Source organism: Paenibacillus donghaensis (genome assembly GCF_002192415.1).
GTDB classification, from domain to species: domain Bacteria; phylum Bacillota; class Bacilli; order Paenibacillales; family Paenibacillaceae; genus Paenibacillus_AQ; species Paenibacillus_AQ donghaensis.
Genome location: NZ_CP021780.1, coordinates 4,265,730 through 4,323,400, shown reverse-complemented (window position 1 = coordinate 4,323,400; position 57,671 = coordinate 4,265,730). Strand labels below are relative to the sequence as shown.

Annotated in this window: 43 protein-coding genes (2 of these 43 cut by a window edge); 34 read left to right on the top strand and 9 right to left on the bottom strand. The window is 51.0% G+C overall.

Annotated features, from left to right (window positions below):
- The 4 genes in view from dinG to B9T62_RS19875 are tightly spaced (at most 58 nt apart) and all read left to right on the top strand, a layout consistent with a single transcriptional unit that may run on beyond the window.
- Positions 1–522, top strand: the final stretch of a protein-coding gene (gene dinG / locus B9T62_RS19890; protein WP_087916886.1) for an ATP-dependent DNA helicase DinG. It extends 2,340 nt beyond the left edge of the window; only the last 522 of its 2,862 coding nucleotides appear in the window; its start codon lies off the left edge, out of view; the stop codon is at positions 520–522.
- A gap of 58 nt (positions 523–580) precedes the next feature.
- Entirely contained in the window at positions 581–1,246 is a 666-nt protein-coding gene (locus B9T62_RS19885) for a redox-sensing transcriptional repressor Rex (RefSeq protein WP_087916885.1), read from the top strand.
- Positions 1,233–2,543 carry an amidohydrolase gene (locus B9T62_RS19880; RefSeq protein ID WP_087916884.1) on the top strand — a complete coding sequence of 437 codons (1,311 nt, stop codon included), beginning with the start codon at positions 1,233–1,235 and terminating at the stop codon, positions 2,541–2,543. Before B9T62_RS19885 ends, B9T62_RS19880 begins: the two co-directional genes overlap by 14 nt.
- Before the next feature lie 40 nt (positions 2,544–2,583).
- Entirely contained in the window at positions 2,584–3,102 is a 519-nt protein-coding gene (locus tag B9T62_RS19875; protein ID WP_087916883.1) for a cell wall elongation regulator TseB-like domain-containing protein, read from the top strand.
- A 1,249-nt stretch (positions 3,103–4,351) separates the two neighbouring features.
- Here the strand turns inward: B9T62_RS19875 and B9T62_RS19870 are convergent.
- Positions 4,352–5,365 carry a S66 family peptidase gene (locus tag B9T62_RS19870; protein ID WP_087916882.1) on the bottom strand — a complete coding sequence of 338 codons (1,014 nt, stop codon included), beginning with the start codon at positions 5,363–5,365 and terminating at the stop codon, positions 4,352–4,354.
- A 273-nt stretch (positions 5,366–5,638) separates the two neighbouring features.
- Between B9T62_RS19870 and B9T62_RS19865 the strand changes: the two genes are divergently transcribed.
- The 10 genes from B9T62_RS19865 to B9T62_RS19820 all read left to right on the top strand — a co-directional run bounded on the left by B9T62_RS19865 (position 5,639) and on the right by B9T62_RS19820 (position 17,258).
- On the top strand, positions 5,639–6,181 hold the full coding sequence (locus B9T62_RS19865; RefSeq protein WP_087916881.1) for a hypothetical protein: 543 nt from the start codon (positions 5,639–5,641) through the stop codon (positions 6,179–6,181).
- Positions 6,174–7,676 carry an AAA family ATPase gene (locus B9T62_RS19860; protein ID WP_087916880.1) on the top strand — a complete coding sequence of 501 codons (1,503 nt, stop codon included), beginning with the start codon at positions 6,174–6,176 and terminating at the stop codon, positions 7,674–7,676. The genes B9T62_RS19865 and B9T62_RS19860 overlap by 8 nt, the downstream gene beginning before the upstream one ends.
- A gap of 133 nt (positions 7,677–7,809) precedes the next feature.
- A complete protein-coding gene (locus B9T62_RS19855) occupies positions 7,810–8,682 on the top strand; it encodes a 3-hydroxyacyl-CoA dehydrogenase family protein (RefSeq protein WP_087916879.1) in 873 nt (290 codons plus the stop codon).
- Positions 8,679–9,887: an acetate/propionate family kinase gene (locus B9T62_RS19850; RefSeq protein WP_087916878.1), complete on the top strand. Its 1,209-nt coding sequence runs from the start codon at positions 8,679–8,681 to the stop codon at positions 9,885–9,887. Before B9T62_RS19855 ends, B9T62_RS19850 begins: the two co-directional genes overlap by 4 nt.
- Positions 9,888–9,908: 21 nt before the next feature.
- Positions 9,909–11,204, top strand: coding sequence for an asparagine--tRNA ligase (gene asnS, locus B9T62_RS19845; protein ID WP_087916877.1), 1,296 nt, complete (start codon positions 9,909–9,911; stop codon positions 11,202–11,204).
- A gap of 18 nt (positions 11,205–11,222) precedes the next feature.
- Entirely contained in the window at positions 11,223–11,993 is a 771-nt protein-coding gene (locus B9T62_RS19840; protein WP_087916876.1) for a DnaD domain protein, read from the top strand.
- A 234-nt stretch (positions 11,994–12,227) separates the two neighbouring features.
- Positions 12,228–12,920, top strand: coding sequence for a response regulator transcription factor (locus tag B9T62_RS19835; protein WP_087916875.1), 693 nt, complete (start codon positions 12,228–12,230; stop codon positions 12,918–12,920).
- Positions 12,917–14,170 carry a sensor histidine kinase gene (locus B9T62_RS19830; protein ID WP_169834411.1) on the top strand — a complete coding sequence of 418 codons (1,254 nt, stop codon included), beginning with the start codon at positions 12,917–12,919 and terminating at the stop codon, positions 14,168–14,170. Before B9T62_RS19835 ends, B9T62_RS19830 begins: the two co-directional genes overlap by 4 nt.
- A gap of 65 nt (positions 14,171–14,235) precedes the next feature.
- Entirely contained in the window at positions 14,236–14,919 is a 684-nt protein-coding gene (locus B9T62_RS19825; protein WP_087916873.1) for an ABC transporter ATP-binding protein, read from the top strand.
- The gene (locus B9T62_RS19820) at positions 14,916–17,258 is read left to right on the top strand and encodes an ABC transporter permease (RefSeq protein WP_087916872.1); all 2,343 of its coding nucleotides are present in this window, start codon (positions 14,916–14,918) and stop codon (positions 17,256–17,258) included. The genes B9T62_RS19825 and B9T62_RS19820 overlap by 4 nt, the downstream gene beginning before the upstream one ends.
- Before the next feature lie 728 nt (positions 17,259–17,986).
- Here the strand turns inward: B9T62_RS19820 and proC are convergent.
- The 3 genes from proC to proB all read right to left on the bottom strand — a co-directional run bounded on the left by proC (position 17,987) and on the right by proB (position 21,608).
- Entirely contained in the window at positions 17,987–18,853 is an 867-nt protein-coding gene (gene proC, locus B9T62_RS19815) for a pyrroline-5-carboxylate reductase (protein ID WP_087916871.1), read from the bottom strand.
- Between the two features lie 40 nt (positions 18,854–18,893).
- Positions 18,894–20,141, bottom strand: a complete 1,248-nt coding sequence (locus B9T62_RS19810; RefSeq protein ID WP_087916870.1) for a glutamate-5-semialdehyde dehydrogenase — start codon at positions 20,139–20,141, stop codon at positions 18,894–18,896.
- A 363-nt stretch (positions 20,142–20,504) separates the two neighbouring features.
- Positions 20,505–21,608 carry a glutamate 5-kinase gene (proB, locus tag B9T62_RS19805; RefSeq protein ID WP_245863930.1) on the bottom strand — a complete coding sequence of 368 codons (1,104 nt, stop codon included), beginning with the start codon at positions 21,606–21,608 and terminating at the stop codon, positions 20,505–20,507.
- Between the two features lie 453 nt (positions 21,609–22,061).
- Between proB and B9T62_RS19800 the strand changes: the two genes are divergently transcribed.
- On the top strand, positions 22,062–22,259 hold the full coding sequence (locus B9T62_RS19800) for a hypothetical protein (RefSeq protein ID WP_087916868.1): 198 nt from the start codon (positions 22,062–22,064) through the stop codon (positions 22,257–22,259).
- 59 nt (positions 22,260–22,318) lie between these two features.
- Here B9T62_RS19800 and B9T62_RS19795 read toward each other — a convergent pair whose 3' ends face one another.
- The 3 genes from B9T62_RS19795 to B9T62_RS19785 form a co-directional block, all read right to left on the bottom strand.
- On the bottom strand, positions 22,319–23,230 hold the full coding sequence (locus B9T62_RS19795; RefSeq protein ID WP_087916867.1) for a LysR family transcriptional regulator: 912 nt from the start codon (positions 23,228–23,230) through the stop codon (positions 22,319–22,321).
- Between the two features lie 187 nt (positions 23,231–23,417).
- Positions 23,418–25,025, bottom strand: coding sequence for a response regulator transcription factor (locus tag B9T62_RS19790; RefSeq protein WP_087916866.1), 1,608 nt, complete (start codon positions 25,023–25,025; stop codon positions 23,418–23,420).
- 1 nt (position 25,026) lies between these two features.
- Positions 25,027–26,814, bottom strand: a complete 1,788-nt coding sequence (locus B9T62_RS19785) for a sensor histidine kinase (protein WP_087916865.1) — start codon at positions 26,812–26,814, stop codon at positions 25,027–25,029.
- 189 nt (positions 26,815–27,003) lie between these two features.
- Here B9T62_RS19785 and B9T62_RS19780 point away from each other — a divergent pair, with 189 nt between their 5' ends.
- From B9T62_RS19780 to B9T62_RS19720, 13 genes are all read left to right on the top strand, one after another.
- Positions 27,004–27,948: a carbohydrate ABC transporter permease gene (locus tag B9T62_RS19780; RefSeq protein ID WP_087916864.1), complete on the top strand. Its 945-nt coding sequence runs from the start codon at positions 27,004–27,006 to the stop codon at positions 27,946–27,948.
- 11 nt (positions 27,949–27,959) lie between these two features.
- Positions 27,960–28,790 (top strand): carbohydrate ABC transporter permease, encoded by an 831-nt coding sequence (locus B9T62_RS19775; RefSeq protein ID WP_087916863.1) that lies wholly within the window; start codon positions 27,960–27,962, stop codon positions 28,788–28,790.
- A 27-nt stretch (positions 28,791–28,817) separates the two neighbouring features.
- Positions 28,818–30,161, top strand: a complete 1,344-nt coding sequence (locus tag B9T62_RS19770) for an ABC transporter substrate-binding protein (protein ID WP_087916862.1) — start codon at positions 28,818–28,820, stop codon at positions 30,159–30,161.
- Between the two features lie 288 nt (positions 30,162–30,449).
- Positions 30,450–32,717: a glycoside hydrolase family 3 C-terminal domain-containing protein gene (locus tag B9T62_RS19765; protein WP_087916861.1), complete on the top strand. Its 2,268-nt coding sequence runs from the start codon at positions 30,450–30,452 to the stop codon at positions 32,715–32,717.
- Positions 32,718–32,766: 49 nt separating this feature from the next.
- Entirely contained in the window at positions 32,767–34,572 is a 1,806-nt protein-coding gene (gene uidA / locus B9T62_RS19760; protein ID WP_087916860.1) for a beta-glucuronidase, read from the top strand.
- A 346-nt stretch (positions 34,573–34,918) separates the two neighbouring features.
- Complete coding sequence (gene leuC / locus B9T62_RS19755; RefSeq protein ID WP_087916859.1) at positions 34,919–36,343, top strand: 3-isopropylmalate dehydratase large subunit; 1,425 nt, start codon at positions 34,919–34,921, stop codon at positions 36,341–36,343.
- A 27-nt stretch (positions 36,344–36,370) separates the two neighbouring features.
- Positions 36,371–36,973, top strand: coding sequence for a 3-isopropylmalate dehydratase small subunit (gene leuD / locus B9T62_RS19750; protein ID WP_087916858.1), 603 nt, complete (start codon positions 36,371–36,373; stop codon positions 36,971–36,973).
- Between the two features lie 186 nt (positions 36,974–37,159).
- On the top strand, positions 37,160–38,791 hold the full coding sequence (locus tag B9T62_RS19745) for an N-acetylmuramoyl-L-alanine amidase (protein ID WP_169834410.1): 1,632 nt from the start codon (positions 37,160–37,162) through the stop codon (positions 38,789–38,791).
- Between the two features lie 158 nt (positions 38,792–38,949).
- Positions 38,950–40,371: an N-acetylmuramoyl-L-alanine amidase family protein gene (locus B9T62_RS19740; RefSeq protein WP_087916856.1), complete on the top strand. Its 1,422-nt coding sequence runs from the start codon at positions 38,950–38,952 to the stop codon at positions 40,369–40,371.
- 106 nt (positions 40,372–40,477) lie between these two features.
- Positions 40,478–41,146 carry a GerMN domain-containing protein gene (locus B9T62_RS19735; RefSeq protein WP_245863929.1) on the top strand — a complete coding sequence of 223 codons (669 nt, stop codon included), beginning with the start codon at positions 40,478–40,480 and terminating at the stop codon, positions 41,144–41,146.
- Positions 41,147–41,179: 33 nt separating this feature from the next.
- Positions 41,180–44,119 (top strand): S-layer homology domain-containing protein, encoded by a 2,940-nt coding sequence (locus tag B9T62_RS19730; RefSeq protein ID WP_087916854.1) that lies wholly within the window; start codon positions 41,180–41,182, stop codon positions 44,117–44,119.
- Positions 44,120–44,328: 209 nt separating this feature from the next.
- The gene (gene nth, locus B9T62_RS19725) at positions 44,329–45,039 is read left to right on the top strand and encodes an endonuclease III (RefSeq protein WP_087916853.1); all 711 of its coding nucleotides are present in this window, start codon (positions 44,329–44,331) and stop codon (positions 45,037–45,039) included.
- A gap of 2 nt (positions 45,040–45,041) precedes the next feature.
- A complete protein-coding gene (locus B9T62_RS19720; protein ID WP_087916852.1) occupies positions 45,042–45,308 on the top strand; it encodes an NAD/NADP transhydrogenase alpha subunit in 267 nt (88 codons plus the stop codon).
- 194 nt (positions 45,309–45,502) lie between these two features.
- On the opposite strand, the gene B9T62_RS19715 is transcribed toward B9T62_RS19720, so the two are convergent.
- Positions 45,503–46,177, bottom strand: coding sequence for an HAD family hydrolase (locus tag B9T62_RS19715; protein ID WP_087916851.1), 675 nt, complete (start codon positions 46,175–46,177; stop codon positions 45,503–45,505).
- Positions 46,178–46,204: 27 nt separating this feature from the next.
- Positions 46,205–46,783, bottom strand: a complete 579-nt coding sequence (locus tag B9T62_RS19710; RefSeq protein ID WP_087916850.1) for a TetR/AcrR family transcriptional regulator — start codon at positions 46,781–46,783, stop codon at positions 46,205–46,207.
- 423 nt (positions 46,784–47,206) lie between these two features.
- Between B9T62_RS19710 and B9T62_RS19705 the strand changes: the two genes are divergently transcribed.
- The 6 genes from B9T62_RS19705 to B9T62_RS19680 all read left to right on the top strand — a co-directional run.
- The gene (locus tag B9T62_RS19705) at positions 47,207–50,884 is read left to right on the top strand and encodes a dynamin family protein (RefSeq protein ID WP_087916849.1); all 3,678 of its coding nucleotides are present in this window, start codon (positions 47,207–47,209) and stop codon (positions 50,882–50,884) included.
- Between the two features lie 150 nt (positions 50,885–51,034).
- Entirely contained in the window at positions 51,035–52,225 is a 1,191-nt protein-coding gene (gene purT / locus B9T62_RS19700) for a formate-dependent phosphoribosylglycinamide formyltransferase (protein WP_087916848.1), read from the top strand.
- Positions 52,215–52,679, top strand: coding sequence for a GNAT family N-acetyltransferase (locus B9T62_RS19695; protein ID WP_211296479.1), 465 nt, complete (start codon positions 52,215–52,217; stop codon positions 52,677–52,679). Before purT ends, B9T62_RS19695 begins: the two co-directional genes overlap by 11 nt.
- Before the next feature lie 298 nt (positions 52,680–52,977).
- Positions 52,978–54,081 (top strand): IS200/IS605 family element RNA-guided endonuclease TnpB, encoded by a 1,104-nt coding sequence (tnpB, locus tag B9T62_RS19690; protein ID WP_087916846.1) that lies wholly within the window; start codon positions 52,978–52,980, stop codon positions 54,079–54,081.
- Positions 54,082–55,478: 1,397 nt separating this feature from the next.
- Entirely contained in the window at positions 55,479–57,125 is a 1,647-nt protein-coding gene (locus tag B9T62_RS19685) for a response regulator transcription factor (protein WP_087916845.1), read from the top strand.
- Positions 57,126–57,221: 96 nt separating this feature from the next.
- Positions 57,222–57,671, top strand: the beginning of a protein-coding gene (locus B9T62_RS19680; RefSeq protein WP_425436698.1) for a sensor histidine kinase. It continues 1,284 nt past the right edge of the window; the window shows 450 of its 1,734 coding nt (coding positions 1–450); the start codon lies at positions 57,222–57,224; its stop codon lies beyond the right edge, outside the window.

The window sequence follows — 57,671 nt, the reverse complement described above, 5'->3', positions numbered from 1 at the left end:
TACCGGATGCTGCGTCAGGTGTATGATCCGCTGAAGGAGGCGCTGGCCTCCAAGGAGATCAGTGTACTGGGGCAAGGCGTGGAGGGTGGCAGCCGCAGCAAGCTGATCCGCCGTTTCCAGGACAGCTCGGCTTCGGTGCTGCTGGGCACCAGCAGCTTCTGGGAAGGCGTGGATATTCCCGGAGAGGCGCTGACTTGTCTGGCCATCGTAAGGTTGCCCTTCCAGCCGCCCAATCATCCGCTTGCTGAAGCCAAAGCGGAGCTGCTGCAGGCCCAGAAGAAGAACCCGTTTATGAAGCTGTCCGTTCCCCAGGCGGTTATCCGCTTCAAGCAGGGTTTCGGCAGACTTGTGCGGACCGCACAGGACCGCGGCATTGTCATTGTTTATGATACGAGAGTCATTGAGTCCTATTATGGCAAGTATTTCTTATATTCACTGCCCGGCCCGAAGATGGAGCATATGCGGACAGATCAGATGGTTCCCCGCATCGCCGAGTGGCTGGAGGAAGGCGGCGTCAGCTGACGCCGCACTACTCCTAACGTTTAACTGTTGTACCCAATATAATTTAGGAGGAGAACACATGAAATCGGATAAAATATCAGAGGCGGTGGTCCGCAGACTGCCTGTATACTTGCGTTTCCTGAACGATCTCCTGAAACGCGAGATCGCTACCGTTTCGTCCCAGGAGCTGGGACAGAAGCTGGATCTCAACCCGGCCCAGATCCGCAAGGATCTGGCTTATTTTGGCGATTTTGGCCGCAAAGGCATTGGCTATGATGTCTCTTACCTGATTGAGAAGATCCGTCATATCCTCAAGCTGGACCAGCAGATCAATGTGGCGCTGGTGGGGGCCGGTAATCTGGGCCACGCCTTGTCCAACTACAATGCATATTTGAAGGATACCATGAAGATTACGGCGGTGTTCGATTCCTATACGCCCAAGATCGGGCAGAACATCAACTCCCTGACCGTGCAGCCGATGGAAGAGCTGGATAGTACCATCCGCGCCCAGGGTATCCGCATCGGAATTATTACAGTACCGGATACGGAAGCACAGAATGTGGCGGATATCCTGGTCGGAGCCGGAATTGAAGCGATTCTTAACTTCGCTCCGGTAATCCTCAGAACCCCGGCCAACGTGCGGATTCATGCCGCGGATTTCACAACGGACCTGCAGAGTCTGGCTTATTATCTGCATGACGGAAAGGAAGATGCGGAAGAGGTGCCGGTCAATGAGCAGCAATAGGACGCTCATCCGAAACGGACGATTTCTGATTCCGGGAGCGGAGAAACCGGTTCTGCAAGGATATATGAGTATAGAAGACGGCACCATCACTTACATAGGTACAGATGAGCCTTGGTCTGAAGCCGGAGCCGGTACAACAACTATTGTGGATGGCAGCCGGCTGTTGTTTCTGCCAGGCCTGGTCAATACGCATGGTCATGCGGCGATGTCGCTGCTGCGCGGATATGGCGACGATCTTGCCCTGCAGGTATGGCTGAGGGACAAAATGTGGCCGATGGAAGCAAAATTTACTGCCGAGGATATATACTGGGGCACTTCTCTGTCCGTTCTGGAGATGCTCAAAGGCGGGACTACAACCTTCCTTGATATGTATATCCATATGGACCGCGTAGCTGAAGTGGCGGAGCTGTCGGGTATCCGCGCGGTTCTGACGCGTGGTGTCCTGGGCCATTGCCCTCCGCAAGAGCAGAGCAGCAAGCTGGCTGGAGCGGTGCAGTTTGCCCGTGACTGGAACGGTGCGGCGGGCGGACGGATTACGACGATGCTCTCTCCGCATGCGCCGTATACCTGTCCGCCGGATTATATCATGAAGTTTGTGCAGGCGGCGCATGATTATGATCTGCCGATGCATACGCATATGTCGGAGACGAAACGTGAGGTCGAGCAGAATGTCGCGGAATACGGTCTGCGTCCTGTGCAGCATCTGGAGAAGCTGGGCCTCTTCACCCGCCCTTCACTAGTGGCGCACGGCGTTCATCTGAATGACGAGGAGATCGCCATTCTGGCCCGCCATGAAGTCGGCGTGTCCCATAATCCTGGCAGCAACCTGAAGCTGGCGAGCGGAATCGCCCGGGTGGTCGACCTGCAGCAGGCAGGCGTCAAGGTGTCGTTGGGCACAGACAGTGCGGCAAGCAACAACAACCTCGATCTGTTCGAGGAGATGCGCCTGGCGGCGCTGCTTCATAAAGGCATCAGCGGCGATCCGACGGCGGTTCCGGCCCCGGAGGCGCTGCGTATGGCGACGGAATATGGTGCAGCCTCTTTGTTCCTGAAGGATGTGGGCCGGCTTGCGGTGGGAATGAAGGCCGACTTCATTGCGCTGGATATCGATCAGCCGCATCTGCTGCCTCACAGTGACCTGCTCTCGCATGCAGTGTACTCCGCGAGTGCCAGGGACGTGGAGCATGTCTGGGTGGACGGCAAGCAGGTCGTGAAGCATGGCGCCTGCCTGACATTAGATGAGGAAGCCATCCGCCGCAAGGCACAGGAGACCTTCGAGAGTCTGCTGAAACGATAACTAAGAGGCCGTATAAGGCTGTAAGAAAGGGAGCTGTACCTTGAAGAAAAGGAGAAAATGGATCCTGCTGGGATCGGTACTGATTGTGCTCCTGGTAGTGGGATTAATCCAGTTCTATGCCTATATCATGAAATCTCAATGGGGCGAGCAGCAAATTGCCGAGGATATTGCCCGAACCCAGGCCGGACTAACCGAAATATCCAAAGCGCAGAAATCCGTCTGGGGTGAAGAAGCAATCTATTGGGTGCTGACCGGGAACAATGCTGCCGGACAAGAGCTGATGGTGTGGGTCCGCTTCCTGCCCGGAGGCACAGCTGCGGAAGGCGAGAACGCCGTGTACGGCGAAGAGATCAGCAAGGGAACCTCGGAGGAGCAGGTCCGCGCTATCATCAAGTCGCAGCTTCCCGGCATCAAGGTGGAGCGGCTGCTGCCGGGCGTGTTTAACGGAGAATATGTGTGGCAGCTGTTCTACCAGCAGGAAGGAATCTATCATTACAAGTTCTTCCGCTTCGCCGACGGAACCGAAATCGGTGAGGGGTATAATCTGCCACAGCAATAGTAATTTTTATTATTGGAGGAGATTTGTATAATGAAGAGCAGAACCAGAGCCTCTGCAGCGGGAATCGTGATATCCGCATTGCTGCTTTTGGAGCCGATAACTGAGTTTGTCAGTGGACTTATCGCTGGCTGGCAGTCCTATTGAGCAGTTTTGGAGATTTAGTTGCGAATATGCATCTAATGGGCGGATTTTTTCCGTTTTGGAGGAAATAGATGCAATAATAGTAACTACTTAGGACCCTGCGAGGATATAGAAGGTTTACTTGCGAAGGTAAGGGGATCGCACTACCGTAATCCAAACCCTCCCCCACCCGAACTTCAGGTAACCTACGTCCTAACGGACCGTATAGCTCCAATTTCCTCATTTCTGCGCTGGTTTGGAATGTAACGGACCGCATAGCCTCTATATCGGAAAAACAGGCCTTAACTAGTGAGTTTCGGCTTGAATAGGGGCTCCTGAGTCCGTTAGACCTGCAAAACAGCCTTTTTACAGCAAATAGAGGCTCCTGAGTCCGTTAGTAGTCTGAAAGTTAAGCGCTGGTTACCGGCGACAGCCTTCCTTTGTTATGCTTAGCCTCCTTGTCGCGCGGTGTGGTAGGACAGGCTCGGACGAGTAACACAAGGAACACCAGGGGGGCCTAAGTAGTAACCAATAATACATCTAATTTGGGCATTTGAGCGTAAGACGCTTGATTTACTCGAATTTAGTTGCACTTTCGGTTACTACTTAGGTCCAGTGAGGAATGATAGGGAAATTCTACCGCTAGTTGGACGAAGGTTGGGCGTTCTGGCGAGCTTATAGGGAATTTTTACCACTAATGAGATCCTATCCGCTCCGAAAAGCCCTAAATGGACGATGTAGTGGTCACTTTTCCCTATAAGCCACGACAATCGAGCATGAGCCAGGTATTAACGGTAGTTTTTCCCCATAGCCACCTCTGTTGTACTACTCCGAAGGCACAAACCTACTTGGGAATGGCTGGGGTCCTAAGTAGTAACCACTTTCGCATCTATTTGCTCCGAACCTTCCAAGGCTACCTTATAAACACTCGCTGGGTCCTAAGTAGTAACCCATATTGCACGCAAGTGACAGTCTGATCAACCAGCCCTAAAAGACAAGCAGCGGGTTCCCTTTGAGGAATGTAATACTCAATATACAATAAAAGAGACATACAAACTAACAGTAGTTTGTATGTCTCTTTTTGTTTGCCGGGTTAGCGAAAGTCCTGCGGTATCAGTCGTTAACGCAGCTATGGGCGGAACGTCTGACGGACCGTGCCGCTGCCGTTCGCGACTTCAATCTCGGCATAAGCACCGTTGATCAGAGTAAGCTGTGGTGGCACATGCCCGCAATCGATATCATAGATGACCGGAAGCTGAAGCTCGGCAGCGACATCTGCATACACATCCTCTGCAGTATAGCCGTCGACAGGCCGGTTGGCAGGGCTTCTGCCGAACATAATACCCGCGCAATGCTTAAACCATCCTGCCAATTTCATCTGCACCAGTGATCTGCGTAGGTCGACGGTATTCAGCTCGCAATTCTCCAGAAACCATACAATGGGTTCATTACTGATGAATTGTTCGCGGAAACGCCGGACATCCCCGAAAGGGGTGCCAATCAAATGCCGGATCACATCGATGCAGCCGCCCAGCAGCCGTCCCTGCATGCGGACAGGGGCGCCTGACATACTTCTCCAGGCGGTAGGCTCTGTCAGCTTAAAAACCGTAGGAGAGGGCGTCTCCGGCCATTCCTTCTGATACGCTGCAGAGGAGTGCTGGACAATCGACTCTCCAGTCTTGGTAGTTAAGATGGACTGCCACATCGCGGTAGTCTCATCATCAGTCTCACCTCTTAAATCGACGAGATTGGTGCCGTGCGCCGTGGCTATGCCCGTCCGCAGGGTGATCGCCAGCAGCAGTACGCTGATATCTGAGTATCCCAGCACCCACTTCGGCTTGATGGCTTCCAGATTCAGATGCTCCAGTGTCTCAATCAGCAGCTCCCCGCCCCAGGGAGGGAAGATCAGTCCGGTGCTGTCATCGGTCAGCATGGCGTTTAGTTCCGTTGCGCGTATATGCGCAGGCGCCGATTTGGCCTTCTGTTCGGTCCATACGGTCTCACCGCAGTTCACTACGTAGCCTTGTGCCTTCAGACGGCTGGTTGCAGCATGCATCCAGGGATGAAGCTCTGTCTTCAATCCGGAGGAAGGGGCGGTTACGCCGATGGTTGTGTTTGGTTCCAAATACGGATATTTAATCATAATTGCCTCCGGTTCAGCCGATAAAATAGTACAGCATTCCTTAGTATAACAAGATTGCCGGCTAAGGTACAAAAAGGAGAGATAAGGAAAAAATTAGAACTGAAAATTTTAAATATATTCACATCTTTTTTCGATTTCGTATATACGCATATGATATACTACTATTTGTACTTAGACATGCTTAAGAGCATGTCAGTCTCGGAAAAGCACTGGACATGCTGATATAATTTTAGAAGTATAATAGATTTCCCATTTTTGAGAGGAGGACGTTTCTTGAAACTGCGTCTTGTACCTATACTGCTAACGTCTGTACTGTCAGCTGCTCTGTTGTTCGGCGGATGGTTCTTGTACCGGCAATTTGCCCTGCAGGAGCCGCTTCAGAAGATTGTGTCACAATATCAGGGAGTAAAGAATTCTCAAATATCTATTAACCGCAGTGAGGTCACTTTGAAACTGGATTTGCAGCCTGGCACTAAATTACGTGAGCTGATGCAGTATGTATCCGCTGAAGGCAAGTCGGTCATCGAAGGCCGGACGTTGAAGCTGGATGTGGAGCAGCACTCCAATGCTCTGCTGGATGAATACTGGGACAAAGCGATGTTCTCGGTGGCCGAAGCGATGGAGAGCCGCAAGTATACACTGATCCCCAGCAAGCTGGATATGCTTAAACAGCAATACTCTGAGTATAGCGATATAGTTGCGACCACTGAAATTGATGAAAAAAATGTATACGTAAGCCTTAGCAGCGGCGAAGAGAGCAAGGTTATTATTTTGCCGCGGCAGCCGGCTACGATGGGGGTATGGAATAATGCCTAAGTGGAGTAAAGAAATCATTGCCGGGTTTGTGCCCGTACTGCTGATTTTTATGGCTTTTGTCGGAATCAATATCTTTCCTATCATTATCGCTGGAGGAATGATCGGTGCGCTGTTGATCATCGCCCACTTGCGCGGCGGAATGACCGTCAACGCCGGAGCGGACAAGAAACGCAAGAAGAGCGGTCCCTCCAAGCTGACCTTTGAAGAAATCGGCGGCCAGGATCATGCCAAGCAGGAGCTGCGTGAAGCGCTGGATTTCCTGATCCGGCATGAGGAGATCAGCAAGTTCGGTATCCGGCCCTTGAAGGGAATTCTGCTTACAGGCCCTCCGGGAACCGGGAAGACGCTGATGGCCAAGGCTGCTGCCCACTACACCGATTCTGTTTTTGTAGCGGCTTCCGGCAGTGAGTTCGTGGAGATGTATGTCGGTGTCGGCGCCGGACGGGTGCGTGACCTGTTCCGGGATGCGCGTACACGTGCGTTGAAGGAGAACAAGGAGAGCGCGATTATCTTCATCGATGAGATCGATGTGATTGGCGGCAAACGGGAAGGCGGGCAGCAGCGGGAATACGACCAGACACTTAATCAGCTGCTGACCGAGATGGACGGAATTTACAATAATGAAGCCCCGCGGATTCTGCTGGTGGCCGCCACTAACCGCAAGGAGATGCTGGATTCGGCTTTAACGCGACCGGGCCGCTTCGACCGTCATATTCAAGTGGATATGCCGGACAAGAAAGGCCGTAAGTCGATTCTGGACCTGCATGCCAAGAACAAGCCGCTGCATGCTGAGGTAAGTCTGGACAGAATCGCTGAGGAAGCCTACGGCTTCTCGGGAGCGCAGCTGGAGAGCGTCATGAACGAAGCGGCAATTTACATGATGCGCGAGAACCTGAGCGAAGTGGAGCAGCGCCATCTGTCGATGGCGATCGACAAGGTGATGATGGGTGAGAAGACAGACCGCGAGACCAACCAGGAAGAGAAGAAGCGGGTCGCCATCCATGAGTTGGGGCATGCAATTATGGCCGAAATGCTGCGTCCCGGCAGCGTCAGCCAGGTTACACTGACACCGCGCGGCCAGGCACTTGGTTATGTGCGTCACAATCCACAGGTCGAGCAATATCTCTACACGAAGGATTACCTGGAGGATCAGATCATGATCGCACTTGGCGGAGCGTCCGCAGAGGAGCTCTATTACGGCGGGCGCAGTACAGGCTCGCGTGGGGATTTCGACCAGGCGCTCAGCATTGTGGAGACGATGATGAAGTCAGGCCTGACCTCGCTGGGGATCGCCAAGCTGGAAATGGTCACCACCGAAGAGCTAATGAAGGAGAACAGCAAGATTCTGGATGAGCTGATGGTCCGCACCAATGAACTGCTGGAGAAGCAGCGAAACGTGTTTGATTACTGCCTTGACATTTTAATGAAGGAAGAAGTCCTCTCCGGAGAGCAATTTCGTTGTCAATTTAGTGACAGTATCCTTTTACCGGCATAATTCTTTATGCCGGTTATTTTTTTTTACTTTTCAGGCATGCTAAGATATCATTATATGTCGGGCTATATCAATCTTTACGACAGACAAGGTACAATACTCAAGTATAGATACCTGAAAGGATGGAGACTTTTTTATGAATTTTAAGAAAATAGGTGTCATCGGCGGTGGCACAATGGGTCAGGGGATTGCCGAAATGCTGGCAGCCAAAGGCCTGGATGTAATGCTGGTGGAGAAAACTGCAGAAAGACTTAACTACTCCTACGATATGATCGAGACCAGTCTCGACAAACAGCTGGAGAAATGGGCGATTACCCAGGCCGAGAAGAAACTGATTCTCAGCCGTATCCAGAAGGTGACACATTTCGCTGAGCTCAGCTCTTGTGACATGGTTATTGAGACCATCACCGAAGATCTGGAAGCGAAACAGAAGGTATTCAATCAGCTTGACCAAGTGTGTCCAAGCCATATCATTCTTGCCAGCAACACCTCAACGCTCAGCTTGACAGAGCTTGCCAGCTCGACCATGTACCCGGAGCGTGTAATTGGCATGCATTTCATATATCCCGTTGCCAAGGTGGATCTGGTCGAAATCGTCCGCGGACTGAAGACTTCAGATGCCACTTTTGAAGATACCAAGGCTTTTGTAGATGAGATTGTGGAGAAAAAAGGCGTTATGATCTACGAATCCCCCGGATTTGTAACTTCACGTCTCATTTGCCTGTTCATCAATGAAGCCCTGCATGTGCTGCAGGAAGGTGTCGCTACTCCTGAGGATATCGACGATGCAATGCGTATCGGCTATCAGTTCCAATATGGCCCGTTCGAAATGGCAGACCGCTTCGGTCTGGATTCGGTGCTGGCTGCACTGGAGCAGATGTTCCGCGAATACGGCGAACTGAAATACCGCCCTTCTACAATTCTGAAGAAGATGGTGCGGGCAGGACAGCTGGGCATGAAATCGGGCGAAGGATTCTTCAAGTACGACAAGGATGGTGACCGTGTATGAATATTCTAGTAATTAACTCAGGAAGTTCCTCATTGAAATACCAGCTGTATAACATGACTGACGAATCTGTGCTGGCCAAAGGTCTGGTAGAACGAATTGGGATGGATTCCTCCATCCTGAACCACAAGCCAACGGGCAAACAGGAAGTTACAGAAGTCAGCGAAATTCTTGAGCACAATACAGCGATCCGCAAGGTGCTTGCTTGTCTGACCGACAAGGAACATGGCGTGCTGGAATCGATTGATGAGATCAATGCGGTAGGACACCGTGTCGTACATGGCGGTGAATTCTTCAAAGACTCCGCTTATGTGGACGCCGAAGCCAAGACCAAGATTCGTCAACTGTTTGATCTGGCTCCGCTGCATAACCCGGCTGCCATGATGGGGATCACAGCTACCGAGATTAACATGCCTGGCGTTCCCCAGGTGGTTGTATTCGATACAGCGTTCCACCAGACCATGCCTGAGAAGGCGTATATGTACGCGATTCCGAGAGTGCTGTACAACAAATATAAGGTTCGCCGCTATGGCGCGCATGGCACTTCCCATGAGTTCGTAAGCTCGTTGGCTGCGGATTATCTGGAACGCCCGCTTGAAGACCTCAAGATCATTACCTGCCACATCGGTAACGGTGCCAGCGTAACGGCTGTACAGGGCGGTGTATCAGTGGATACTTCCATGGGTATGACTCCGCTGGAAGGCCTGATGATGGGTACACGCAGCGGTGACCTTGATCCGGCTATCGTACCATATGTTATGAACAAGGAAGAGCTGTCGGTGGGCGAAGTCAACTCCATGCTGAACAAGCACAGCGGACTGCTGGCGATTTCCGGCGTGAGCAGCGACATGCGCGATATTATCGATGGTGCAGAGAAGGGCGAGCCTAACTCTACGCTGGCTTTTGACATGTATGAGTACCGTCTGCGCAAGTACATCGGCTCTTATACAGCGGCAATGAACGGTGTCGACGTGATCGTCTTCACAGCGGGCGTCGGCGAGAATGCTTCGCTGCTGCGCGAGAAGGTGCTGAATAATCTGACATTCCTTGGCATCGAATTGGATGCGGAAGCCAACAAGATCCGCTCCGGCGATCCGCGCCGCATCTCTACAGCCGACTCCAAGGTGCAGGTGCTTATCGTACCTACCAATGAAGAACTTGTCATTGCACGGGATACACACCGTATTGTGCAAGGAATTCAAGGCTAAACTAGAGGAGAGATTTCAGGCATGGCTAACAAGAGTGTAATCAAAAACGTAAATGAACATGTTGGAGAAACGGTTGTTATCGGCTGTTGGGTCAATAACAAGCGCTCCAGCGGCAAAATCCAGTTCCTGCAGCTCCGCGATGGCACAGGTTATATCCAGGGTGTGGTGGTGAAATCCGAGGTGCCTGAGCAGGTATGGGATGATGCCAAGAGTCTTACCCAGGAGAGCTCGCTGTATGTAACCGGCGTGATCCGTGAAGAACCGCGTAGCCAATCCGGCTTCGAAATGACGGTAACCGGCATTGAAGTGCTGCATCTGACCGAGAATTATCCAATTACGAACAAGGAGCATGGTGTAGATTTCCTGATGGATCACCGTCACTTGTGGCTCCGCTCTGCGAAGCAGCGGGCAGTGTTGGTAATCCGTGCGGAGATTATCCGTGCGGTGCAGCAGTTTTTCGATCAGAACGGATTTACGATGGTAGATCCGCCGATCCTGACGCCTACTTCGGCAGAAGGAACGACCAACCTGTTCCACACGAAGTATTTTGAAGAGGATGCCTACCTGACGCAGAGCGGCCAGCTCTATATGGAAGCTGCTGCAATGGCGCTGGGCAAGGTGTACTCCTTCGGTCCAACTTTCCGGGCGGAGAAATCCAAGACCCGCCGCCACCTGATCGAGTTCTGGATGATCGAGCCGGAAATGGCCTTTACCGATCATGAAGAGAGTCTGAAGGTGCAGGAAGAGTTCATCAGCCACGTAGTGCAGTCTGTATTGACCAACTGCCGCGCTGAGCTGGAAGCGGTTGGCCGCGATATCTCCAAGCTGGAGAATATCAAGGCGCCATTCCCGCGCATCACGTACGATGAAGCGATTAAATTCCTGAACGATAAGGAATTCGAAATCGCCTGGGGCGAGGACTTCGGTGCTCCGCATGAGACGGCGATTGCCCAGGAATATGACAAGCCAGTCTTCATTACGCATTACCCGGCCTCCTTCAAGGCCTTCTATATGAAGCCAGATCCGAACCGTCCTGAAGTGGTGCTGTGCGCCGATATGATCGCACCTGAAGGATATGGTGAGATTATTGGCGGCTCCCAGCGGATCGACGATCCGGCTTTGCTGGAAGAACGTTTCAAGGAACATAACCTTTCGCTGGACACGTACAAATGGTACATGGACCTGCGGACCTACGGTTCAGTGCCCCATTCCGGCTTCGGTCTTGGATTGGAACGCACGGTAGCTTGGATCTGCGGCCTTGACCATGTACGCGAGACTATTCCATTCCCTCGTACACTGTACCGTCTCTACCCGTAAGGGATAAGGGGGTCTTCTATGGACGGCAAAGAATGGAGTACCTGGAGCGAAGGCGCTGCCTTCGGTCTGGAGAACGGAATGGCCGTCATTCCATATGCGCTGCTGAAGCATTACCGCAAGCTGGGCCTCAGCGGCAGTGAAGCCATGCTGCTGATCCACCTGCTCTCCTTCCGTCAGGTGGAGGGGATTGAATTCCCTTCGCTGGAGGAATTGCAGACTGTAACCGGACGCAGCATCTCCGTGATTGCCGGTGAACTGCAGAAGCTGATGAAGGAAGGTTTCATCAGCATCGATGGGGATAACGACGAGCTGCGCGATATCCACTATGAGCGCTACAATTTCACGGGCTTGTACGGCAAGTTAGGCACTTATCTGGCTGTGCTGCGCCAGGAATCTGCGGGTGATCAGACTAGCAGATCCGGCGGTACGCCGGACCTGCGGGCTGCGGCGCATCATTCCGGTGCTGCCGCGCCTGCAGGCGGATACGGCACATCTGCTCCGCCTGTGCAAGCCAGGGAGGCTGAGCAAGGCCGCAGCCTGTTCAGCATCTTCGAGAAGGAGTTCGGCCGGCCGTTGTCTCCAATGGAATGCGAGACGATCTCTGGCTGGGTGGATCAGGACCGGTACCCGGAGGAGCTGATCTTGCTGGCACTGAAGGAATCCGTATTTGCAGGCAAGCTGCACTTCCGCTACATTGACCGGATTCTGCTGGAATGGGCCCGCAACCGGGTGAAGAATGCCCAGGATGTGAAGACTTATTCGCAGAAATTCCGCAGCGGCGGAAGATAAATAGGTTAGGAATAACCGTGCACCCTTAGTTTTACCGGGGGAGCACGGTTTTTTTGTAAATATAAGCGCCATAAATTATCCTTCTATTTCTCGCAGAAACGGATGCCGCCTCTTTCAGAGGACGGTGAAGCCGTTTCTTCTTGCGGTATGGTGGTGTTATGATGAATAAAAAGGATTTCTTCCAGATATTCTCTGGGAGTCTAGTGAAGTTGGTGAATTGGAGGAGTGTGCAGCGTGATAACTATTCTTTTGGTCGAGGACGATCTCAGCTTAATAGACGGATTGGAATATGCAATGAAGAAAAATGGTTATGCAGTGGATACAGCCCGTACCGTAGCAGATGCGATGACCTTATATTCACAACATACATATGATCTACTGGTTCTGGACCTGGTCTTGCCCGATGGAACGGGGTTTGAGCTGTGCCGGAAAGTGCGGAGCAATTCAGCGGTGCCGATCATCTTTCTTACTGCATCCGACGAAGAGGTGAATATAGTAATGGGGCTTGATATTGGGGGCGATGATTATATCACTAAACCGTTTAAACTGAATGAGCTGTTCTCCCGCATGAAGGCGCTGCTTCGCAGGACGCTTGCTTATCAGGAAGCAGGGACTGTGCTGAGTTCCAATGGTATCCTGATCGAGCTGCTGACCCACCGTGTGATCCAGGATGGACAGCCGCTGGAATTGACTGCTGCGGAATACAAGCTGCTCTGTTACCTGATGAAACACCCGGATATCATCCTTGAACGTGCGGCCATTCTGCAGAAATTGTGGGATGGACATGGCGAATTTGTAGATGACAACACACTGTCCGTTTATATACGCAGGCTCAGAACCAAGATAGAGCGCACCCCCAATGAGCCGCAATTCCTGCTTACCGTTCGCGGAGTAGGCTACAAATGGAAACAGGGGAGCAGCCGATGAACAGATTTTCAATTTTTACCAATATGGATGTGCGCCGCTTGTTTGGGGTGCTGGCTGCAGTTCCGCTTGTTCTGCTGCTGGCGGGTCTGCTGAATTCACAGATTGCCCTTCATGGGCTGGAGACCAAGCTGATCGAACGTGATTACCGGATAGCTGGCTATCTGCTGGAGCATGGAATCAGAGAGACTGAGGTTGCGGCCGCCTATTCGGGGGAAGCTTCTGCAGCGCAATCGTTCACCGGACGCAAGTTCTTGTCGGGGCAGGGGTATACGTCTGAAACAGGGCGGGAGGTGCTGCCGGAAGCGGATCAACTGCGGACCCGGCTCTTGCTTGGCAATATCCTGTGGGCAGTATTGGGTGCCTGCTTGATCCTGCTACCGTTTCTGTTCTACTTCAAGCGGCAGCAAAACACGCTGGAGGATGCTCAGACGGTGGTTGTAGCTTTTATGCGGGGGAATACGGCCTCAAGGCTGGACTGTGAGAAGGAAGGCAGTCTGTACCAGTTCTTCACGGCAGTCAATGAACTGGCTACCTCGCTGCATGCCCATGTTCAAGCAGAGCAGGAGCGCAAGGCTTTCCTGAAGAATACGTTGGAAGATATCTCTCATCAGCTAAAAACCCCGTTGGCCGCGCTGAGTATGTACAACGAAATCATCCTTGAGGATGCTAACAACCCTGATGTTGTACGCAAATTTTCACTGCAGACCACAGCCTCGCTGCAACGAATGGAGAGGCTGATTGACAATCTGCTCAGGATTACCAAGCTGGATGCCGGAACGGTAAAGATGGACAAGCAACCTTATCAGCTTCAGCAGCTGCTGCAGGAGACTATGCTTCAATATGAAGCCTCTGCACAGCAGGAGCGCAAAACAATCACTTTGCAGGGGCCGGAGGCTACGATCCTGTATTGCGATGCGGCATGGATGGCGGAAGCAGCAGGGAATCTGCTGAAAAATGCTCTGGAGCATACCGCAGCCGGTGGCCGGATCCATGTCTGCTGGAGAGAGACGCCTGCTCTGGTCACTATCCGGTTTCAGGATGACGGGAAAGGGATTCACCCTCAAGATCTGCATCACATCTTCAAGCGGTTTTACAGAAGCCGCTTCGCACAGGAGATCGATGGAACTGGTTTGGGTCTGCCAGTGACGAAATCCATAGTGGAGGCTTTTGGCGGGAGTCTCTCTGTGGAGAGTGAGCCAGGCAGCGGGTGTGTATTCACGATGAACTTTGTGAAGCTTACTAGATTGTAAGAATGAATACATCTCGCAGTAAGATAGGCAGGTTATGCTAACCGTAACGAAAGGTGGCATAGGATATGGAGCTATTAGAAGTTAATAAGGTTAGCAAAATCTACGGAAGCGGAGATACCAGCATTGAAGCGCTCAAGGAGGTTTCTTTCTCTGTAACCAAAGGAGAGTTTGTGGCTGTCGTCGGTGAATCTGGTTCCGGCAAAAGCACCCTACTGAACACATTAGGCGCGCTGGACACGCCTACCTCGGGTAAAGTGCTGATCGACGGCAAAGATATCTTTGCGATGAAGGAAGAGAAGCTGACGATATTCCGTCGCCGCAATATTGGATTTATCTTTCAGGCTTACAATTTGATCCCGGAGCTGACGGTAGAACAGAATATCACTTTCCCTCTCCTGCTGGATTATCAGAAGCCGGAGCCGGAGGTGGTTGAGGAAATTCTCAGCGTTCTGGGTTTGCTGGAGCGGCGCAGCCACCTCCCTCGCCAGCTGTCGGGAGGTCAGCAGCAGCGGGTGGCGATTGGCCGGGCACTGATCACTCGCCCCATGCTCATCTTGGCGGATGAACCGACCGGGAATCTGGACAGCAGAAACAGCGATGAGGTGGTTGCTCTGTTGAAGGCAGCTTCCAGGCGTTATCAACAGACGATCCTGATGATTACGCACAATATGAATATGACCTCGTCTGCGGACCGGGTGCTGCGAGTTACCGACGGCAGACTGACCGATCTGGGAGGACGGGCGGAATGAACAGCTATCTGGGGCTGATTAAGCAGCAGGGTGTTGTGAACCGGAAGAAGAACCGGATTACCTTGCTGTGCATTGCGGTAGCTGTCTGCCTGGTGACTACTATTTTTGGAATGGCGGATATGGAGATACGCACTCAGATTGCCACTACGATCAAATCCGGCGGCAACTATCACGTCATGCTGAAGGGAATAAGCGTTGATGCCGCCAAGCTGATCGGCAGCAGGGTGGATGTGGGCGTATCAGGCTGGATCGGCAGCAGTGCTGCTAAAGGTTATACCCTGCATGGCAAACCGCTGTCTGTTATAGGGATCGAACCAGAAATGGCTGGAGCGATGGGACTTGATCCCGCAGAAGGACATTTTCCACAGAAGCGCGGAGAAGTGATGCTGGACCGTCAGGCTATGGAGCAATTCTCGTTTGCGCTGGATACGCGTATCTCCGTTAATATGTCGGAGGGAAGCAGCCAGGAATACACCGTTGTAGGGGTTTATCGTGATTTCGGCAGCCTGAAGAAGGCGGATGGTCATGGGCTTGTAGTGGCTTATGGGGAGAATCCGACTCTTGAGGGCAAGAATGAAGACTCCAGGCAATATCTGGTACAGTTTAAAAAAAGAACGGATATGCAGTCAGCCATAAAACAAATCAAACAGCAGTTAATGCTGGATGACCAGCAGGTGGTTGAGAATACCAGGCTGCTAGGGTTAATTGGACAGAGCCGGGAGAGTTATCTGCTTCAGCTCTACACAGCAGCGGGCATACTGTCCGTGCTGGTTCTGGCAGCAGGCGTGCTGATGATCGCCAGCAGCTTCAATATGAGCGTTCTGGAACGGACCCAGTTCTTCGGACTGCTGCGCTGTCTGGGGGCTTCGAAGGCCCAAGTCCGCAGATTCGTGCTGCTGGAGGGAATTCGTTTCAGCCTGCGCGGCATTCCGCTCGGAATTGTGGTCGGAACGGTGATCGTCTGGTCAGCATCCGCATACTTGAGGGCTGTAAACCCTGGCTTCTTTCAGGAGATGCCGCTGTTTGGAATCAGCTGGATCAGTTGGATGGGCGGAAGCTTGACCGGGTTCATCACAGTGATTGCGGCTTCACTTGCCCCGAGCAGAAAGGCAGCCAGAATATCACCGCTTAGCGCGGTCACCGGAAATTTGGACACACAATCTCTAGCGCAATCAGCAAGGGCTGCGCAAACGAAGCATGTCCGTGTTGAAGTAGCCATGGGACTGCGGCATGCTTTTGCCAGCCCAAAGAATATTATGCTGCTCACCGGTTCTTTTGCTGTCAGCATTGTCCTGTTTCTCGGCTTCAGCATTCTGGTGCAGTTAATGTCCCATGCGCTTATTCCGCTGAAGCCGGGTACTCCTGATGTTTCCTTGGTCAGCCCTGCCGGCAAGGCTTCATTAAGCTCTGCATTAATGGAAAGGATTAAGGTTGTTCCTGATGTAAGCAAGATCTATGGGCGCAAGAACATGAGTGAAATATCTACTCGTTCAGCTGCAGGAGAAGCCAGCATCAATCTGATCTCTTATGAGGAGCAGCAGTTCTACTGGGCCAGGAAGCAGCTGATCAAGGGAAGTGTTCGGGAAGTAGAAGAAGTGAAGAATAGTGTGCTGGTGGTAGAATCTGCTGAGCTTGCATGGAAGATAGGCGATACGATTCATTTGAAATTTCCATCCGGTGAGCATGAGGTGAGGGTCGCAGGGATATTATCATCCAGCGCTTTTCGCCGGGTGCCAGGAGTGTTTGTACTGATTGGCTCGGAGTCAACCTTCACGGCACTCGCAGGCGCTCAGGATTATGGGGCAATCGATGTGCAGCTTGACCGGGCGGGTGGTGACGACACCGTCACAGCGCTGAGGGACCTGGTTGTCGGGATCCAGCCTGCGGTACAGGTCTCAGATCAGCGGCAGAGCAATTCGGAGGTACAAGCGATGTTCTCTTCCTTTGCGATCTTCACCTATGGATTTCTGGTTATTATTGCTCTGATAACCGTGTTCAACATTGTCAACAGCATGAACACCAGTGTAACCGGCAGAATCTATCACTATGGCGTGATGCGCGCAGTCGGGATGACCGTTAAACAGCTGCGCCGCATGGTGGCCGCTGAAGCCGCGGCTTATGCATTCAGCGGGTGTCTGGCCGGTTGCTCCATTGGGATTCCATTGCATTATTATTTATATACCATCGTTATAACCGAACGATGGGGGTTTGACTGGGAGGTGCCGCTGGACATGCTGGGCATTATTCTGGGGCTGACCCTGGTAACCGCTATGGTGTCCGTAATAGGACCTGTCAAACGTATCGGCCGCCTGGAAATTGTGCAGATGGTTAACAAGTGATATCTGCCTCTTTCTACAGCAAATTAGTTGCGAATCAGCACTTAATTCCGCCCAAATGTGGGATGATGAAGAAATAAGTGTCGAAAGTACAACTAAATTCATACGTAGGAGGGGGTTTCGCTCAAATGGGCTGGATTAGATGCACATCTGCACTTAATTAGTTGAAAGTCATCGAATCGCCCGAGATTAAGTGCAGTTTTGCACTTAATCAGGTCGGATCGTTGTGCTGGATGTGCTGGATGTGCTCGATGTTGTTCAACGTTCAGAATTGCTGCATATAGAGGACTCCAGTCCATTAGGGGGCTAGAGCGCGAAAATAAGGGATAAATCCCATAAATTCAGCGCACTGAGCTATATCTGAGTGAAAATAAGGGATATATCCCATAAATTTAGCGTACAGAGGCACATTGGAGTGAAAATAAGGGATATATCCCATAAATTTAGTGTACAGAGGCACATTGGAGTAAAAATAAGGGATAAATCCCTCTAATTCCTCAATGGACCTAAGAATAACGGCTAACTCATCTAATTCGCCTAGAAAAGCACTACGTTCCCCTCAGCTTCCCCCATATCATCTCCATAAGCCGAAGTAGAAGAAACGGCTGCCATCCCCACACGGACGGCAGCCGTTCTTCATACTCACCTGCAGGCGAGTATTTGGGTATTATATTTAGGATTGCATTGCAGCGCAAATGATGTACAGCTGTTTTCTGCTCTTAAAGCTGCAGCTATGACAGCTCTTTCTCCAGTGCCGAGCCCATCTCCCGCGAGCGTTCCGCGCAGCGGTTCACAGCGGCGATTACGGTTTCGAAGAAGTCGCCGCGCTCCAGCACCTCCAGCGCCGCCTGGGTGGAGCCATTTGGCGAGGTTACTTTTTTGCGCAGGGCTGCCGGTTCTTCACCGGTCTGCTGTACCATCCGCGCGGCTCCCAGCACCGTCTGTACGGTAAGCTCGGTGCTCTGTTCCAGCGGCAGTCCGCCGCGGATACCGGCTGCGATCATCGCTTCCATCATATAGTAGATATAAGCAGGGCCGCTGCCGGAGATCCCGGTCAGTGTCTCCATCCGCTCCTCGTCAATCACGGTCGTGGTACCCACCGCTTCGAAGATATTCAGTGCCAGTCTGCGGCTTTGCTCTTCAACCTCTTTAGAGAACGCCAGCCCTGTCGCGCCCAGGCCAATGGAGCTGGAGGTATTGGGCATAGTGCGGACTACAGGCTGCTTGGTACCGAGGAGCCCCTGTATCGTACGGATGTTTAATCCGGCGATGACTGAAATCACAAGCTGGTCCGGGGACAGCAGCTGTCCCAGCTCACGCAAGGCTTCGGCGGCGTCCTTGGGTTTCATCGCCAGCACGATTACGGGGGAGGTGCGCAGATGCTCAGTTTTGTGGGCAGGGTCGTTGGTGCCAACGATGCCATAGCGGCTGCGCAGTTCGGCCAGCCGTTCGCTGCTGCTGCGGTTCAGCATCACAATTTTGCCGGAAGCAACGACGTTGCGGTTGATCATCCCGCGGACTATCGCTTCAGCCATTGAGCCTGCGCCGTAGAAAACAATATTATGGTCGAGAAGAGGTACTGTAGATTGCTGGCACATGAGTGAATCCTCCTTGGTTTTGGACGGCTGTATGAATTGTTTACCCCCGGATTTGCCCGGTGCCGTATATTTTGTATTTGGTTGAAGTCAGCGCGGGCAGACCCATTGGCCCACGGGCGTGCAGCTTCTGTGTGCTGATGCCGATCTCGGCACCGAAGCCGAATTCGAAGCCATCGGTAAAACGGGTGGAGGCGTTGTGATAGACCACGGCTGCGTCCATCTCCTGCAGGAAGCGGGCAGCATTGCCGCTGTCTTCGGTTACAATACATTCGGAATGCTGTGTGCCATATTGGGCAATGTGCTGCATGGCTTCTTCCGTGCCACTGACAACCTTAATGTTGAGGATATAATCGTTGTATTCCGTCGCGTAATCCTCCAGTGTAGCAGGCAGAGCCCAAGGGACGAGGGCTACCGTCTCCGCGCAGCCGCGCAGCTCCACGTGGACATCGCGGAATGCTTCCGCCAGTGGCAGCAGCTGCTCACGCGCATAATCGCGGTGAACGAGCAGTGTTTCCATCGCATTGCAGACCGAAGGCCGCTGTGCTTTGGCGTTCAGGCTGATCTCCTGCGCCATGCGGGGCTGGGCGCTGGCATCCAGATAGGTGTGGCAGATGCCCGCTCCGGTCTCAATGACCGGCACCGTTGCATTCATCACCACATTCTGGATCAGCGAGCTGCCGCCGCGCGGAATGATGACGTCAAGCAACCCGTTAAGCTTCAGCATTTCATCCACAGAGGAGCGGTTTGGATCTTCGATCAGCTGCAGCGCGTGGGGCGGCATGGCAGTACCGGCCAGAGCCGCGTGCAGCACCTCTACGATTCTGCGGTTGGAGGAGAGGGCAGAGGAGCCGCCGCGCAGCACAACTGCATTGCCTGTCTTCAGGCACAGTCCGGCTGCATCTACAGTTACGTTGGGCCGGGCTTCATAGATGATGCCGATGACGCCAAGCGGAACACGGATTTTCTCGATCGACAGGCCGTTCGGACGCTTCAGCGTTTCCAGCGTATCGCCTACCGGATCAGGCAGGGCGGCAATTTGCTGCAGGCCTTCCGCAATCACCTGAATGCGGGCCTCATCCAGCGCGAGCCGGTCCAGCAGGGATTCAGGTGTTCCATTCTGGCGTCCGCGCTCCAGATCCTCCCTATTAGCGGCAATAATAGAAACGGACTCGCTGCGGAGTGCCTCAGCCATGGTCAGCAGCGCATCGTTCTTCTGCTCAGTGGTCAGGCCGGCCAATATTCCTGTGGTACCTTTGGCTAATGTGGTTTTGCTCACTACTTCACTCATTACCGGTTCCTCCTTGTTTCTTCTATAATAACGAATCATTTCACTTGCTGCCAGATCTCAGAGTAGGAGAGGTCCAACAATTGCTCTGCAGCCCTGCCAACTATTCACTCCGCCCAATTAGTTGCGAAAACGCATCTAATTGGCTGGTTTTTTCGGTTTTGGAGGGAATAAGTGCGATAAGGCATCTAATTTGAGCGTTTGAGCGTAAGAGGCTTGATTTACTCGAAATTAGTTGCACTTTCGCACTTATTTGCCCGCAAGTTAGCGATCCGGGTGAAATTAGTTGCACTTTCGCATCTATTTCCCGAAAAAACGATACCTAAGGCCACCCCAATCGCACCAATTCGCTCTGAAAGTCCCTGATTACCTCAGTGTAATCCATTCATCACGGTGGATAACCTCCAGGCGGTGCACTTCGCCCAGCTTCGGCACGATCTGGCTGCTGCTGAGTCCCTGCACTTGCTGGAGCTGGGCATCATCGTAATTCACAATCCCTCGGCCAAGCAGCTGGGTGTCAGGCCCGAGTACCTCAACCACATCTCCTGCGTGGAAGCTGCCTTCGATCCGCTTGACCCCGACAGGGAGCAGGCTGTGACCGCCATGCAGCAGTGCTTCGACGGCTCCGTCGTCGATGTAAATGGAGCCGAGCGGGGTGGACATGAAGCCCAGCCATTGTTTTTTGACCGGTAAGGAGGCTGAGGTGGTGGCAAAATAAGTTCCCCGGCCTTCACCGGCCGCGGCCAGCGCCAGGTCGCCCGGCTCCGTTACCCGGCCGACAAACACAGGTACCCCGCCGCGTGTAGCGATCTTGGCGGCGTCAATCTTGGAGCGCATGCCTCCGGTCCCTACGCTGGAGCCGGCCCCGCCAGCCACCGCATAAATCTCCGGCGTAATCTCCTCGACGGATGCATACCGTACCGCCTCCGGGTGCTTGCGCGGGTCGCCGCTGTAGAGCCCGTCCATATCGGTCAGGACCAGCAGCTTGGAGGCTTTGAGCAGGTTGGCGACCAGCGCTGACAGGGTATCATTGTCCCCGAATTTCAGCTCATCGACGGAGACCGTGTCATTCTCGTTGAATATTGGAATGGCCCCCTGCCGAAGCAATTCCTCAACCGTCATCACCGCGTTGTTCATCGCCCGGCGGCTGCAAAAGTCGGTGCGGGTCAGCAGAATCTGTGCGGTGGCTATCCCATGCAGCGCGAGCGCTTCCTGATAGGCCTGCATCAGCAGCACCTGACCCACCGCGGCCGCAGCCTGTTTCTCATGCAGCAGCCGTGGGCGCTGCGCGTAGCCGATGCTGCGGAACCCGGCGGCCACAGCCCCCGAGGTAACCAGCAGCACCTCACACCCGTCTCTCCGCAGCGCGGCAAGCTCTGCGGCAAAGAAAACCACGGCTTCCCGTTTCAGTCCGCCTTCAGGACCGGAGAGCGAGCTGCTGCCGATTTTGACCACGATTCGTGTCGTCACTGTCATTCACTTCCTTAATAGAATGGATGCATACCAGATTGATCTTATCCCTGAAAATGACAAAAAGCCCCCATCCTAAGACTTAGCAAAGGACGAAAGCTGGAAGCTTCCGCGGTACCACCTTCATTGATGAGGGTTCATCCGACTTCATTGCTCATAACGGGAGAATCCGTCCTGCAGGGTACAGGCCGCTCGGGGGTAGGGTTCGGAACGAAAGCGCGGTAAATTCTCTCAGCCTGGCGGAATTCACTCTCTGTTACGCGGCATTTATTTCATTCTTACTTGGTCCCGTCTTCACGTTTCACTATTTGAACTTTAGAATACCACGCGGCCAGGCGGTTTGCAAAGGAATATTACTGCGGTGCAGCGGGATTCCGGTGCTGTGAGATTTATGTTTATTATTGCGGGTTTCGGGTAAAATACAGGTAACCGGTTACCTGGAGGTGGATAAAATTGGCTGAAAACGACCATGTTCAGCAGGAACAGAATCACAATACCACTGAATCGGCAGAGTTCCAGAATCAGGTGACCCGTGATTTTGTGGAGGACAAGACTGGCGCCCCCGTAGACCAAGGGCCAGTGAGCGAGAAAACAGCCCGTCTCTCTGACGACCAGAACCGGTTGATTACAGTGCATAATCGTCGAACATAACATATGAGCTTAGCGGCAGGCAGTTTCGGAATTTCCGGAGCTGTCTGTTTGCGTATAGCCTAGTCCTTACCAAGCCCGGCTACCGTCTGTTTGAAGGTTTCGATAAAAGCTTCTGCAGCCTTGGACAGGTAACGTCCGCGCCGGTAGGCGACAACCAGGGTTCGCCCCGGCACAGGCTCGGCCAGCGGCAGATAGACCGGAACGAACTCGCTGCGCGGCGCACGCGCGATGAAATGCGGCACCAGCGTAACGCCCATGCCTGTCGCTACCAGCGACTGCACGGTCTCCATATTGTTGCTCTCGAACACAACACGAGGCTCAAAGCCGGCTTTGCGGCACAGCTCTATCGTCATTTTGCGGAAGCCTTGGCCTTCCTTCAGCACAATAAACGGCTCCTCCTTCAGCTCCTCCAGTGAGGTGCGGATATCCCCTGCACTGCGGCTTGCCAAGCGGTGCATCGGCGGCACGGCCAGATCAATCCGTTCCTGTCCCAGCACCTCATAGGCCAGCGAAGGCACCTCCAGCGGCAGGGAGAGCAGGCTAAGATCGGTCTGTCCACTCGCGGTCAGCTTCTCCAGATTCATCGAGGAGTCCTCCAGCAACGTGATTTCCACTTCAGGATATTTCTCCTTAAAAGCAGGCAGCACATGGGGCAGCAGATGCGCCCCTGTGATCGGCATGCTCCCCACCACGACGCGGCCTGTGCGCAGCTGGGAGATATCCGACATTTCCTGGCGCAGCAGTTCCACAGCATCGATAATAATCTGTGCCTGCTCGACGAATTTCGAACCGGCATGGGTCAGCTCCACTGAGCTGGTATTGCGCTGGAACAGCATCACCCCGAGCTCCTTCTCCAGCTTGGATAGCTGTTGGCTGAGTGAAGGCTGCGCGATATGCAGCTTCTCCGCTGCCCGCGAGAAATTCCGCTCCGCCGCAATCTGCAGCGCGTATTGCAATTGTCTAAGTTCCACTTGGAATCAAACTCCTTAGTTATCACGATAAAGTCTACGTGCTTATAAGTATAACCTATTAGCTGGGGGCTTACTATTGATTGTTGAGGCTGGATATTACTCCCTGCATTTTCGTGCAAAGGTTGAAACTGGGAACTGAATTTCAAGGGTTTGTTTGGAATTTGAGCTGCGAAAGTTGAGTTAATAATTAGATGGATTTTCGGAATTCTACAGGAGTCACACCAGAGAAGTTACGGAAGAGTTTTATGAAATAACTGGCATTGTCATACCCTAACTGCTCTGCAATATCTACAATGGTGAGGTTAGTTTGATTTAATAGATCCTGAGCACGCTCCATTTTTATTCTGGTAACAAACTCAATGAAAGTGAGGCCAGTATCTAATTTAAATAACCGACTAAAATGAGTAGGGTTCAGGCCAAGACATTTCGCCATTTCTTCCATTCCTACCTTCTCACCCATATGATTCATGACATAACGCTTCGCTTCGGCAACTTCTTTTCTAATATTTTGCTTCCACATGGAACTTAACATCAATATTTTATCTTTCAAAAATCCTTCAAGCCATTCCATTAATTGATCGAGTGTTTCAAATTCTCGTATATAGCGCTGATGCATTTCACTGTTGAAATTATTAACAAAGTTTTGCATAACGATATATTTTAATTCCAATTCCATAACCATTTTGAGTAACCAGCTTTTTACGCTTTCTACCGGATATTTCTTGGCTCCGATATAATTTTTTATATCAGTGACAGTAGTGGAAATTCGGGTATTATCCTCATTTTGGATGCAGTCTCTTAGCTGCTGAAGTATTTCAGAGTAATGAATAAATAGGTCCTCGTTTGTCGTCTTAACGGGTTCTAGCTTCATAATTGCTCCCTCAGCAGCATAAAAGCGCAAAGATTGGGCATCTAGTAAGGCTTGAATCTGTTTTTTTAGTTCGATAAGGCTTTGAGTGGCATCGCCGTAAAAAAAAGAAATACCCATACGTAAGTGAAGTTTCGACATCTTTTGTACATGCTGAAATTTATTTCTAAAATCCTCATGGAGATTTCGAATAATAATACGCGGAAATGGGATGAACAGTATGAACTGCCGTTCTGTTATAGCGAATTGGACGATTCCGTCTATCTCCAGGAATTCTTGTAACACATTATCAATTACGAACTGCATGTTCACAATCCCTCCGAAACGTCTTTCCAGTTCATAGGAGCGTTCCGGGATTGCTAAAACTGGCAAGTATGGAATTCCTTTTTGAAGCTGGATCCCCATAATCTCGGCTTGCTTGAACCACACTGTTTCATCCCAAACCGGTTGCTCAACGAACATACGAATATACCTGGTCCGGATAGCAGAGTGGTTTTGAGTGACCAGCTTCTCTAATTTGAGGTAATTATTTTTGGATATCATTTTAACCTCTAAACGGGAAACCGCCTCAGTCAATACAGAAATCACATGCTCTATTTGAAGACTTTCTTTCAATATATATTCTGAAACATTTAATTTCACAGCCTTTTGGGCATATTCAAATTCCCCATGGCAGGACAATATAATAGTCTGAAGTTGGGGATTAACTTCTCGAGCCTTCTGGATTAATTCCAATCCATCCATCGCCGGCATGCCGATATCTGTCAATAGTATATCGGGTTGGTGCAGCAAGCAGGCTTCCCATGCCTGTTTGCCATCAGAGCACGAGGCGGACAATTCAAGACCCAAGGTATCCCAGGGAATACAGGTACTTAAATATTCCAATACAGGAAAGTGATCATCGGCTAATACTACTTTATATACCAATTCAATTCCCTCCTATTCGTTTTAAAGGTAGTACTAGTTCTACGGTTGTACGGTGCCCATGTATGCTTTCAATGTTCATTTTAAAACTGTCCCCGTATATTAGTTTCAATCGCTGATAGACGTTAATTAATCCGATGCCGTGAAATGGTGAGTTTATATCGGTCTCTACAATTTGCAAGGTCTCTATCTCTAGATCCTGCTGTTTAATATGATGAATTAATGCAGTCAACGTATTCTCATCCATTCCAGTTCCGTTATCTTCCACCCTTATTTTAAGCATAGATTTTATTTTCTCGATGGAAATGATAATCCTGCCTCCGCCCTGTACGAAGCCATGCTTATAAGCATTCTCTATAACAGGCTGTAGAATAAACCGTGGAAGAGTTTCTAAAAGTAAATCTATGTTCACATTCACTACAGAGTCTGTGGGATATCTCATGGTAAATCTCATTAACTCCATGTATTGCTTGGCGGACTCGAGCTCATAAGCGATTGAGACAAATTCTTCCTGGTTTGAAAAACTGGCCCTCAGCATCGATGATAAGGAGTTGATGATAAAAGCGTTTTCTTCATCATGTTTCATTAATAACTTTAGCCGGATCGAGCTTAGAACGTTAAATAGAAAATGAGGATTAATTTGGGCTTGCAGCATCGCAATCTCAGCCTGGCGTTTTAATTCCTGCTCCATTTCCACCTGCTTAAGCATGAGTTGTATACGGTCAAGCATTTTATCAAAAGAGAATCCCAGGCTGCCTATTTCGTCACTTCCCCGAATATTAGAGCGCACCATCATATCACCTGCTTCCACTCTGCGAGCTACCTTTCCTAGGACAAACACCGGCTTGGTAAATTTTCTCAAAAGATAAGTTAAAGCGAATAAAAAGCTAATGGCGAAAATGGCTTGTAATAATAAGCCTGTTCGATTGATTCCGTTCAATCTTTCAGTCAGCTGTTCATACGGAGCTACGCTGACTAACCTCCATTTTGCGTATTTAAGCGGTAGTGAGAGGAGGAGCTGATTCTCATTCTTGAATTCTACAATATCAGGGAAGACTGGCTCAGCTATAGGCAATATAGTATTGAAATTTGAACCAATCAGGGCTTGGTTTCGATTAGAAAGAATGGTTTGAGTTTCATTCAGCAAGTAGACATCTTCCTCCATAGAAGCAAAGCGCTCACGAATGGAAGCTTCACTGCGGCTGACAATAAGATAAGCATAGGGGGGCGTCTTAGTTCCCTCTCTTAAGGCTCGTGCCGTCATGAATACAAACGACTTATCAGACGCAAGTGAAGACAGATAATTTGCTTCTGCCCCTAAAAATAAAGTGTCATACGGTGAGAGCTGTTCCAATTTTGAAAACCAGTTTTTTTCAATAAATTTACGCGGGTCAAAGTCATAGAAAGAATAATCAGAAAAAGCATGTCCATTCTTGTCAAGAAGAGTGATACGCAAATCAAGGGTGTCGCCTGCCACTTGTTCCAGACGATTCGTAAGGGTTCTCGCGGCAACCGGGTTTGTTTTTGCCTCTTCCAGCAAGTTTTTAATTTCCGGATCGAAATGGACAAAATTCGAGACCGACACCATCTCTTCAAAGATGACATTAATTTGGGATTGTACAATCACTAAAGATTGCGTTGCTTTTTCTAATGAATGTTCCCGGATAATAAGTTTGGAATAAATAATAGTAATATACAGCATACCTATTGTTGGTATAACCAGGCATGCGATAGAGGTTAGTATAAGCTTTTGTCGGAAGGACAATTGACTTAACCTATGTTTATTTTTCATTAGTTTCCCCCATTAATAGACATTCACAAGATCATGGTACTTTATTTTGCTGCAAACCTCATCCAACAAATTTTTCATTTCAGAAAAAATAATAGCATACAAACTTTTTGGTATAGATAAATTCGTTGCATGCGGAACGAAAGGGAGCGCTTTTATAATGAAGATACAAAAATAAAACGAGGTGAAAAAATGGAGGTTATTCCTAAAAAAGGGGCTGTTAAGCGATTTGGAAATGTAGGAACTCGTAGAATGCGCAAGCAATCTTCTTATGACAACATTGCGGGGTATTTATTTATTTCCCCCATGCTCATTCTAACGACAACCTTAGTTATCATTCCAATTCTCTTATCCGGTGTGATTAGTTTTTCGGATTGGAATTTTGTGTCCGGAATTGAAGGATTTCATTTTGTTGGAATAGACAATTATACAAGGCTGATGCAGGATGAATCCTTTCATCGTTCGTTGATTAACAACCTTATTATGATTGCAGTAGTACCGGTAGCGATGTTTCTGGCTTTAGTTCTAGCAGCATTAATCAATAAAGCGACGTATTTCAAAACATTTTTCAAAGTGATTTATTTCATGCCCTTCATTTCGAGCTTTGTGGCCATTGCATTATTGTGGAGAGTGCTGTATCACCCCAACAATGGTCCTATCAATGGATTTCTCAGGTCTGTAGGTGTGGAGAATCCTCCCCTGTGGTTAGCGGACCCCAAGTTTGCTCTGATCTCGGTCATGATTATTATGGTGTGGACTTCGCTAGGCTTTAACATGGTTATTTATCTGGCTGGGCTGCAGAATATTTCACGGGATTTGTATGAAGCCGCTGATGTGGACGGTGCTTCACCGCTGAGACAATTCTTCAGAATCACGTTGCCTTTGCTATCTCCTACCTCTTTCTTCCTGTTAATTACAGGAATTGTTGGATCATTCAAAGTGTTTGATCTGATTATGGTGTTGACCAACGGTGGACCGGCAGGTTCAACCTCAGTGATTGTATTTTATCTATACGAGGTTGCTTTTATTAACCTGGAGTCGGGTTATGCATCTGCAATGGGAATTATTCTTCTGATTCTCATCCTGCTGGTGACCTTGATTCAATGGGTCGGACAAAAGAAATGGGTCAACTACTAGGAGGTTTATACATGCGATCGATCAAGCTTAGCCGCGTTATTGTGACACTGTGCATGGGATTTGCAGGGATACTGTTTATTATGCCTTTCTTATGGATGCTCTCCGCATCCTTTAAGCCGGAGCTTGACGTTATGAAGTATCCGATTCAGTGGATTCCAACGAAATGGAATATGGTTGAGAATTACAGGCAGGTATGGGCGGGAGCCGTGCCGTTCACCCTTTATTACTGGAATAGTACAAAGGTAACCTTGATGTCGACAGCGCTATCATTGATTATTTCCGCCATGGCAGCCTACGGATTCTCAAAAGTTATTTTTAAAGGACGGGATACTTTATTCCTGCTTGTCTTAGCTACATTTATGATTCCTACACAAGCCATTCTCGTTCCGCAATTTATTATGTATCGCTGGCTTGGACTGTTTGACAGTCATATAGGTCTTGTGCTGCTTGCCTCTTCAGGTGTGCTGGGAACCTTTTTGCTCAGACAGTTTTTCCTTGGAATCCATGATGAAATTATTGAATCGGCACGGATTGATGCAGCGGGTCATTGGACAATATTTAGCCGGATTGCCATGCCTTTGGTGCAGCCAGCCCTTGCAACTTATATGATTCTCCGCTTTATATGGACCTGGAATGATTACCAGAATCCGCTGATTTTTCTTCGTTCCGATTCTTTGTTTACCTTGCAGCTGGGTATCCGGAAATTCGCTGATTTCAGTGGTGAATTCTACTCATTAATGATGGCGGGTGCTGTTTCAGCCATTCTGCCTCTATTAATCATCTTTATGATTGGCCAGAAGCAGGTGATTGAGGGAGTTGCTATGGGAAGTGTCAAAGGCTAGACTAATTTCACTACAGGGGGTTTTATCATGTTTAAAGCGAAACAGAAATTATTCATCATTGTACCGCTGTTATCCTTGCTGGTTTCGGGGTGCGGTGCTGCCAAGTCGGATGAAGGGGCTGCTTCCAATGCCGGAGAGAAATCGAATGAAGTGGTTACCATTAAGCTGAGCAACTGGTATGCGGAAAAAATGGATAATTGGGATGTAGTCATTGCGGAATTTGAAAAACAGCATCCGAACATCAAAGTGGAGTTTGCTTCTGCTGAGGATAACAACTCCAACGAATTTTACAAGAAGCTCGATCTTGCAGTTGCCGGCGGAGATGATCTGGATATTATCATGTTCAGCAACATGACGTATCTGTCCCAACGGGCAGAGCTGGGCATGATCGAACCGCTGGATGATTTTTTGGCTAAAGACGGAATTAATTTCGCGGATGAATATACGGCCGATACCAAAATTGACGGTAAGGTATATGGATTACCCGGCAAGTCCTCCCAGGGTCTGGTTATTATCAATGAGAATCATCTGAAAGAAGCGGGACTCGAGCTGCCGAAAGACTGGACCTGGGATCAGTATATGGAGTACGCCAAAGCCATGACCAAAACAGATGGCGGAAAAACCCGGTATGGCACCTATTTTCACAGTTGGATTCAATATGGATATCTTGTTCAGAACTTCGGTCAATCTGCTAATTCTAATCTGACAACAGATGATGGGTTGAAGGCTAATATTGACAATCCATACATGCGCAAGTCGTTTGAGCTGCGTCTTCAGGGAGAGGCGGAAGGTTCCGCTACACCGTATTCGGAGGTTGTCAGCCAGAAGCTGAATTACAGACCGCAATATTTCAATCAGGATACAAGCATGCTTGTAACGGGCTCATTCCTTATTCCGGAAACAGGAGGGACTGACACCATTCCTGCCAGCTTTAAGACCGTGTTTGCTCCGCTTCCCAAGCTGAATGCTGAAGATCCGATATCTGCGAATGTCAGTGGGGATGTACTGAGTGTATACAGTAAATCCAAACATAAAGAGGAAGCGTACACCTTCATCCGCTGGTTCTCCACCGAAGGTATTGTTCTGCAAGGGAAGAATATCCCGTCCTGGAAAAAAGCCGATCTGAATGATGTGGTCGACCGGATCATCGCAGGCAGCAAAAATCCGGAAATGATTGATAAAGCATCCCTGCTCTATGTTCTGGAGAATACCAAGTCTACTACTACAGCCACGGCAGTGCCTTATCATGCTGAGCTTGAGAAAGTACTCCTGGAGGAGTTTGATAAAATGATGCTTTCAAACAAAGATATAGAATCTACCATCCAGAATACACAAAAGAAAATACAGAAAATTATTGATTCTAAATCCTGATTCTTCAACTCGCAATCAAGAGAAGGACTAAGGGAGCTTGGACAAGCCGCTTTAAGGAGAAGAGGTTATGGAAAGTCATAAGTTGTATCCACTACGGCCAAGAGTAGAATAAACACTACTCTTGACCTCTTTCTCGCTGCTGAGGTTGTGATAACAATCTTCGCAATATCGACGCGCCAGTGAAGGGCCGATCATGATTACTCCGCCAGTCCCAAGCTCTGCAGGAAGCTTAAGAATAATGAAATTTTCAAGATGGGAATAGTTAAACCGATTTCGAGGAGGCTTATTATGACAATCAACATTTCAAACCTCATTACGCAAATGACACTGGAAGAAAAGGCCGGACTATGCTCCGGGCTGGATTTCTGGCATACCAAAGGCATCGGGCGGCTGGGCATTCCATCGCTGATGCTAACCGACGGACCCCATGGACTGCGGAAGCAGCAAGGGAGCGCCGACCATCTCGGACTTCATAATAGCGTACCCGCAACCTGCTTTCCATCCGCAGCTGGTCTTGCGTCTTCCTGGGACCGTGAGCTGATTCAGCAGGTGGGCGAGGCGCTCGGCGAGGAGTGCCAGGCGGAGGATGTGGCCGTCCTTCTTGGACCGGGAACCAATATTAAGCGTTCACCGCTGAACGGGCGGAACTTCGAATATTTCTCGGAAGACCCGTATTTATCAGCGGAAATGGCTTCCAGCCATATCAATGGAGTGCAGAGCCAGGGCGTGGGCACTTCGCTGAAGCATTTTGCCGCCAACAACCAGGAGCACCGCAGAATGTCCACCAATGCCATAATTGATGAGCGTACGCTGCGGGAAATTTATCTGGCCAGCTTCGAAGGCGCAGTGACACATAGCCAGCCCTGGAGTGTAATGTGCTCTTATAATCAGCTGAATGGTGAATTCGCTTCCGAAAGTGAAACGCTGCTGACGAAGGTGCTTAGAGAGGATTGGGGCTTTGAGGGCTTCGTCGTATCCGACTGGGGAGCGGTCAATGAACGGGTGAAGGCGCTGCAGGCCGGGCTTGAGCTGGAGATGCCGTCGAGCGGAGGTATTGGCGATGCCAGAATCGTGGCTGCAGTGAACAGCGGTGAGTTGTCCATGAAGACACTGGATCAGGCTGTGGAACGGCTGCTGTCCTTTATTTTCAAAAGAGTGGAGAGCCGCAAGGAGAATGCGACCTTCGATCTGGAGCAGCATCATGCGCTGGCACGTAAGGTGGCCCGGGAAAGCATGGTGCTGCTGAGAAACGAAGACAGCATTCTGCCGCTTGCCAAGACAGGCACGCTTGCCATTATCGGCGAATTCGCCAAAAAGCCGCGTTATCAGGGTGGAGGCAGCTCGCATGTCAATCCGACGAAGCTGGATGATGCGTTTGCCGAAATGCAGGCGGTGGCAGGCGGTTCCGCAAGCTTCCTGTATGCGCAGGGCTATGACCTGGAGAGCGATGAAATCAGCGATGTGCTGCTGAAGGAAGCACAGGAAACGGCGCAAGGCGCAGATGCTGCGGTATTGTTCCTTGGGCTACCCGACAGCTATGAATCGGAGGGTTATGACCGCAGCCATCTGTCGCTGCCAGAGAGCCATAAGGCGCTGATCGAGGCTGTAGCCGAAGTGCAGGACCATATTATCGTGGTGCTGAGCAACGGCGCTCCGATTGAGATGCCTTGGCTGAGTCACACAAAGGCTGTTCTGGAAGGTTATCTCGGCGGGCAAGCTTTTGGCGGCGCGATTGCCGATCTGCTCTTCGGTGTAGTAAGCCCAAGCGGCAAGCTGGCTGAGACGTTCCCGCAGAAGCTGAGCGACAATCCGTCATTTCTGAATTTCCCCGGTGAAGGCGATATTGTGGAATACAAGGAAGGGCTGTTCGTCGGCTACCGCTATTATGATAAAAAAGAAATCGAGCCGCTATTCCCCTTCGGCTTTGGACTAAGCTATACGAAATTCGAGTACAGCGGTCTGAAACTGGACAAGAGCAGCATCAGTGACACGGATGTAGTAGAGGTAACGGTGACCGTCAAGAATACCGGCAGCCGGACAGGCAAAGAGGTGGTGCAGCTCTATGTCAGTGACGTGGAGAGCAGTGTCATCCGCCCGCTGCAGGAGCTTAAGGGCTTCCAGAAGCTGGAGCTGCAGCCGGGGGAACAGCGCGAAGTGTCCTTTACCCTGAATAAGCGCGCTTTTGCCTATTACAATGTGAAGCTGGCCGACTGGCATGTGGAAAGCGGAACGTTCAACATCGCCGTCGGCTCTTCATCACGGGATATACGGCTCTCATCTTCGCTTTCGGTAACTTCGACAACGAAGATTGCCATAAGCTTCCACCGTAACACCACGGTCGGAGACCTGCTGGATAACCCGTTGACCGCCGAGAAGGCCAAGAAATACAGCGGCATCTTTGGCATGGAGGATGCAATGGAGAATAATCCGGAAATGTTCCTCGCCATGATGAAATATATGCCGCTGCGTGCGATGATCGGCTTCGGTCAGGGCAAATATACCGAGGCGGATTTGGCCGAGGATTTGCGTGAATTGAACGCGCTGGTTGCGGAGTAGTATAGCGTGCTTTAAACGATAACAACTATTTAGATAGGGAGTGCTGCTTGTGCTGTATCCAATTATGACTGAAACCCGCAGTTTATATGATCTTAACGGAGTATGGAATTTCAAGCTGGATCAAGGTGTAGGATTTGACGAGAAATGGTTTGAATCCAAGTTAACAGATACAATCTCCATGGCGGTTCCTTCTGCCTATAATGATCTTGGCGTCAGTGCAGAGATCCGCAATCATATCGGCTGGGTGTGGTACGAGAGAGAACTGACCCTTCCACGGAATATCATGAACGAGCGCCTTGTACTTAGATTCGGTTCCGCAACACATAAAGCAAAAGTATACATTAATGGAACATTTGTTATGGAGCATTCAGGTGGTTTCCTTCCATTTGAAACCGTAATCAATGACTTTATTCACACTGGGAAGAATCGTTTGACTGTTGCAATCAACAATATTGTGGATTACACGACATTGCCTATAGGTCTTTACACTGAGACTGAAGTTCCCGGCGGGAAGAAAAAGATTAAAAATCAACCGAACTTTGATTTTTTTAACTTTGCAGGTTTGCAGCGGCCGGTCAAAATCTACTCCACGCCCCAAACCTTCGTGCAGGACGTTACAGTCGTAACCGATTACAACGGAGACACTGGCCTGGGCTTGATCCGTTATAGCATTGACATTAACGGAGAAGCCGATGTGTGTGTCACTGTGCTGGATGAAGAAGGAAATGCCCTTGTTTCCGGTACAGAAGTATCTGGCAAACTCGGTATTCCACATGTTAAACTTTGGCAGCCATTGAATGCTTATTTGTATACGTTAAAGATTGAACTTCTGCAATCTGGTCAAGCTATAGATGTATACGAGCAGCCGTTCGGCGTGCGGACGGTCGAAGTGAAGGATGGCCAGTTCCTAATCAACAACAAACCGTTTTACTTCAAGGGTTACGGCAAACATGAAGATACTCCTTTTCATGGTAGAGGCCTGGATGAAGCAGCAAACATCATGGATTTCAATCTGATGAAATGGACCGGAGCCAACTCCTTCCGTACCGCGCATTATCCTTATGCAGAAGAAGTGATGCGCCTTGCTGACCGTGAAGGCTTTGTCGTCATCGATGAAACTCCAGCTGTGGGTCTAGATCTCAATTTCCTGGTCATGTTGACCGGCATTGCCAAAAAGGATACTTGGAAAGAAGTACAAACCTTTGAGCATCACCAGCAGGTCATTAGCGAACTGATTAATCGGGATAAGAACCATCCGTGTGTAGTGATGTGGAATGTGGCCAATGAACCGGCTTCCTATGAGGATGGAGCTTATGAATACTTTAAGCCGCTGATTGAGCAAATACGCGAAGAAGATCCGCAGAATCGTCCGGTTACCCTGGTGACGCATATTGAGGCCTCGCCTGCAAACGATAAAATATCCGAACTAATCGATGTGCTTGCCTTCAACCGTTATTATGGCTGGTATGTGGACGGGGGAGATCTTGAATCGGCCAAAGGCAAGTTGCGGGTTGAACTTGAAGCTTGGAGCAAGCGTTGTCCGGGCAAACCGATGATGATGACCGAATATGGAACAGATACCGTAGCCGGACTTCATGATGTGGAGCCGACTATGTTCACGGAAGAATATCAGGTGGAGTTCTACAGAGCAAATCACGAGATTTTCGACGAGTTTACGGATTTTGTGGGCGAACAGGTTTGGAATTTCGCAGACTTTGCTACGAGCCAGGGAATTATCCGTGTACAGGGTAACAAAAAAGGGATCTTCACCCGGGAACGAAAGCCTAAAGCCGCGGCTCATGAACTGCGCAAAAGATGGACGGCTATACCGGATTTCGGGTACAAGAAGAAATAATTAAGCCTTGTATCAACATCGTTTTATGTAAAAACAGGGTGGTGAGCATGGCGCCCTTTTTAATAAGTAATTCATTTAATGCTAATGCTTCGGTGAAAGCTGTCATTGTAAGTGCAACTGTCGATAGTTCCTGACAGATGGACTTTGACGGCTTCTTTTTGCCGAGCACGTAGGATTCGCTTCTCATCGGATTTTTTTGTTCCATCCGCCTAACTTATAGCCTGAGCCTATCACCATTATAGATATCATATCTTGGAATTATAAGCAGTCCGATGTTATATTTAGACCATACAAGAGAGACTCCACGCTTTCTTCCAATGAACGATTCTACTAATGAGGTGAAACTATGGGCAACAAGACAATGTTTGAGAAGATTTGGGACAATCACGTGATTCATCAAGAGGACAATAAACCGAGTATTTTGTATATCGACCTGCACCTGGTGCATGAGGTTACTTCTCCGCAGGCCTTTGAGGGACTTCGCCTGAGCGGCCGCAAGGTACGCCGTCCGGAGCTTACTTTCGCAACCATGGATCATAACGTGCCGACTACCGACCGTTACAACATTAAGGACCCGATCTCCAAGCAGCAGATTGATACGCTGTCGCAGAACTGCCGCGATTTCGGAGTGAAGCTGTATGATCTGGACAACATTGATCAGGGGGTCGTTCACGTTATGGGTCCGGAAATCGGACTTACTCATCCAGGCAAAACAATTGTCTGCGGCGACAGCCACACCTCGACTCACGGTGCTTTTGGCGCATTGGCGTTCGGGATTGGTACCAGTGAAGTCGAGCATGTGCTCGCTACACAATGTCTGCAGCAGTCCAAGGCCAAGACGATGGAGATCCGTTTCACCGGCAAACGCAATCCCGGAGTTACCGCGAAGGACTTGATCCTGGGCGTAATCGCCAAATACGGCACGGATTTCGCAACTGGTTATGTAATTGAATACACCGGTGAAGTGATCCGCGAGCTGTCGATGGAAGAGCGCATGACGGTCTGCAACATGTCGATCGAAGGCGGGGCAAGAGCGGGACTGATTGCGCCGGACGAAACAACCTTCAACTACCTGCGTGGACGTGAATATGTGCCGCAAGGCGAAGCTTACGACGCTGCAGTCGAGAGATGGAAGCAACTGGTCAGCGACGAAGGTGCACAATATGACACTACCCTTGAATTTGATGTGCAAACCCTGATTCCGCAGGTTACCTGGGGCACAAGCCCGGGCATGGGCGCGGATATTACCTCCAGCGTGCCGAATCCGGCTGATTTCACTACCGAGAATGAACGCAAAGCTGCTGAAAAAGCGCTTGAATATATGGACCTGGCTCCAGGCACGCCGATCTCCGAAATTCCGATTGATTATGTGTTTATCGGCTCTTGCACCAACGGCCGGATTGAGGATCTGCGGGCGGCTGCTCAGGTAGCCCAAGGACACAAGGTATCTTCCCAAGTGACTGCGATTGTTGTACCAGGCTCCGGCCGGGTCAAGCTGCAGGCGGAGAAAGAAGGTCTCGACAGAATCTTTACTGAAGCTGGTTTCGAATGGCGGGAAGCGGGATGCAGCATGTGCCTGGCGATGAACCCGGATGTTCTGCAGCCTGGACAACGCTGCGCTTCGACTTCGAACCGCAACTTTGAAGGACGCCAGGGACGCGGCGGACGCACCCATCTGGTTTCTCCGGCAATGGCGGCAGCGGCTGCGATTGAAGGACATTTCACCGACATTCGCGACTGGAATTACAAGACCGAAGCTGTCAGCGTATAGACCAAGAGAAAGCGGGAGGATCATATAATGGATGCATTTACAAAGTTAACAGGAATCGTAGCCCCGGTAGACCGGGTTAATGTAGATACGGATGCGATTATACCAAAGCAGTTTCTGAAACGGATCGAACGTACCGGGTTTGGCCAATTTCTTTTTTATGAATGGCGTTTTGATGAGGCAGGTCAGGACAATCCAACTTTCGAGATGAACAAGCCGCGTTACCAGGGGGCTTCAGTGCTGATCTCACGGGCCAACTTCGGCTGCGGCTCCTCCCGGGAGCATGCACCTTGGGCCATTCTGGACTACGGCTTCAAGGTCGTCATCTCGCCTTCTTACGCAGATATCTTCTATAATAACTGCTTCAAGAATGGGATTCTGCCGATCAAGTTGTCCGAGAGCCAGGTGGATGAGCTGTTTAAACGCACCGCAGAGCATGATGGATATCAGCTGACCGTTGACCTTGAGAATAACAAGCTGAACGACAATTACGGCTTGGAGATTACCTTTGAGCTGGATGAGCACCGCCGCCAGTTTCTGCTGCAGGGGCTGGATGATATCGGCTTGACGCTTCAGCATGCGGACGAGATTACAGCTTATGAGGAACTTCATGCAGCCAAGCTGTTCTCCTAAACTGCTGGGCCGGGAAGTCTAGCAGAAGGTTTTACAAATTTTACACAAAACTTCTATTTCCGGCTGTCGGAAATAGAAGTTTTTTTGCTATAATCAGTATATTCATATTCGGAGAGGAAAAGTTTGGAGAATGGTGTCGTGTCCGGCAACTCTATGTGTCCACAATTAGCAGAAGGAGAGAAAAGAATGAGAAGAACCAGCTACAGGGTATTGCTGCTATTATTACTACCGCTGTTATTGCTTTCCTTCACTGGCCGTGAAGCTGCTGCCGCAGCAGGACCGGGCAAGATCATTATGGACAACCGGGAGCTGCCGCTGCCCAGTGGAATTGTTCTGGAGAATGTGGACGGGAGCGTAATGATTCCAATCCGCGTTGTGGTGGAGAATCTGGGCTTTGAGGTGCTGTGGGAGCAGAAGTCGCGTGTTGTTACCGTACAGCAGGCAGGCAAAAGTGTAGCGCTGGCTGTAGGCAGCAAGCAGGCCACGTCAGGCGGTGTGAGTCTGGACCTTAACGCCGCCCCGAAACAGTCAGGAGGCACGGTACTTGTGCCGATCCGCTTCATCGGGGAGCAATTTGGGCTGAAGGTGGGCTGGGACAACAAGGACAAAACCGTGTATCTGACGGGCAGTGGCGCAGCGGTGAATGAGAGCGTTACCGAAGCGGGCAGCCTTGGCACTACGGCAGGAACCAGCGCGCCGGAGCTGGCTGTGAATACGCCGCAGCCAAGCGCTGTCCCGTCGCCTACTCCGGGCGCAACTGCCAGTCAGGTGCCGGTCAACGGAACGGCAACACAGACGCCGGCTCCAATCGAATACCTGCCGGGATCTTCAGCCAGCCCGCTGCCGCAGGACGGCAACACCGCTGTGGAAGCGCCGCTGGTCAAAGGTGCCATCTTCGCGGAGAACCAGCTGATCATTGCCGCTTCGGGCGGTGTGACACCAGTCGTCACGAAGATCACGGGTCCTGACCGGATTGTTGTGGATTTCCCTGGAGCGAACTTCGCTGCGGACTTCACGGGCAGTGGCCTGCTGCCGCAGGCAGGCAGCAACGGAGGTTACCAGGGCAAGCTGGATATCAGCGGATACCCCGGCATCACTGATATACGTTATGCTCTGTTCACTGTCAGTCCGCCAACTGTACGCTTTGTAATCGAGACCCTGGCGGACCAGCCTTATATGCTGAGCACGGATGCAGCCACAGGGCTGGTAACCATTGATTTGAACGTAGACGCGGTAAGCTCAGCCCCGGCAGACTTGGCTCTGAATGGCAAGCCGGTTGTTGTGCTGGATGCCGGTCATGGCGGGTCACAGCCCGGAGCGATCAGTGTCTCCAAGAAGCAGGAAAAGGACTTTAATTTCGCGGTCATCCGCAAGGCGGGAGCTGTGCTGGAAGCTGAAGGGCTGGTACAGGTGGTGTATACCCGTTCAGAGGATATTACACTCAGCCTGGCAGACCGTGTGAAGATCGCCGAGACGGCCAAGGCAAGTCTGTTTGTCTCCGTGCATGCCAATGCCATGCCTTCTACGATCAAGAATTGGAGCAAGGTTACCGGAAGCGAGACCTACTATTCCCGCAGTGACAGTCTGCCGCTGGCACGGATTATGCATAAGCATCTGGTGGCGGGAACCGGACTTAAGGATAACGGAATACGCAGCAAAAGCCTGCATGTGACAAGGGAAACGAGTATGCCTGCGGTGCTGCTGGAGGCAGGATATTTGACCAATACCAGCGATGACGTCTTGTTGTACAGCGAAGCTCTGCAGGACAGGCTGGCTGGAGAAATCGCAGCAGGAATCAAGGAGTATCTCGGTTTATAGCAGGCAGGAAGAATAATTCGGTAACTCTTTCGGGTTAATCTATGGAATATATTCGCAACTTTTAAGGATTACAGGCGTCTAATAGAGGTCGAAGGTTGTCAGGCTACGCATCATGAACGCCGTTCTCGGGCGGAATACTAGATTCTTAGAGGTGAAGGATGAAGAAATTAGGTTGTATGCTGTTGGTGCTGCTGTTTGTATGGTTTATTCCGCAAACAGGACATGCCGCTGCCGTGAACAGCAAGATTGTTCTGGACGGCAAGGAACTAAAGGCAGGGCAGAACACCCAGGTAGAGAATGTAAATGGCACTGTTATGGTCCCTCTCAGGATGATAGCCGAGAATCTGGGTTATAAGGTGGGCTGGAACCAGCAGAGCAAGACCATTACTATTGAGCAAGAGGGCAAAATTGTCAGACTCGCAGTCAATCAGACGGCAGCATCGGTAGACGACAAGACTTTAATTCTGACCGAAGCTCCAGTGCTTCGCACGGATACGACACTGGTGCCGATCCGCTTCATCGGTGAGCAGTTTGGCCTTACGGTCAATTGGGACAATACGGCTAAGATCGTAGACCTTATTACCCCGGAAATACCCGCAGATAACGGCGGAGCAGGTACAGGAGAAGCTACACCTTCGGAGGAGACCACCAGCAATCTGGCGTTGGTCAACGGCCTCAGCTTTAATGAGAACCGCTTGAGCATTGCCATCAGCGGCAACACAGATCCCGCAGTATCGAAGATTACGGGTCCGAACCGGATCGTAATCGATCTGCCCAATACCACCTTCTCGGACCTGTTCGGCACAGGACAGCTATTGAGTCCTGATCTGAACGGCAGTCTGGCGGTGACAGGTCATCCGGATGTATCGGGAGTGAGGTATTCCCTTTACAATACCAGCCCGTATACTGTTCGTTTTGTGATCGACCTAAATTCAGCGAAGAATTATAATGTGAATATTTCCGGTGATGACAGCTCCAGGCTGATCGTCATTGACCTAAATGCTGCGAATCCTGCGGATACAACTACCCAACCTGGAAACAGCGGACGCAAGCAGGTAGTGCTGGATGCCGGGCACGGAGCCAAGGATTCAGGCGCAGTGGGTGTAACGGGCAAATACGAGAAGAATGTAAATCTGGCCATCGTCCTTAAAGCGGCAGCGCTGCTGAAGCAAGAGAACAATATTGATGTGGTGCTGACCCGCAGTGATGATACCTTCCTGGAGCTGAAGGAGCGGGCAGCAATTGCGAATAATCTCCAAGCAGACCTGTTCATTTCTGTTCACTCCAACAGCGGGTCCACAGCGGCCAGCGGCACGGAAACCTATTACCAGAGGGAGTCGAGCAAGGCATTTGCTGCTGTGATGCACAAATATCTCGTTCAGGCAACCGGACTCAGCGACCGTGGAGTGCGCTACGGCAATTTCCATGTGATCCGGGAGACCAAAATGCCTGCGGTGCTGCTTGAGATCGGCTACCTCAGCAACAAGAAGGATGAGGCGCTGCTGTTTACAGAAGAGCTGCAGAACAAGGTTGCGGCCTCCATGGTCAAAGGAATCAAAGAATATCTCGGACTGAAATAAATGTTGTACGCGGCAGACATATGCTGCAAAGTCAGCTTGCGCCCTTCAACCAGGGCTAAGCCGCTTTGCAGTAGCTGTCTGCCTGTATTCATCTAAAGGAGGCGGAATGATGATCAGACCTAAACTAAGTACAGCAGGTATAGCGATTCTATTGATGGCGGTAATCGCCGGCTGTGGGGATAAACCGGCAGCGGCTCCGAATAACGGAGCGAACCTGGCTACACCGGCTGTAGCCAGCGGTGCCGACGAGAACAACAGCAATACTGCCCCGGAAGCTTCAAACGATGCAGAAAGCACCCCGGCACCGACACAGACACCGGCACCAGCGGAAACCGCCAGTCCGGCTCCGGAAACGTCACCTGCAGCGGCCGAGAAGCAGAGCCAGAGCATTGATGTGTATTACACAGATTCACAGATTATGGAGCTTGTGCCTGCCAAGGCTGAAATCAGCTTCGCGGACGACACAGAGAAATATACCGAAGCCTTCAAGGCGCTGCAGACCAGCGAGAACAAGGATTTGGTACCGCTGTGGGAAAAAATTGAGCTGTTGTCGCTGAAATTTGCCGACGGTCAGGTATTGATTGATATCCACAAACCGGTGGAAGCTCAACTCGGAGCGGGCGGGGAAGCTTATGCAATCAGCGCATTGACCCAGACCTATTTCCAGTTTCCGGAGGTCAAGAGCCTCGAAGTGCTGGTAGATGGCGAGCAGATTGAGAGTCTGATGGGCCATGTCGATCTGGAGCATCCATTTACAAAGGGCAGCAACCAATAACTTTTTTTGGGATATAGAAAGGGGAACAACCTATTGTCCGCGCAAAAAAGATCACAACGTACGCTGAGTGCCTATTCTTCCAAGGTAGCATCTGCTGTCCTTACAGGAACACTGGTGTTCGGCGGAGCCGGCGCGGCGTTCGCCGCACCAACAGCGACAGCTAAACCAACAGCGACAGCTAAACCAACAGCGACAGCTAAACCAACAGCGACAGCTAAACCAACAGCGACAGCTAAACCAACAGCGACAGCCAAACCAACAGCGACAGCTGAACCAACGGCGACAGCCAAACCAACAGCGACAGCCAAACCAACAGCAACAGCAACAGCAACAGCAACAGCAACACCAGCACCAACAATATCGCCAGCAGCAGCCACGGTCACCGGAGCATTCAAAGATGTAAAAACCGGTTTTTGGGCCGAAAAACATATTTATAAATTGGCTTCCCAGAGCATTGTGGTCGGGAACAACGGACAATTCCGTCCCGGAGATTCTGTGACCCAGCAGGAAGCTGTACTTATGGCTCTGCGTTTCATGAAGCTGCAGGGCAATGTGGATGCCAATACGTCTGTAGTGTTGCCGGATAATTTCAAGGTGTCCAATTATTATAAATCTTATGTAGTGTATGCCTTGCAGCAAGGGCTGCTGAACAAGACGGCAGAGATGGCAGAGAGCAATCTCAAGACTTCATGGGGCGAACGTGCGGCTTCCCGCGAATGGGTGGCAGAACTGTTGATCCGTGCATTGGGCAAAGACGGAGACGCCGCTGCAGTCGGCAATCAGCCTACGGGCTTCGCTGATGACGCTAAGGTATCTCCCAGCAAACGCGGGTACATTAACGCAGCGGTAAGTCTTGGCCTGGCCAACGGCGTGGACGGCAAACGTTTTGATCCCCAAGGAGCGGTAACCCGTGCGCAGTTGACTACGTTCTTCAGCCGGGCAGAGGCCCATAATACCCTGGAGTATGACAACACCGCCAAGGGTACGATCAGCCAGCTGAAGGATGGCAAGCTGTCTCTGTTCGGCGACGGGAGCGGCCTCAACACGACCTTTAATCTGAATGCGAATACCGCTTATTTCACCAGCACCTCCGAGGCCAGAATCAGCTTGAACGACTTGCAGCCCTACACCAAAGTAACGGTTATCGGCTCAACCTACAATGCTGCTTATATTGAAGTAACTGATCCTACACCACAGGTGGAGACCCTGTCCGGCAGTCTCGCCAAAATTGTGCCGGGAAACAAGCTCTGGCTGGAGTCGGCAACAACATATGATGAATATTTCTATGATGCCGATACTCCGTTTGTGGATGGGAACGGCAACAAGATAGATGCTGCGGCGATTTCCACAGGCAGTGTAGTCACATTGCACCGTGAAACCTACAGCGGCTCCCATAAAGTGGTTAAGGTCCAGGTAACTTCCGGAGTGGTGAATAAGACCAATACCGGCACGATCCAGAGCATTGACCTCACAGGCAAAAAAATCAGCTTCAAAAATGCCGAGGGTGCTGCGGAGACCTTTGCTTGGGAGGATGGTACAACGATTTTCAGATCAGCAAATGCGGTACTGACCGCGGCTGAGTTGAAGCCGAATTCAGCTGTGAAATACACGATCAAGGATAATCTGATCCGTTCGGTAGAGGTAACCCAAGGAGTTGAACGCACGGTGGACGGCGTGTTGTTCGAATTGACGGATTCTTCCGTCGTTTACAAAAAAGCCGATGGCACCCGAGAAGTTAAACTGCTGGCACCCACCCCGGCCGTAAGCATTCCCAACACGGTAAACCCGGTTACTGCCGATCTGATCGCTGACCAGACAGGCGGGGACAATATCCGGCTGACGTTGAATGCAAGTGAACAGGTTACCCGGATCGAAGTGTTAAGCCGCCAGATTGAACAATACAACGCAGCGGTGGTAGTGGACTATAATACCAAAACTCAGCTGCTTACCATTACAGACAGCAATAAGAAACCACATGTCGTTCAGCTAGACCTCAATACCAAGCTGGCTTATGATGGCGTGGCAACACCAACCATAAGCGGCATGGCACTACGGCTCGCCGAGAACCGTAAGGTGGATGTGGTCTCCATCGGACAGCGGGCGCTGTCGGTGAAGATCAGCACAGGTTATGAGGGAGTGGTAACTGCCATAAATACTTCAAGCAGAACCTTCGCCATGAAGACGACCAATGGGGAGAGCCTCACTTTGCCGTATCCGGCAGGTATTGATTATTTTGGCCGCAAAAATGCTGTTATTACTGATATTCCTGTTAATAGTGCAGTTACAGCCGTTCTGTCGGAGAACCAGGATATCATCGCCGTGCTGCGCGTCAAATCCGCTATGCAGGTGGAAGTGGCTTCCGTGAATACTACAGCCGGCAAGTTGGGTGTGAAGTGGTCCGGGGGCACTTCAGAAATGTATACCTCCGTTAGTCCGATTACAAATGAGAGTGGACAAGCGCTTAATCTGGCTGACCTGAAGGCTGGAGATTTCCTGAATATTACCTTTGATGGCAGCTCACCGATTGCAATCCAACTGGTGAAGGTAATTGCGGGACAGGTTACAGCAGTGGATGCAACTACCGGAGCCATGGCGATTCGTGATTTCACGGGTACTGTGCAGAATATTTCGGTAGCGGGTGCGGTCAGAATTACCCGTGACTCGGCTACCAGCACTGCCCTCAGCACTATCACTGCAGCTGACCGGATTGAAGTCAGAAAAGATGCCGACGGTGCAACCCTGATCCGGGTGCTGCCGCAGCAGAGCCGGATGTTCTCCCGCTTCGATGCGGCAAATAATAAGATTACAGTGAAACGCACCAATCTGGATGACAACAATTACAACTTCTATTTGGCTCCAAATGTATATATTCATCAAGGTGACACTACATTATCCGTGCAATCTCTCAAAGAAAATGATAATATTATAGTATATTTCAATAACGATATTGTAGTTGAGATTGCGAAACAATAAGCTTAATGGTGGAATTCCGTGAGAATCACCGTCTTGAATCAGGGTTTCCTGCTTCAAGACGTTTTTTTTGAAATATACAGCCAGTCATGTATCTGCTTGAAATGTATGAAACTATACGTTACAATACATACTTTGCTTATATTTCCTTACATCAGAGAAGACGCCTCGCGATTGTACCGGAGGTTATTGCTCCGTAGAGGGGGAACCTTATGAATGCATCACAAGTCCGCCACATTCTGGATACCATCGGTGACTTGTTCCCGGACGCACATTGCGAGCTGAATCACAGCAACGCTTTTGAACTGACTATCGCGGTGTTGCTGTCTGCCCAATGCACAGATGCGACCGTCAATAAGGTTACTGTAGACCTGTTCCAGAAGTACAAAACGCCGCTTGATTATGTGTCAGTTCCGGCAGAGGAGCTGGAGGGAGATATCCGCCGAATCGGCTTGTACCGCAACAAGGCCAAGCATATTCAGAGCCTCTGCGCCATTCTGATTGAACAGTACGGCGGCGAAATTCCACAGGCTCATGATCATCTGGTAACCTTGCCGGGTGTTGGGCGCAAGACGGCCAATGTCGTGGTTTCGAATGCTTTTGGCGTGCCGGCCATCGCTGTGGATACCCATGTGGAAAGGGTATCCAAACGTTTGGCCCTGGCTGGCTGGAAGGATTCGGTGCTGGAGGTGGAGAAGAAGCTGATGAAGGCGGTCCCGCGAGACGAATGGACGCTGACGCATCACCGGCTGATTTTCTTTGGAAGGTACCACTGCAAGGCGCAGAACCCGCAATGTCAGGTCTGTCCGCTGCTCGATGTGTGCCGGGAAGGCAAGAAACGTATGAAAACGGCTGTAGTCAGCAAAACTAAGAACAAGCAGCCGGCAGTTAAAGACTTAGAGATGAAGAAGAGGATGGGATAGAGATGAAATGCATTTCTGTATACACCAATAATTTTGAAGTATTTTCCGATATTTTTGACCGCGTAGTGGACAGCCCGCTGGAAGAGAATGAAGAGCAGGAAGTTGAAGGCATCACGATCAGCCATTCCGGCGACGTACCTGAGCATTACCTGGAGCGGATGTCCGTAAAGCCTGAGGTTGTTGTGATGAGAGACAAAGCCCGCGGCCTGACCATTCTTCAGCACGGCAAGGTATTTGAAATCCTGTTGCCTGTACTGGAAACAGCTTAAGCTACCCATAGATATGGCTAAGTGATCCGCATGGATCATGTAGTCCGTGTGATTACAAGAAGTCCCGGCAGCCGTTTGATGGCTGCCGGGACTTCTTTTTTGGAATTACAGAAGCGTGCAATTTCACTGTGGACATACAATTAAGACTGAACCCTGGCCTATTATACTTACTTCTATAACATAACTGGAGGTGTTTACTGACCCTTACTCAGGCTAATATATTTGGGGATTTCTTCAAAGTTGGATGCTGCAGTTATCCCTGTAGGCACAGGTTTGTTGTACCGATTTAACCAAATTGCTTCTATTCCTGCTGCGTTCGCGCACTCAATATCACTGCTCAATGAATCTCCAATATGTACTACTTCATGAGCCTTCAAACCCGATTTTTCGAGAGCATACAAGAAAATTTCTTTCATAGGTTTTGAATATTTGGCCTGCTCGCTAGTAATAATTCCATTCGCTTTTAATCCGTGGTTATTTATAGCTTGATTTATGAATGAATCATCACTATTTGTCACGAAATAAATGGGGAGATTTGAGTATCTCAAGAACTTTTTTGCGTCGTCATAGATTGGTGGGTTGCACCAGTGGTCAACCATCAGATCACATAGTTCTTTGGCATTCTCCTTAGAATTAAAATGGTCCAGGACTTCTTCAAAGCTCTCGAGAGCGAGGTCATACTGTAAGCGATGATTATCCCCCTGTGCGCCCTCTAATCTTTTCTGAAACGTATGACTCCAATGTAGCACGGCTTCTTCCGGAGAACTTGCATTTCCACTATTGAATACTCTCTCAATCACTTTATAGGACTGTGGTCCATTTTCATGTACAACTGTTCCGTAAAAATCTAGGAAAATGGCTTTTTTCATAATGATTCCCCCCGAATATTAAATTCTTCATCTGGCTGAATTGGAATGTAAAACATTCATAGCATGTGTTCTCCCTGCAGCAAGAATGTTATCGCTCGATACGGGATCTTGTACACCTCTTGCCAATATAAGCGATCCAATCATAATGCTCAGCACTACCCCGCCGGTAGACTTATCACATCCTGCAATATCTGAGATAAATTCGATAAATCGATCCAACTCTTGACTAAATATTTCTCTTATCTCTTCTGAAGACTGAGATATTTCGCCGGAAAGTGTCGGTATAATACAGCCCCCCTCGATATGGTCTCGATGGTACGGACTTAAATAATAATTAATAACGGCATCGAATTTCGATTCGGTATTCTCCTCTAGCGCAACTGTCTGCAAAATATCAATAGTATGATTTACAATATTGCTACACGTTTCAGCAATCAGTTGTTCTTTACTTTCAAAATGCGAATAAAATCCCCCATGTGTTAAGCCAGCCCCCTTCATGATAGAAGGGACACTTGACTCTCGAATCCCATTCTTTCTAAAGGCTTGAGCAGCACTGTCAAGAATATGATTGCGAACCTTTACTTTATGACCTTTAGGATATGGCATTTAAACACCCTCTACAAAAAATGTTACAAAATATTATATTCATCATATTATCATAATGTCAATTTGCAAGATACTAATTGAAGTGTAGAAGCAACTGATTATCAGTATTTGACCTTTTAAAATATGATAAACTTCACGGACCCAAGTCTAATCCAAAAGAGATTGCAAAAGTAGCAATAGATGGCATTGAATCGGATCTTTATGAATACTCGAATCCAAATTAGGGGGTTAGAGGATATAGCGATAATAGTAGCGCTTTTTATGGGGGATTATAGGTTATTTTGTAAGTAGTGTGTATTTGATTTGTGGCGAACTGGTGATAAAATGTAATTATTCTATTCTTGTGTCAAGACAGTGTAAACATCCCAAGCGGGCTGAACGATACGAAAATGAGGTTGAGTATAAAGCGGAGGCGGGGTCGTGATGGGAACAGAACAGGTAAAACGGAGCAGTGAAGCTGTGGGTGAACTGTCCACCTTGCTGCACCGGCTAAAAAAGCAGATGGAGTTGTGGGGGGATGAGGGGTCGGCAGAAATTATTGCCGATCTGGAACGCAAGGCGGGCGCCGCCGAGCTGACGCTGGGCTTCTGCGGGCATTTCTCGGCAGGCAAGTCAAGCATGATCAACCGGCTGTGCGGCAGTCCGGTGCTGCCTTCCGGTCCTGTACCTACCAGTGCGAACATTGTATCGATTCGCCATGGCAAGCCTCGCGTGCGGGTCCATTCCCGGAACGGAGAGGACCTGGCGGTCCAGTTGCCAAGCGAAGGCATTCCCGCCCAGCTGGCGGAGATGTGCCGGAGCGGCGCCGAATATTCGGCCATCGAGGTATGGACAAAGGCTCCGCTGCTTGGCAGCTATGGCGTGCTGCTCGATACGCCAGGCGTGGATTCTACGGATGAGGGACATCAAGCTGCAACGCAGTCCGCTCTCCACCTTGCCGATATCGTGTTCTATGTCATGGACTACAACCATGTGCAATCTGAGAATAATCTCGCTTTTGCCAAGAATCTAAGCGACTCGGGCAAGCCGCTGTATCTGATCGTCAACCAGATTGACAAGCACCGCGAGGATGAGATTTCGATCAAGCTCTATCAGCGGCAGCTGGAAAGCGCTTTCCAGGGCTGGGGTGTCCAGTATGAAGGACTGCTCTTCACCTCGCTTAAGGTTCAGGATCATGGACTGAACCAGTGGGACAGCTTGATTGGCCTGATTGGCCGCTTGCTGGAACAGCGGCAGCCGCTGCTGCAATTCAGTCTGCAGCGTTCGCTTCAGCATACCGCGGAATTATCTGTGCAGGCGTTCCGCGAGCAGCAGGAGGAGGAGCGCGAACGTCTGCTGGGTCTACTGGCTGACGCACCGGAAGCTGTGGAGCAGGAGCTTCAGTCGCTGAGTGAAGCGAATGCGCGGCTGGAGCTCCTGCCCGAGCAGGCCCGGACCGGGCTGCGCAGCCGTGTTGATGCGCTGCTCGGCAATACGAACCTGATGCCGGCGAACGTAAGGGAAGCGGCGGGGAGCTATGTCGAGAGCGTAAGCCCGGGCTTCCGTACCGGGCTGTTGTCCACGGCGGCCAGGCGGGAGAAGGAGCGGTGGAGCCGCCTTGAGGCTTGGCATGCCGGTCTGTCCCAAGAGCTGTCCGCGCAGCTGGAGTGGCATCTGATTCAGGAGGTGCGCAGCTGGGGAGAGCAGCTTGGGCTGTGGTCAGAGGAGGCGGAGGCAACTCTGAAGCAGGAGTTCCCGGTGGTAAGCCAGGACTGGCTGGCTGCTGCAGTGAAGCCGGGAAGCGGGTCTGCGGGCGAGGCGCTGCTGAATCTCTGCCGCTCGGTGGCGGCAGAGATCAAGAGCGGCTACCGCCGCGCCGCCCTTGACCTGGGCGAGCGGCTGCTGAGCAAGCTGCCGCCGCTGCTGGAGGCGCAGCGCGCGGAGCTAACGCGCCGCGAGCAGGCGCTCAGCGGCCAGGCGCAGGCCGCCGCCGCGCTCGCTGCCCTTGACCGCGCGGCTGCCGCCCGCGCGCAGGCCCTTGCGGCGCTGCTGCCGCCGCGCCGCCCCCTCACCCCCGGCTTGCTGCCGGCGGTGAGGGCAACCCCGCGCGCCCCCGCTCTTGCGGGCGGCGTTGCGCGTGAAGCCCGGCCGCAACGCGCGGCCGGGCAGGCCCCCGCCGCCGCAGGCATAGCGGCGGGCACGGCTCTGCCGGCGGGCGGGCGCCGCCGGCTGAACAAGGCCGCGGCGGCGCTGGATGCCGCGGCAGGGCTGCTGCGCAGCGAGCCGGCGATGGCTTCGGCCGCGCGCAGCCTGGCGGCACGGGCGGAGGACCTCCGCCGCGGCCGCTTCACCCTGGCGCTGTTCGGAGCGTTCAGCGCCGGCAAATCCTCCTTCGCCAATGCGCTATTGGGCGAAGAGGTGCTGCCTGTGTCTCCGCATCCCGCCACAGCCGCCGTCGGCCGTATTCTGGCGCCGGAAGGGGACTTCCGGCACGGCAGCGCCGCCGTGACAATGAAGAGCCCCGAAGAAGTGTGGGAGGATATCACCCACTCCTTCGATGTGCTGCAGCTGGGCACGCCGCAGCGCCACTCATGGGTTGCCGCGCTCGAAGCACTCCCGCTGCGGGGAATCCACCCTTCGGCGTTGCCTCATGCCGGATTCCTGCGGGCTGCGGCCGCAGGCTGGGCGGAAGCCGAGCCGCGGCTGGGCACGGTAAGAACCGTAGACCTGGAGGAATATCGCGGTCTGGTGGCCGAGGAGTCGCGCGCCTGCTTCATCAAGGGAATTGACCTGTACTATGGCTGTCCCCTGACGGAGAGCGGAATTGTACTGGTCGATACACCGGGAGCCGATTCACTGCATGCCCGGCATACCGGAGTAACCTTCGGGTATATGAAGGACGCGGATGCCATTTGCTTCGTAACTTATTACAACCATGCCTTTTCCAAGGCTGATCGCGGGCTGCTTGCCCAGCTGGGGCGGATCAAGGACAGTTTCGCACTCGACAAAATGTTCTTTATTCTCAACGCCTCTGATCTGGCCTCCGGGGAAGATGAACTGCAGCAGGTAAAGGACCATGTGCTGCAGAACCTGCGGGCAGCAGGGCTTCGGGCGCCGCGGATTTATGCGTTGTCCAGCTTGCTGGCGCTGGAGGGCAAAACGCAGCAGAAGCAGGACAGCTTCGCAAGCTCAGGCTTTCTCCAGTTCGAGCAGACGTTATGGGCGTTTGCCGGGGAGGAATTGCCCCGGCTGTCACTTAACGCAGCGAAGGAGAGTCTGGCTGCCGTCCGCCGCCGGGCCGAGGAATGGCAGCAGCTGGCCTCCCGGCAAGCGGGTGAACGCGAGGCGGGAATGCGCCAGCTTCAGGAGCGGCGCAGTTTGGCGGAGCAGCGGCTTGCACTGCTGGCTAGTGAGGAGCGTCCGGCCCGCGATCTGCGGCAGGAAGGGAAGGAACTTGTCTACCATGTGCGCCAGCGGCTGGGCTTCGCCTTCGGCCGCTGGTTCCAGGAATCCTTCCATCCTTCAGTGCTGCGTGAGCAGGGCGGTAGTCTGAAGGATGTGTTCTCCGCCTGCGGAGCAGAGCTATGGCGGACGGCACAGCGGGAGCTGGAACAGGAGTTGTGGGCTACCACCCTGCGCCTGGAGGCGGCCGGCCGCAAGCTGGTTCAGGAGGCGACCTCAGCGGCAGCGGTAGAACTGTCCATACCGGCGGAGGAACTGGAGCTTCTGGAGAAGTCCGGCACAGACTGGTCTTCCCCGGTAAGTCTGGAGTGTGTGCTTCCTCCGCCGGACATGTCTGCCTTATGGAATATGTTCAAGAACCCGCGCCATTTCTTCGAAGGGCCGGGCCGGGACCAGCTCAGAACGGCTTTGGAGCCGCTTCTGAAAGAGGCGGCCGCGCAGGCGGCAGCACTTCAGGAGGAGCCGCTGCTTGACTTCTATGCCGCGCAGGCGGCCAGCGCACAGGCACAGGCAGCTGAGCAGCTGCAGGAGCTGCTCTCTGAACAGGAGCAGGCACTGTCGGGTCTGCTGAAAGGGGGTGATTCAGCGGAGCATTGGGCCGATCTGGGAGGCCAGCTTCAGCAATTGGAGAAATCTTTCGACGATATCGTGGACAAATAACTGTGAAATTTGTAGGAAAATGTCGAAGAAGGCTTGCAATCTTACCGATGATGAAAGAAAATAAAGAAGTATGTAAATTTACAATGAAACTGTTGTGTTTCTGAAACGAAACATAAACAGTCCCATTGCCGAAAGAGGTTGGAATTGACCATGTGGGGAGCTCCTTTTTCAGCTCACAGCCGCAAGCTGCTGCTGCTGGGCAGCGGCGAACTGGGCAAGGAAGTGATCATTGAAGCTCAGCGCCTTGGCGTGGAGACGATAGCCGTAGATCATTATGAGCATGCGCCTGCGATGGGTGTGGCCCACAGATCGTATGTTGTGGATATGCTGGATGCAGCGGCGCTTAAGGCGCTGATCCGCCAGGAGAAGCCCGATGTGATCGTACCCGAGATTGAAGCGATTGCCACCACGGCTCTGCAGGAGCTGGAGGCGGAAGGATTCTTCGTAGTGCCGACGGCGCTTGCAGCCCGGCTGACGATGGACCGGGAGGGCATCCGCCGACTGGCCGCTGAAGAGCTGGGGTTGCCGACGGCGGCCTACCGTTTCGCGGACAGCCTGGACGAGCTGCGCCGGGCGGTGGACGAGCTGGGCACACCTTGTGTAATTAAGCCGATTATGAGCTCATCCGGCAAGGGCCAGAGCGTCTGCCGCAAGCCTGAGGATGCGGCTGCATGCTGGAATACCGCTTTGCAGGGAGCCAGAGCCAAGGGTACACGTGTCATTGTTGAAGCTTTTGTCACCTTTGATAGCGAAATTACCTTGTTGACTGCACGAACCGTCTCGGGAACCGTATTTTGTCCCCCTATCGGACATATTCAGCAGGACGGGGATTATGTTGAATCCTGGCAGCCGCATGGCATGGGAGCCGAGCTTCTGGCAGAAGCCCAGGTTATGGCCAAGGCGGTAACCGATCGGTTGGGCGGTCTGGGATTGTTCGGAGTTGAGCTGTTTCTTACCCCGGAGGGGGTACTGTTCAGCGAAGTGTCGCCAAGGCCGCATGATACGGGCATGGTCACCATGGTTACGCAGGATCTATCTGAATTTGCCGTGCATGTGAGGGCAATTCTTGGTTTTCCGCTGGAGGAGGTCAGATTGCTGGCTCCCGGCGCGTCGGCTACATTAAAGGCAGAGAAGGAAAGCCGGAATTTTGCGGTAAGCGGAGTGGACAAGGCGTTGGCGTTTCCCCGTACCCAGGTCCGTGTGTTCGGCAAGCCCGTAACCCGCCCGGGACGGCGGATGGCCGTAGCTCTAAGTACGGCGGACGATGTGGAAACCGCGCGGACGATAGCCAAGAAGGCAGCATCTATGCTAAAAGTGGAGGTATATGAGGATGAACAGTAGCACCCTGGCACCCGTACTGCAAATTCGCAAATGTGGCATGAATGATCTGGAGAAGGTAACGGCCCTCCTGAGGGAATTCGGCTACCCGACTACGCTTAGCGTAATGAAAGAGAGATTGGAAAGCATGGAGAATGATCCTTTCAACTGCACCCTTGTAGCTGAACTGGATCACGAGGTTGTGGGTATGATCGGCCTCAGACAGGTGATTTCTTACTACAAACAGAAGGATTGCATCACTGAAATTACCGCACTGATTGTTTCAGAGGAGCTTAGAGGCCAAGGCCTTGGCAAAAGATTGGTGGCTGCCGCAGAAGATTGGGCCCGCCAGCAAGGCTGCTGCCAGCTGTTTTTGCGAAGCGGCAACCGTGTAGAGCGTGCGCCTGCCCACGCCTTCTACCGTCATATTGGATTCGAGGGCACATCCGGCTACCGTTTCAACAAGGCACTGCTATAGAAGCTGCAATAGTCCGATCATCCCCATCCCGGCATCAACGGGATGGTTTTTTTTATGAATTAGCCGAGAACACTCGTGACTTTAGTCGTGAGATGAATGGGCTTCGGACAAGGCGTATCTTTAGATACGCCTTGTCCGACAGGTGTTTCTTGAAAACAATCAAAACACTGTTATTTAGGGATAATCACTCGAATGATTCAACCTATGATATCCTGTATTTGAGGTCACAACTTCAGAATTGAAAGTGATTGTGATTATGTTCATCTAACCATTCAACACCAGAAAGTGAGGTGAAACCATGTTGGTAAATAAAGCCTACCAATTCCGTCTCTATCCCAGCCCAGCACAAGAAGTCCTCATCGCTAAAACCATGGGATGCTGTCGGTTTGTGTTTAATCACTTCTTAGCCAAGTGGAACGATAGCTTCCAAGCAACCGGTAAAGGATTATCGTATGATTCCTGTTCTTCGGAACTGCCGAATTTGAAGAAGGAACTCCCTTGGTTAAAAGAAGTCGATAGCATTGCGATCCAATCGTCTGTGAAGAACCTTGCGGATGCCTTCACTCGATTTTTCAAGAGACAAAACGATGCCCCCTGTTTCAAGTCCAAAAGAAACAAGGTTCAGGCGTATACAACGAAACACACGAGCGGAAACATTGCGGTGGACGGCAACCAAATCAAGTTACCGAAACTTGGAGTTATTCGTTTCGCAAAGTCCAGAGAAGTCGAAGGTCGCATCCAATCCGCTACCATCCGGCGCAATCCTTCCGGTACATACTTTGTCTCGTTGGTAGTGGAAACCGAAGTGCATGCCTTGCCCAAAACCAACCAAGAAGTCGGAATTGACCTTGGGTTAAAGGATTTCGCGATTCTATCGAATGGTGAAGTGTTTGCGAATCCCAAATTTCTACGGAAGATAGAGCAAAAACTCATTCGGGAGCAGCGGATCTTATCGAGACGGGTGAAGGGGTCATCGAACTGGAATCAGCAGCGAATCCAAGTGGCTCGAATCCACGAACGTATAGTCAATGCCAGAACCGATTACTTGCACAAGATTTCAACGCACATTGTCAAAAACCACGACCTGATTGCGATTGAAGATTTGCAAGTCTCGAATCTGATGAAAAATCATAAACTGGCGAAAGCGATTAGCGAAGTTTCTTGGTATCACTTCCGAACCCTGCTTGAATATAAAGCGAAGTGGTATGGACGCAGGGTGGTTACTGTAGGCAAAACCTTTGCCTCTTCACAGTTGTGTTCGTGTTGTGGAACCAAAAACAAAGACGTAAAGGATCTGAAGCTACGACAATGGACGTGTACGAACTGTGGAACTCATCATGATCGAGATTTCAATGCCAGCCTGAATATTCTATCTGAAGGAAAAAGACTGCTTACCGTGTAGCGATTACACGAACTGTCGGAACGACAGGGATAGCTTGGTGGTATATATTACTAATTCTGTTCGGTAGAACGGACTACCCAAGAATCTCGTGGCTTTAGCCATGAGAGGTTCAAGTATATCGAATACTCAACTCCTTACTTGAAAGAATAACAGAGAGTCAGCTCCATAATTAGGGGGCCGAACAGATATAGTTGCGAAAATGGTTACTACTTAGGACCCAATAGGATAGGAGCAGCAAAGTCTGATCGCCACATAAGTACAATCCACCGAATTAGTTGCGAATCTGCATCTAATTAGAAGATTTTTTCTGTTTTAGAGCAAATAAGTGCGAAAACGCATCTAATTTCGGATTCTGAGCCTTAAACAATCGTTTTACTCGAAAATAGTTGCAGATTCGCACTTATTTGCCCAATAACAGGAATTCCAGCTGAAATTAAATGCACTTTTGCATCTAATTTCTCTGAAATCTCTAGTGTAGCATCTTATCTTCTACATCCTTAGAGGGACCTAAGTAGTATCCGAAAATGCATCTAATTAGCCGATTTTTTCCGTTTTGGAGGAAATAGATGCAATAAGGCATCTAATTTGGACTTCTGAACGTTATAGGAGTGATTTACTTGAATTTAGTTGCAGATATGGTTACTACTTAGGACCCTGCGAGGATATAGAAGGTATACTTGCGAAGGTTAGGGGATCGCACTACCGTAATCCAAACCCTCCCCACCCGAACTTCAGGTAACCTACGTCCTAACGGACCGTATAGCTTCTATTTCCTTATTTCTGCGCTGGTTTGGAATGTAACGGACCGCATAGCCTCTATATCGGAAAAACAGGCCTTACCTAGTGGGTTTCGGCTTGAATAGGGGCTCCTGAGTCTGCAATCGTCTGAAAGTTAATCGCTGGTTACCGGCGACAGCCTTCCTTTGTTATGATTAGCCTCCTTGTCGCGCGGTGTGGTAGACAGGCTCGGACGAGTAACACAAGGAACACAAGGGGGCTCTAAGTAGTAACCAGATATGCACTTATTCGCCCGCTAGCTCATGATCTGGCTGAAATTAGTTGCTGTTACGCATCTATTTACTCCAAACGCTCAAGCGGGAACCTAAACAGTAAACACTGTGCCAGATGAAGTTCCTTATGTTTACTGGCTCAATCTATAAATCAGCGGTTGACTATACGAGTGAACAGAGCGGAAGGTCGGAGGGAGTCTGGAGAAACGGTAGGGTTTGCCTTTATAGTCCGATCGTAAGAACCCTCCGAACTCGCAGCGGACTTTATTCACAAGGGATCATCCACGCCCACCTATTTTAACCATAGCGAGAAGAGTTTGAATCGGCTAAAATGAACTTGAACTTGACTGAACTGCAATACATAAATCCTAATAAAGGAATGGGCTCATGTATAAATTGATCATTGTGGAAGATGAAGCGGACGTTCGCGAAGGGATTATTGAGAAGATTGACTGGGCGAGCTACGGCTTTGAGGTCGTGGATCAGGCGGAGAACGGGCAGGAAGCTACGGAATCGATTGACCGGCTGCTGCCGGATGTGGTCGTGACCGATATCCAGATGCCTTTCATGAATGGGCTGCAGCTGGCGGAATGGATTCGCAGCCGTCATCCGGCGACCAAGGTGATTATCCTCACTGGCTATGATGAATTTGAATACGCCCAGAAGGCGATCAAGCTGCAGATTGATGAGTATCTGCTCAAGCCGTTCTCATCCCAGGAGCTGATTGACGTGCTCATGAAGGTGAGAAGCGAGATTGAAGCCGAAATTGCCGAGAAAGAGAATGTGTATGTACTCAGTGAGCATTACCGCAAGAGCCTGCCGCTGCTGCGCGAGCAGTTCCTCTCCGCTCTCGTATCACGGCGGCTGCGCAGTGATGAAATTGCCGAGAAAAGTGCCGAATATGGCATTAGCCTATCGGCAGACTGGTTTCAGGCCTCCGTGATCAGCGTCGATTATATCCATGAGGAACAGGCTGCTTGCTCCGAAGTTATGAAAGCGGTATCACTGCGCGACAGCAGCGAGCGCAACCTGCAGCTCTTTGCCGTGCTGAATATTGCGGAGGAAATTTGCGGCAAGCAGGGTACAGGGCGGGTGTTCATCCACCGGGATGATGTCGTGCTGCTGTCGATGGGCGACGGTGCCGGGGAAGCGGATATGATGGCACAGACCTTCGCCATCCTGGAGGAGGTTCGCCAGAAGGTGCAGCGGTTTCTGAAACTAACGGTAACGGCCGGGGCCGGGACGATCTGCGCGTTGCCGGATCTGTTGTTCCATTCCTTTGGGGATGCACTGCAGGCGCTGGACTACCGGCTCATTCTGGGCAACAACCGGGTGATCTGGATTGAGGATGTGGAATCCAGGTCCAGCCGGATGTTGTCTTATGACGAACTAACCCAGCAGTCTCTGATCCGCACGATCAAGCTGGGAACGGTGCAGGAGCTCAGGGTGGTGATCGATGAGCTGTTTGGCGGACTAGATGCTGACCGGGTATCAGCCCAGGACTTTCAGATCTTCCTGTTGGAGCTGATCACCTCCATTCTGAGAGTAGCCAAGGAATCGGGCAGCCCCGACGGTTTCATCAGCTCTGGTTTCTCCTCTCTGTCGGCGCTGCATAAATTCAACAATATGGGTGAAGCCAAGCAGTGGATTATCTCGGTGTGCACTCAGTTGATGGATTCGATCGCTACTGAGCGCCAGTCCAGCTACAAGCAGCTGATCGACCAGGCCAAAGACTATATTCGCAGCCACTATGAGGAAACGGACATCTCCATCGGTAAGGTCTGCCGTCATCTGCACATCAGCACAGGGTATTTCAGCAGTATTTTCAAAAAAGAGCTGAAGATGACCTTTGTCAGCTACCTGCTGCAGATCAGACTTGAAGCGGCCAAGGAGCTGCTGCGCTCCACAGAGCTGAAGGCCTTTGAAATTGCCGAAAGAATTGGCTTCGCCGACCCGAACTATTTCAGCTTCTGCTTCCGCAAGAAATACGGACAATCTCCCAAAGAGTACAAGAACAGCGCCAGAGGAGGATAGGCCATGCGCAAGGAAAAGTCCTCCTTTTTTCCGCTGCGCCCGCAGCGGCGTCTAGCGGGCAAGCAGCGGATCATCTCCAGGCTGCGCAGCATCCAAATGATTATTACATTAACTTTTACGACGGTAACTGTACTTGTGGCCGTTATTGTCAGCTTGATGCTGTACAATAAATTCGCCGCAACCGCAGAGGAGAACGCCAATCTGAATATGCAGCAGATTATTGAGCAGGTCAACTATAACCTCGAGCTGTATGTGAAGGGCATGCAGCGTATTTTTGAAACGGCAGAAGAACAAATTACAGGCAGCCCTTCCATCCTGTCACCGCTGCTCTCCGAGCGGATGGAGATGCTGATGGGCAGCCGCGAGGATCTGGTTTCCATGGCAGTATTCACGCCGGAGGGCGATTACGTGGTTGGCACACCGGGCCAGGAACTGCGCCGCAACACCCAGCTGGAGAGCCAGAGCTGGTTCACTTCGGCCCAGACGGCAGAGGAGATATCCTTCTCCGCGCCGCATATCCAGAATTTATTCAAAGGGCATTATACC

Bases quoted from the DNA above. Each gene is read 5' to 3' on its own strand.
- B9T62_RS19885 (WP_087916885.1), top strand. From the start codon at position 581: ATGAAATCGGATAAAATATCAGAGGCGGTGGTCCGCAGACTGCCTGTA.
- B9T62_RS19880 (WP_087916884.1), top strand. From the start codon at position 1,233: ATGAGCAGCAATAGGACGCTCATCCGAAACGGACGATTTCTGATTCCG.
- B9T62_RS19870 (WP_087916882.1), bottom strand. From the start codon at position 5,365: ATGATTAAATATCCGTATTTGGAACCAAACACAACCATCGGCGTAACC.
- B9T62_RS19860 (WP_087916880.1), top strand. From the start codon at position 6,174: ATGCCTAAGTGGAGTAAAGAAATCATTGCCGGGTTTGTGCCCGTACTG.
- B9T62_RS19855 (WP_087916879.1), top strand. From the start codon at position 7,810: ATGAATTTTAAGAAAATAGGTGTCATCGGCGGTGGCACAATGGGTCAG.
- B9T62_RS19850 (WP_087916878.1), top strand. From the start codon at position 8,679: ATGAATATTCTAGTAATTAACTCAGGAAGTTCCTCATTGAAATACCAG.
- asnS (WP_087916877.1), top strand. From the start codon at position 9,909: ATGGCTAACAAGAGTGTAATCAAAAACGTAAATGAACATGTTGGAGAA.
- B9T62_RS19840 (WP_087916876.1), top strand. From the start codon at position 11,223: ATGGACGGCAAAGAATGGAGTACCTGGAGCGAAGGCGCTGCCTTCGGT.
- B9T62_RS19830 (WP_169834411.1), top strand. From the start codon at position 12,917: ATGAACAGATTTTCAATTTTTACCAATATGGATGTGCGCCGCTTGTTT.
- B9T62_RS19825 (WP_087916873.1), top strand. From the start codon at position 14,236: ATGGAGCTATTAGAAGTTAATAAGGTTAGCAAAATCTACGGAAGCGGA.
- B9T62_RS19820 (WP_087916872.1), top strand. From the start codon at position 14,916: ATGAACAGCTATCTGGGGCTGATTAAGCAGCAGGGTGTTGTGAACCGG.
- proC (WP_087916871.1), bottom strand. From the start codon at position 18,853: ATGTGCCAGCAATCTACAGTACCTCTTCTCGACCATAATATTGTTTTC.
- B9T62_RS19810 (WP_087916870.1), bottom strand. From the start codon at position 20,141: ATGAGTGAAGTAGTGAGCAAAACCACATTAGCCAAAGGTACCACAGGA.
- B9T62_RS19785 (WP_087916865.1), bottom strand. From the start codon at position 26,814: ATGAAAAATAAACATAGGTTAAGTCAATTGTCCTTCCGACAAAAGCTT.
- B9T62_RS19780 (WP_087916864.1), top strand. From the start codon at position 27,004: ATGGAGGTTATTCCTAAAAAAGGGGCTGTTAAGCGATTTGGAAATGTA.
- B9T62_RS19775 (WP_087916863.1), top strand. From the start codon at position 27,960: ATGCGATCGATCAAGCTTAGCCGCGTTATTGTGACACTGTGCATGGGA.
- B9T62_RS19770 (WP_087916862.1), top strand. From the start codon at position 28,818: ATGTTTAAAGCGAAACAGAAATTATTCATCATTGTACCGCTGTTATCC.
- B9T62_RS19765 (WP_087916861.1), top strand. From the start codon at position 30,450: ATGACAATCAACATTTCAAACCTCATTACGCAAATGACACTGGAAGAA.
- leuC (WP_087916859.1), top strand. From the start codon at position 34,919: ATGGGCAACAAGACAATGTTTGAGAAGATTTGGGACAATCACGTGATT.
- leuD (WP_087916858.1), top strand. From the start codon at position 36,371: ATGGATGCATTTACAAAGTTAACAGGAATCGTAGCCCCGGTAGACCGG.
- B9T62_RS19745 (WP_169834410.1), top strand. From the start codon at position 37,160: ATGAGAAGAACCAGCTACAGGGTATTGCTGCTATTATTACTACCGCTG.
- B9T62_RS19740 (WP_087916856.1), top strand. From the start codon at position 38,950: ATGAAGAAATTAGGTTGTATGCTGTTGGTGCTGCTGTTTGTATGGTTT.
- B9T62_RS19735 (WP_245863929.1), top strand. From the start codon at position 40,478: ATGATGATCAGACCTAAACTAAGTACAGCAGGTATAGCGATTCTATTG.
- nth (WP_087916853.1), top strand. From the start codon at position 44,329: ATGAATGCATCACAAGTCCGCCACATTCTGGATACCATCGGTGACTTG.
- B9T62_RS19720 (WP_087916852.1), top strand. From the start codon at position 45,042: ATGAAATGCATTTCTGTATACACCAATAATTTTGAAGTATTTTCCGAT.
- B9T62_RS19715 (WP_087916851.1), bottom strand. From the start codon at position 46,177: ATGAAAAAAGCCATTTTCCTAGATTTTTACGGAACAGTTGTACATGAA.
- B9T62_RS19710 (WP_087916850.1), bottom strand. From the start codon at position 46,783: ATGCCATATCCTAAAGGTCATAAAGTAAAGGTTCGCAATCATATTCTT.
- B9T62_RS19705 (WP_087916849.1), top strand. From the start codon at position 47,207: ATGGGAACAGAACAGGTAAAACGGAGCAGTGAAGCTGTGGGTGAACTG.
- purT (WP_087916848.1), top strand. From the start codon at position 51,035: ATGTGGGGAGCTCCTTTTTCAGCTCACAGCCGCAAGCTGCTGCTGCTG.
- B9T62_RS19695 (WP_211296479.1), top strand. From the start codon at position 52,215: ATGAACAGTAGCACCCTGGCACCCGTACTGCAAATTCGCAAATGTGGC.
- tnpB (WP_087916846.1), top strand. From the start codon at position 52,978: ATGTTGGTAAATAAAGCCTACCAATTCCGTCTCTATCCCAGCCCAGCA.
- B9T62_RS19685 (WP_087916845.1), top strand. From the start codon at position 55,479: ATGTATAAATTGATCATTGTGGAAGATGAAGCGGACGTTCGCGAAGGG.